Below are 49,649 nucleotides of genomic sequence, written 5' to 3'. Positions count from 1 at the left end.
ATTGGGGGCGCCCGCGGTCGCGGACCGACTTCTTCAACGGTATCGGCCAGAACCGGACGTGCTGACATTGATCGGCACGGAGACTAGAGTGCGGTGTGCCATCCCCGTAGTTTAGTCTGCTCGTAAAGGATTGGCCGATGACCAGCGGATATTTTGAAGACATCGAAGTTGGTGACAGCCGCAATTTTGTCTCTAAGGCCGAGATAATTCAGTTCGCGAAGCAGTATGATCCGCGGCCCTTCCATGTCGACGAGGAAGCTGCTGCTCGTTCCGTTTTTGCAGGACTGTCGGCATCTGCTGCCCACACGTTCGCGATCTTCATCTCGCTATCCAACAAATATCAACCTCCGTTCCGCGCCCTTGCTGGATTGGGCTATGATGAATTGAGGCTGCCGAACAATGTCCCAAAGTCTATCTTGGTTGAAAAGACACGAGAGGCAGCGAAATGCTACCGGCACCAATCACTTATTGCTTCTACCGTTGTCGCAGGCTCTGCCTTCACACTTTGGTCGTCGCGACTTTCGCAGTCATGATGGCCTCCGCTCCACTGCAGGCGTCAACAGCGCCAAAAACGTCAGCGTGCGGATACCTCGCTGGTCTAATTGATAAGGCGCCGCCATCAGGGCCGTTGTTCCTGCCCAGCTATCCGACCGTCGAATCGGGGCCTCTGCATGGCGCCGCCTACCTCTATGACAATGCGGTAGCCGCCATCGCATTGGTCGGTTGCGGTGAGCAAGATAAAGCGTACCGGATTGGCTACGCGATTCTCTGGGCCATCGACAACGACCGCACCTGGCATGATGGACGGCTCAGGAACGCTTACGCGGCGGGTGTGGTGGCGAATGGCCCCGTCAAACTTCCAGGGTGGTGGGACAATATTCAGAACAAATGGTTGGAGGATCGATATCAGGTGGGCAGCGATGTTGGTAACGTGGCATGGGCCATGTTGGCGTTGCTGTCGGTTGATGATGTGAACACCGGCTCTCGGTTCCGCGATGGTGCTGCACGGCTTGGCGCCTGGGTCGCGCAATGGGCCGATACGCGCGGTACTGGCGGTTTCACGGGTGGTACGTTTGGGCACGAACCGACGCCGGAAGTGCGGACGTGGAAATCGACTGAACATAATACTGACCTCGCCGCCGCGTTTGGCCTTCTTGCGATCCGTACAGGCGATTCGCGCTGGCGCGATAAGGCAACGGTTGCTGAGTACTTCGTAAATACGATGTGGGATCCGGGGTGCGCCTGTTTCGCCGCAGGGACCGCTGAAGACGGTGTCACGCATAATCCGATTTTGGCTCTGGATGCCCAGATCTGGCCTTTAACAGCGCTTCACGGAGCGGCCGGGAAATTTGCATCGGCAATGACGACCGCCGAACAGCGAATGAGTGTTGGCGGAGGCTTTTCTTACGGTGAAGACCGGGACGGTGTGTGGACCGAAGGGACGGGCCAAATGGCTCTCTTGATGAAATTGCTCGGCAGGTCTGAGAGGGCAGAATCGTTGATCGCTATCATCGAATCCCAGAGGTCGCCCGATGGTGGGTTCTATGCCACGACTGTCCGCGCGTTACCGACGGGGTTCGTGTTGGACACCGACCCGACCAAGCCGCGACACTATTTCCGATTGTCACATCTTGGCGCAGCTTCGTGGGCTGCCCTCGCGGAACGTGGGTTCAATCCCTTTACGATGACAAAAGGACTTCCCTAGCTGAGCCGTAGTGCTTCTCGTCTCGGCCGTTTCGGTCTGTTTTGATTCGATATGTCCGCCAAGGGTCAATTTCGACCGAGCTTTCGGCCTTTACTTGCCGTTTGATGTCCGCTCTGCCCCCAAAGCAGCCGGTGCCGAGGCCAGGCCAACGGGGCGAGGCGGGGTTGCGCCTGTTTCGCTGGTTCGGAAAGGGCCCCACCGATCACACGCCCAGGCGATGATGGCACTGTGCCGGTGATTTGCCCGACGCGTCAAATGACTTCGTAAAATACGAAGGGCGTCGCGCCGGCCTCGCCGGCTACTTTGCATGGGGTTGTTTTCGATATTTTTGTTGTCCAGTCGCGGACGCCTCAGGCCGGGCCTGATCTCATCATGCTTTGGCGGTTTGAGCGCTAGCTTCAGCTATCCACCTTCAGCGCCGCAATAAACGCTTCCTGCGGGATGTCGACCTTGCCGAACTGCCGCATCTTCTTCTTGCCTTCCTTCTGCTTCTCCAGAAGCTTGCGTTTGCGCGTGATGTCGCCGCCGTAGCACTTGGCGGTGACGTCCTTGCGCAGCGCGCGGACGGTCTCGCGGGCGATCACCTTGCCGCCGATCGCGGCCTGGATCGGGATCTGGAACATGTGCGGCGGGATCAGTTCCTTCATCTTCTCGACCATGGCGCGGCCGCGCCCTTCGGCGCGGGTCCGGTGCACCAGCATCGACAGCGCATCGACCGGCTCGGCGTTGACGAGGATCTGCATCTTGACGAGGTCGGCCACCTTGTAGTCGGTCAAATGATAGTCGAACGAGGCGTAACCCTTCGACACCGATTTCAGGCGATCGTAGAAATCGAACACGACTTCGTTGAGCGGCAAGTCGTATTTCACCATGGCGCGGGAGCCGACGTAGGTGAGCTCCTTCTGCGAGCCGCGGCGGTCCTGACACAGCTTCAGCACGCTGCCGAGATATTCGTCCGGCGTCAGGATCGTCGCCTCGATCCACGGCTCCTCGATGTCGGCGATCTTGACGACATCCGGCATGTCGACAGGATTGTGGATCTCGATCTCCTGGCCGTCGGTCAGGTGCATCTTGTAGATCACGCTCGGCGCTGTCGCGATCAGGTTGAGGTCGAATTCGCGCGACAGTCGCTCCTGGATGATTTCCAGATGCAGAAGCCCCAGGAAGCCGCAGCGGAAGCCGAAGCCGAGGGCGGCGGAAGTCTCCATCTCGAAGGAGAAGCTCGCGTCGTTCAGCCGCAGCTTGCCCATCGCCGCGCGCAGCGTCTCGAAGTCGTCGGCGTCGACCGGGAACAGGCCGCAGAACACCACGGGGATAGCCGGCTTGAACCCCGGCAGCATTTCGGTGACCGGCTTCTTGTCGTCGGTGATGGTGTCGCCGACGCGGGTGTCGGCGACTTCCTTGATCGCCGCGGTGATGAAGCCGATCTCGCCAGGGCCGAGCTCGTCGACCTGCTGCATCTTCGGCGTGAAGAAGCCGACGCGCTCGACGTCGTAGGCCGCGCTGGTGCCCATCATGCGGATGCGCTGGCCCTTCTTCATGGTGCCGTCGACCACCCGGATGAGCACGACGACGCCGAGATAGACGTCATACCAGCTATCGACCAGCAGCGCCTTCAGCGTCGCATCGCGGTCGCCCTTCGGCGGCGGCAGGCGGGTGACGATCGCCTCCAGCACATCGGGCACGCCGAGGCCCGTCTTGGCCGAGATCATCACGGCGTCGGAGGCGTCGATGCCGATCACGTCCTCGATCTGCTGCTTGACCTTGTCGGGCTCCGCCGCGGGCAGGTCGACCTTGTTGAGGACGGGCACGATCTCGTGATTGTTGTCGAGCGCCTGATAGACGTTGGCGAGGGTCTGCGCTTCCACGCCCTGGCTGGCGTCGACCACGAGCAGCGACCCTTCGCAGGCCGCCAGCGACCGCGAGACTTCGTAGGCGAAGTCGACATGGCCGGGCGTGTCCATCAGGTTGAAGATGTAGTCCTTGCCGTCCTTGGCGCGGTAGTTCAGCCGCACCGTCTGCGCCTTGATGGTGATGCCGCGCTCGCGCTCGATATCCATGGAATCGAGCACCTGTTCCTTGCCCGCCATTTCGCGATCGGTCAGCCCGCCCGTCATCTGGATCAGGCGGTCGGCCAGCGTCGATTTGCCATGGTCGATATGGGCGACGATGGAGAAGTTGCGGATGTTGGAAATGGGCGTGGTTGTCATGGGGCGCGGGATAGCATTCACGCCCCGGTGCGGCAACCATCTTGCTGTATTTTAAGGGGGTTTCTTCACGGCAAGCTGATTCCACTCGGCCCCAAAACACGCTACGGAGTGGGCCATGTCGACTGCATCCATTTCGCCCGCGGCCGCGCGCGGCAAGCGTTTTCCATCGATCCGGCGGCTGGCGGCGTGGCTGGCCTCGCAGGCCAGCGATCCCAAGGCCGGGCTCTGGCTGGTGACCGGCTTTGCCGTGGTCCACGCCGTGCTGTGGACGCTGATTCTGGTCAATCTGAAGACCGGGCAGGACGTTCATATGGACGTCGCGGAGGCCTTCGCCTGGGGCCAGAAGTTCCTGCTCGGCTATGGCAAGCACCCGCCGCTTTCCGGATGGGTTGCCGGCGTCTGGTTCATGCTGTTTCCGGTCACCGACTGGTCAAGCTATGCGCTGGCGATGGCGACGCTGGCCTGCGGGCTCGTGATCTGCTGGTGGCTGGCGCTGCGCGTGGTGGATCATCGCCGCGCGTTCTTCGTCGTCGTGATGCTCGCGCTCTATCCGATCTTCAATTTCAAGGGCTTCAAGTACAATCCGGACCTGTTGCAGCTCGTCACGCTGCCGCTCCTCGTGCTCGCCTATCTCGACGCGTTCGAAAAGCGCAGCATTAGATCCGGCGTGTGGCTCGGGCTCGCCGGCGCGCTCGCGCTGATGACCAAATATTGGGCCGTGACCATGATCGGCGCCATCGGCCTTGCCGCGCTGATCCATCCACAGCGCCTGCAGTTCCTGCGTTCGCCGGCGCCGTGGGTCGCGATCGTGGCGCTCGTGGTCGCGATGTTTCCGCATCTGATGTGGCTGAAGCAGGTGAACTTCGTTCCATTCACCTATGCGGGCGATACCTATTCGCTAAGCGACCGCACCATGATCGACGATCTCGCGCTCGGCTATGTCTTGCATAATCTCGCATTGCTGGCCTTGCCGGTGGTACTCGGCGCGATTGCGCTTATGTGGCGGCCGTGGCGTTTGGCGCCGTTTCCGGCTTTCGCGCGCGGCGCCAATTCGGGCGTGAACACGTCCCAGGCGCTCAATGTCTGGATCATCCAGGCCGTGGTGGCGGTCGGGCCGCCGCTCGGCGCCGTGATATTCCATGTCTACATCAAGACCGATTGGGGTATCCCGCTGTTCTTCCTGACGCCGCTCGCGCTGGTCGCGATCCCAGCGGTGCGGGTTCGGAAGGTCGCGCTGATGAACCTGACGGCGAGCTGGCTGGTGATTTCGCTGATCGTGCTGGCGATATCGCCCAGGATCGTCGCCTATGAACTCAGCGAAAAGCGCACGGCAGGCGCGACCTACCGGGCGCGCTCCGAACTCGCCCGCGAACTGACGGAAGCCTGGCACACCCGCTTCCGATCGCATTGGCCAGTGGTCGCCGCCTATACCGATACCGGCCAGCCCGTCACTTTCTACAGCCCCGATCATCCGGCGCCGCTGACGCCGGACGAGCCGTGGTCGTCGGGCCTCACCTCGCTCGAGGAGGCGAAGCGATCCGGCTTCATCGGCATCTGCGAAACCGGCGACTGGAAGCTGGAGAAATGCGAGGCATGGATGAAGACCCATGCCGCCAATGCCGAGCGCATGGTGATGACCACGCGGCGATTCTTCCTAGGCTTGCCCGGTCCCGCGACGGCCTGGAACATCTACATCGTGCCGCCGGCCAAATAGCAGCGGCCAACCAAGAAACGTGAGGGGGAACGCATGAATCTCGACCTGGCGGACAAGACGGCGCTGGTCACCGGCTCGACGCGCGGCATCGGGCTCGCAACGGCAATCGGCCTTGCACAGATGGGCGCGGAGGTGATCGTCAACGGGCGTGAGCAGGCTGCGGTCAGCGAGGCCGTGGCAAAAGTCCGAGAGGCGGTGCCGTCGGCCAAGGTGCATGGCGCGGCGTTCGATCTCGGCGATGCCGCGGGCTGCGCTGCACTGGTGGCGCAATTCCCCGATGTCGACATCCTCGTCAACAATCTCGGCATCTATGAACCAAAGGGCTTCTTCGAGATCGAGGATGTCGATTGGTCGAAAATGTTCGAGGTCAACGTCATGAGCGGCGTGCGGCTGACGCGGCACTACCTGAAGCGGATGCTCGATCACAAGGACTGGGGCCGCGTCGTGTTCGTCTCCAGCGAATCCGGCGTCTTCATTCCAAAGGAGATGGTGCATTACGGCTTCTCCAAAGCGGCGCAGCTCGTCATCGCGCGCGGCGCGGCCGAGACGACCAAGGGCACCAACGTCACAGTCAATTCGGTGATGCCCGGCCCGACCTGGGTCGAGATGGCGCCGGTGCGTCTGGCCGCGCGGGCGAAAGCCGCGGGAACGACCGTCGACGACCTGGTCTCGCGCACCTTCAGCGAACGTCGCCCGGCGTCGCTGCTGCAGCGCTATGCCAAGCCGGAAGAAGTCGCCAATCTGATCTGCTACGTCTGCTCAAAAGCCTCCAGCGCCACTAACGGCGCCGCGCTCCGTGCCGACGGCGGGATCGTTACGAATCCGTTTTGATGGTGTTTGACCTCATCCTGAGGAGGCGCGAAGCACCGTCTCGAAGGATGAATGGCACCAGCTGGGCCTCGTGGTTCGAGACGCTGCTTCGCGGCTCCTCACCATGAGGGTCTAAAGGTTCGGCCAGCCGCGAAGGGGAAACGTTCTCACACGCCTTCTTCGTTAAATTTGTCGGCAACCAGCGCGGCAATCGCATCGACCGCGGCTTGAGCTTCCGGGCCGGTCGCGGAGACCGTAACCGTGGTTCCCGGTCCCGCCGCCAGCATCATCAAGCCCATGATCGAGGTGCCGCCGACGGTTTCATTGCCGCGCGTCACCCAGACCTCGGCGTTGAAGCGCTCGACCATCTGGACGAACTTGGCCGAGGCCCGCGCATGCAGGCCGCGCTTGTTGACGATGAGAAGTTCCCGCGAGATGGCGCCGGCAGGCACGCCAGACCCGAGTTCCTTTTCGGGTGCGGCGTCGTCGCTCATTTGCCGGCGAGCACGCGGCTGGCGATGGTGACGTACTTGCGGCCGGCTTCCTGCGCCATGGCGATGGCATCGGGAAGCGAGCGCTCTTCGCGCACCTTGGCAAGCTTGACCAGCATGGGAAGATTGATGCCTGCGAGCACTTCCACCTTCGGGCGGCTCATGCAGGAAATCGCAAGGTTGGAAGGGGTGCCGCCGAACATGTCGGTAAGGATGGCGACACCATCGCCGCTGTCAACGCGATTCACCGCTTCAATGATATCGCTTCGACACAGATCGGAGTCGTCCTCGGCTCCAATCGTGATGGCTTCGATTTGTTTTTGCGGACCCATGACATGTTCAAGCGCCGCCTTGAACTCGTCGGCAAGGCGCCCATGGGTCACAAGCACTAGACCAATCATCGGAAACTCCTCGCGGGTGCTTTTTGGTGCACCGCACGAACGCGCCACTTTGACCATCCAGAGGCCCCGCGCAAGAGGGCATCTTGGCTATTGTTCCGGAATTTGCCGGTAAGAAGTGAGGCCTGCGCCGGATTAATCGGTGGCGATATTGGGGCTTATATGGTTACCAATTCCCTTCGGGCAATCGTCCAAAGGTTTGACGGAATCAGAACCATCGGTTGTTGTCAGGGCGGCTGCAATCAGCGGGAAGGGGTCAAAGCCCGCTGCGACGGGAATTCGCGGTAGTTCGACACCATTAAGGCGGATAGTGCGCGCTTCCGGCGGCAGCAGCCGCTCCGCGTCACCGGCCGCGAGATCGGCGACGAGGCCGACTCTCGCCTTGCGCACGAAGTCGCAACGGCGGATGCCGAGGCCCCGGATCTCGATCAGGCCGGCCAGTCCGGGCGCCGGGCGGACCCACAATTGTTCGGCCACTGTGTCGAGATGGACACGGTCATCGCCGACCAAAACGGCCGGCGGAAGCTGTCCGGCGCGTCCGGCGAGAATCAGATCGAAGGCCAAGCGTGATTTGCCGGACCCTGACGGTCCGCGGATCAGCACCGCGCGCTCGCCCACCAGTACGGCGGAGGCGTGCACGCTGGCTTCCCCAGTCATGGTGCAGGCAGCCGGACCACGAACCGCGCGCCGGCCACGGTGGGCTTGCCGTCCGCATCGGCCGGACCATGGCGATTTTCCGCCCAGATCCGCCCGTTATGTGCCTCGATGATCTGCTTGGAGATCGACAAGCCCAGCCCTGAGTTCTGGCCAAAGCCCTGATGCGGCCGGTCGGTATAGAAGCGCTCGAAGATGCGTTCCAGCGCATCCTCGCCGATGCCCGGTCCGTCATCATCGACGACGATTTCGATTTCAGAGCGCACGCGGCGGCAGGTGACACGCACCTTCCCGCCGGGGGTGGAGAAGGATTGCGCATTGGACAAGAGGTTGGAGATCACCTGTCCAAGCCGGGAATCATGGCCGGGCACCGAGAACGTGTCGGTGGCACCGCGGCCCTCGAAGCGCGCCTCGACTGCGACGTCGTGTCCCAGCCTGGTTTCGTTGGCCACCGACGTCAGCGTGGTCAGGAGCCGGCGCAAGTCGACCGGCGCCATGTCCTGGCGCTGCAATTCGGCATCGAGGCGGCTGGCGTCCGAGATGTCCGAGATCAGGCGGTCGAGCCGCTTGACGTCGTGCTCGATCACCTCGAGCAGGCGCGCGCGGCTGGTGTCGTTGCGCGCCAGCGGCAGCGTTTCCACCGCCGACCGCAGCGAGGTCAGCGGGTTCTTCAATTCATGGGCGACGTCGGCGGCGAACATCTCGATCGCCTCGATGCGGCTGTAGAGTGCGTTCGTCATGTCGCGCAGCGCGCCGGAGAGATGGCCGATCTCGTCGCGGCGTCGGGTGAAATCGGGGATCTCGACGCGGGTCTGGATGCGCCGGCGGACGCGCTCGGCGCCATCGGCCAGCCGCCGCACCGGACCTGCGATCGTGCTCGCCAAAAGCAGCGACAGCACGATCATGACCGCGGAGGCGACACCGCCCACTTTAAGGATCGCGAGCCGCTCGGCAGTCACCATCTGGTCGATGTCGTCGCCCTGCGTCGACAGCATCAGCGCGCCATGGACGGCGCGGAAGCGCTGCACGGGGACGGCGACCGAGACGATCACCTCGCCGCGGTCGTTGACGCGCACCATGCTGCTTTTGACGCCGTCGAGCGCCTGCACGATTTCCTGGTAGCCCTTGCCGTTCTCGGGGCCGAGCTCGCGATAGAGCGGCAGGTCGCCGCGATTGAGCCAGGTGCGGATCGAGATCGTGGCGCGCTCGACAAAGCCCGGTTTCTCCGTCGAGGGCGGCGGCAGTTCGAACCGCATCACGTCGCCGCGGCCATAGAGACTGCGGCTGTCGAGGATCATGCCGCCGTCGCCGCCGTAGATGCGCGCGCGGGTCTTGGTCGGCGAGATCAGCCGCCGCAGCACCGGCGCGACGCGCTCCGGATTGATCGGGAAATCCAGGCCTGAGGATTCGTCCGGCGCGCCATAGCTCTCGCCGGGCTTGAGGTCGAGCAGGCGGTCCGGGTCGATGGTGATGGTGTTGGTTTCGACGGTGGCGGAGGCGGCGATCGCGCCGGCGATGATTTCGGCCTGCACCAGAAGACTCTGCGCCCGCGCATCGATCAGGCCGGCGCGGAACTGCGAGAGATAGAGAATGCTCGCCACCAGCGCGACGAGGCCCGCCAGATTGAGCGAGACGATGCGGCGCGTGAGGCTGGAGAAGGAGAGCGCGAAGAAGAACTGCCCGGCCCGTCGCAGCCAGCCAAGCGGCCGCCGCCAGCCCGTCTCGCCCACACTAGCCTCGGCGGCAACACGTTCCCGTTCGAGGAGCTCCAGAGCATCCTCGTGATTCAGGCTGGGATCGGGCTGCGTTCGATCTAGCAATGGCCGAGCTGCCGGTTGTGATGCGCCGTCTAGTCTACGCTTCTACGTCGTCCGGGCGGATGTGTCAGTCAACACTTCCGCCCGGAGGACGCAGATCAGGCTTCCTTGAATCGATAGCCGACGCCGTACAGCGTCTCGATCATCTCGAAATCGTCGTCGACCACCTTGAACTTCTTGCGCAGTCGCTTGATGTGGCTGTCGATGGTGCGGTCGTCGACATAGACCTGATCGTCATAGGCGGCGTCCATCAGGGCGTTGCGGCTTTTCACCACGCCGGGCCGGGTCGCCAGCGCCTGCAGGATCAAAAATTCCGTCACCGTCAGCGTCACCGGCTCGTTCTTCCAGGTGCAGGTGTGACGCTCGGGATCCATCCGCAGCAGGCCGCGGTCCAGCGCCCGCGCATCGGGCTCCTTCGGCACGGCGGTCGGATCCTTGGGCTGGCCGCGGCGGAGCACGGCCTTGACCCGCTCGACCAAAAGGCGCTGCGAGAACGGCTTGCGGATGAAATCATCGGCGCCCATCTTGAGACCGAACAGTTCGTCGATCTCTTCATCCTTGGAGGTCAAAAAGATCACCGGCAGGTCGGACTTCTGCCGCAGCCGGCGTAGCGTTTCCATGCCGTCCATGCGCGGCATCTTGATATCGAGGATCGCGAGGTCCGGCGGCGAAGTGCGGAAGCCGTCCAGCGCCGAGGCACCATCCGTGTAGGTCATGATGCGATAGCCTTCGGCTTCGAGCGCGATCGACACGGAAGTGAGAATGTTGCGGTCATCATCGACCAGGGCGATTGTGGGCATGAGCCTGCTTTCGAATAAGAGAGTGGCTTAAACGGCGGGCACTTCAGCCAGACGCCGCATAAATGGGCTTCGTACACGGTCAACGAGCAATGCAAGCTGGGCTGAAGTGTGACCGAGTTCCGCAAAACGTTTCTGCGAAGCAACACGATCCCCCATATAGCACCCTATCAAGTCGAGAAAACCCCCTTTTTGCAATAAGATGGCCGGAAAGAAACCATGCAGCCGACCGCAGATTTTGATGCTTCTAAACTCGCCCGCTCGCTGCTGCGGCGTAGCCGCCAGGGCGCGTTGGCCACGCTTATGCCTGAAAGTGGCGCCCCTTACTGCTCGCTCGTCAACGTTGCGAGCCATGCCGATGCCTCCCCAATCCTCCTGATTTCGCGGCTGGCGCTGCATACGAAAAACATCCTCGCCGATGGCAGGGTATCTCTGATGCTGGACGAGCGCGCCGCCGGCGACCCGCTGGAAGGCGCGCGGATCATGCTGGCGGGCCGGGCCGAGGAGGCTGCCGGGGAACCAGCGAAAATCCTGCGCCGGCGCTACCTCAACGCCCATCCGTCCGCGGAAGCCTTTGTGGATTTCAAGGATTTCTCGTTCTTCCGGATCGCCCCGTCGGGCCTGCATCTCGTCGCCGGATTCGGTCGCATCATCGACCTTGGCCCTGCGCAGTTTCTGACCGAGATCGGCGATGCCGCTGATCTGCTGGAAGCCGAGCAGGGCGCGGTGGACCACATGAATGAGGATCACCGCGAGGCGATGAACCTCTATGCGACCAGATTGCTGGGCGCCGAATCCGCCGACTGGCGCTGCACCGGCTGCGACCCCGACGGCATGGACATGCAGGCCGAAAGCGCGACGCTGCGGCTGGATTTCCCGGAGCGGGTCACCAGCGCGATGGCGCTGCGCAAGATGCTGGTGCGGCTGGCGGGCGAGGCGCGGGCCAAAGGCTGACAAAGGGCGCACAAGGTTAACGCCTGCCAATAGCGAACGTGGATTTGAACGGGTCCGGAAGTTTCCGCGACCTACTGCAAACCTGCGCCTAGTTGACCAGCGAAAGCCCGCATGGAATCCCGCAATCGATTGATATTTTCCGTGTGTCTGGCGCTGTTGTCGGGCACCTGCCTCTCCGCGCCATCGCTGGCGCAAAAAGGTGATCTCGCCGCGGTCAGCGCCAAGGTCAACGAACTCAGCCGCGCCGGAAAATATGCGGAAGCCGTCGCGCTGGCGAAGGAACAGGTGGAAAGCCTCGAAAAAAGATTCGGTCCCGTGAATCGTGAGGTCGGCGCGGCGCTGAACAATCTGGCGCAGGCTTACGGCAATCAGGGCAGGGATGGCGAAGCGGAGCCTCTGCTCAAGCGCTCCATCGCGGTGCTGGAGAAAACGACGGGTCTTGAAACGCCGGAGATCGCGGCGGCGTTGACCAATCTGGCGGCGCTGTACCAGCGCCAGCAGCGCTATGCCGATTCCGAGCCCTTGTTCAAGCGTGCGCTGTCAGTACGCGAGAGGTCGCTGCCTGCCGGTCACCCGGATATCGGACAAGCCCTGAATAACCTCGCCACGCACTACGAGAAGCTCGGTCGCCACAGCGATTCCGAGCCGTTGTTCAAGCGGGCGCTGGCGATCTACGAAAAGGCCGCCGGCCCGGAGCATCCCGCGGTGGCGACGTTGTTGAACAATCTCGGCCAGGTGGCGAAGGTGCAGGGCCGCTATGCCGAGGCCGAGCCGTGGATCAAGCGGTCGCTCGCGATCCGCGAAAAAGTGCTGGGCCGCGAACATCCCGACGTCGCGCGCTCGCTGAACAATCTCGCCGACCTCTATGAGCGGCGGGGCGGTTATGCCGAGGCGCAGCCGCTGTTCGAGCGGGCGCTGGCGATCCGTGAACGCGCCGTCGGGCCCGACCATCCGGATACCGCGACGTCGATTAACAATCTGGCGTCGTTCTATCAGGCCTCGGGCCGTCCCGGCGACGCGCTGCCATTGGTGGCGCGGCTGATCGCAAGCGGACGCGCGCAGCCCCGCGCCGCGCTTCCGGTGCTGGCGGATGCGGAGCGCCAGCATCTGGTGCCCCGCGACAAGGCGGTGAACGATATGCTCAGCGTGATCCAGCGCGGCACCCAGTCATCGGTTGCTTCCGCCGTGAACAAGCTGGCTGTGCGGCTGGCCGCGGGAAGCGACCGCCTCTCCGAACTGGTGCGCCGGGATCAGGATCTCGCTTCTGAAGCGGAGGCGCTCGACAAGTCGATCGTGGCAGCGGTCTCGAAGGAGCGCTCGAAGCGCGACGCCGCTTCCGAGCAGCGCGCCCGCGCCCGGCTTGCCGCTGTCGCGGCCGAGCGGGCGTCGCTGCAGAAGACGTTGTCGGCGGAATTTCCCACCTACGCCGCGCTCTCGAATCCATCGCCGATGACGGTGAAGGAGATCCAGTCGCTGTTGTCGGAAAACGAGGCGCTGGTGCAGTTCGCCGTCACCGAGGTGGAAAGCTACGTCATTGCCATCACCCGCGAGAACTTTGACTGGAAGCCGATCCCACGTGGCGCGGAAACCTTGTCGCAGCAGGTCGCCGCATTCCGCCGCGGCCTTGATCTCGGCAAGGCGAACGATGCCTCCGGCAAATCCGGGCTGTTCGATCTCGCGCTCGCCAATGAACTGCACGAGACGCTGCTGGCGCCGGTCGATACGCTGATCAAGGACAAGCCCTCGCTTCTGGTGGTGGCATCAGGCGCGCTGACGGCGCTGCCGTTTCACCTGCTGGTGACCGAGAAGCCCAAGGCCGCCATCCCCGAGACGTTCGAGGGCTATCGCGATGCGACCTGGCTGTTGAAGCGTCAGGCGGTGTCGGTATTGCCGTCGGTCGCGAGCCTGAAAGCGCTGCGGGTGTTTGCGCGCAAGGAGCCGAGCACCAAGCCGATGACGGGCTTTGGCGATCCCATTTTCAATCCCGCTGTGAAGCCTGCCGATGGCAATCGTTCCAGGACCGCCGCGCGCAGCCTTGCGAGCGGCGCCTACACCGATTTCTGGCAGGGCGCCGGCGTCGATCGTGCGCGGCTTTCGGATGCCTTGGCGCAACTGCCCGATACCGCCGACGAGCTCAACACGATCGCGAACAATCTCGGCGTCGCGGCGGCCGACATTCATCTCGGCGAAGACGCCAGCGAAACCACGCTCAAGCGTACGCCGCTCGCCGATTACGGCATCGTCTATTTCGCCACTCACGGCCTCGTCGCCGGTGACGTGAAAGGGCTTGCCGAACCGTCGCTGGTGCTGAGCATTCCGAAGCAGCCGAGCGAACTCGATGATGGCCTGCTCACGGCAAGCGAAGTGGCGCAGTTGAGGCTCAACGCCGATTGGGTGGTGCTATCCGCCTGCAACACCATTGCCGGCGACAAGCCCGGCGCCGAAGCGCTTTCGGGGCTTGCACGATCCTTCTTCTATGCCGGCGCGCGGGCGCTCCTGGTGTCGCACTGGGCGGTCAGCTCGGAGGCTGCCACGCGGCTTTCGATATCGACCTTCGATCGCCTGAAGGCCGATCCCAAGCTCGGGCGCGCCGAGGCGCTGCGCCAGGCCATGCTGGCGTATCTCAACGACCCGTCCTCGCCGCGCAATGCCTATCCGGCGTACTGGGCGCCGTTTGCGCTGATCGGAGAGGGCGCCGCACGCTAAAAAATTTTGATTGTGCGATGCAACAATTCGGGCCTCTGCCGCGTTGAGACAGATGGTCGCGCAACCATGGCTGCAAACGAACAAAAAGCACCGCAGCAAGCGATTGATGCAGATCAACCGCCCGCGCGTGCATAAACCAATTCGCGTGGATCGGCTTGGCAAGCACGGCGTTCATCAGTATTAGGTCGCCGGACCGAGGCCGGAAGGCTATATTCAGGGGTCACCGCGACAGAGCGCGTCAAGCGACAAGCGCGCGACGAGAGTAACGCGGGTTCGAGGAGGAGTCTTCGTGCAAGAGACGGGTCTACGCAACGGTGCTTTCGGCGCCGACAAATTCGGTTTAAAAAATCTCAAGACGGTGCACTGGAATCTCGGCGCGCCGCAGCTTTATCAATATTCCCTTGCGGCAGGCGAAGCCGTGCTGTCGGCGGACGGCGCGTTGTGTGCTGATACCGGCGAGTTCACCGGCCGCAGCCCCAAGGACAAGTTTACGGTTCGTGACGCCACCACCGACAAGAACATGTGGTGGGCCGGCAACCAGTCGATCACCTCGGAGCAGTTCTCGGCGCTTTATGCCGACTTCCTCAAGCATGCCGAAGGCATGACGCTATATGCGCAGGATCTCTATGGCGGCGCCGATCCGAGCTTCCAGATCAAGACCCGCGTGTTCACCGAGCTTGCCTGGCACTCGCTGTTCATCCGCACGCTCCTGATCCGTCCCGAAGTTTCGGCGCTGCGCGATTTCGCGCCTGAACTCACCATCATCGACCTGCCGAGCTTCCGCGCCGATCCGAAACGTCACGGCGTGCGCTCGGAGAACGTCGTCGCGATCGATTTCGCCCGCAAGATCGTCCTGATCGGCGGGTCTTATTATGCCGGCGAGATGAAGAAGTCGGTCTTCACCACGCTGAACTATTACCTGCCCGCCAAGGGCGTGCTGCCGATGCACTGCTCGGCCAATGTCGGACCCAAGGGCGACACCGCGATCTTCTTCGGGCTATCAGGCACCGGCAAGACCACGCTGTCGGCCGATCCGAACCGCACGCTGATCGGCGATGACGAGCACGGCTGGGGCAATGACGGCGTCTTCAATTTCGAAGGCGGCTGCTATGCCAAGTGCATCAAGCTGTCGCAGGAAGCCGAGCCGCAGATCTTTGCCGCCAGCAACCGCTTCGGCGCCGTGCTGGAAAACGTGGTGCTCGGCGAAGACAACCGGGTGCCCGATTTCGACGATGGTTCGAAGACGGAAAATACCCGCTCGGCCTATCCGCTCGACTTCATCCCGAACGCTTCGCGCACCGGCCGCGCCGGCCAGCCGAAGAACGTCGTGATGCTGGCGGCCGACGCGTTCGGCGTGTTGCCGCCGATCGCAAAGCTCTCACCGGCGCAGGCGATGTATCACTTCCTGTCCGGTTACACCGCCAAGGTCGCGGGCACCGAGCGCGGTCTCGGCAACGAGCCGCAGCCGGAATTCTCCACCTGCTTCGGCTCGCCGTTCCTGCCGCTCGATCCGTCCGTCTACGGCAACATGCTGCGCGAGCTGATCGCCAAGCACAATGTCGATTGCTGGCTGGTCAACACCGGCTGGACCGGCGGCAAGTTTGGTGTCGGCAGCCGCATGCCGATCAAGGTGACGCGCGCGCTGCTCACCGCTGCGCTCGACGGTTCCTTGCGCAATGTCGAATTCCGCACCGACAAGTATTTCGGCTTCGCGGTGCCGACCGCGCTGCCGGGCGTGCCGAGCGAGATCCTCGATCCCGTCAACACCTGGAAGGACAAGGCCGAGTTCGACAAGACCGCGCGTGCGCTGGTCGGCATGTTCCAGAAGAACTTCGCCAAGTTCGAAGCCCAGGTCGACGCCGAAGTCCGCGCCGCTGCGCCGGACACCAAGCTCGCGGCGGAGTAACCGCCTCGGAACATTCGAGAACGACGAGGGCGGCCGCTTGGCCGCCCTTTTCGTTTTAGGCGGCGCTGTGCGTCCGTGGCTCGATGGAGGCAAACATCGTGGCGCGCAGCTCCAGCAGCGCCCGCCGCAAATGCGTCTTGACGGTGTTGGCGGGAATGCCCAGCCGCTTCGACAGGTCATGGCGGCTCTTGTCCCTGAGATAGGCCAGCATGATCAGCCGGCGCTTGTGTTCGGGCAGCCGCGCAAACGCCGCCAGTGCCTTCGGGCGCAGCCGCGCAAGATGCATCTCGTCGACCGGATCGGGATCGTTCGACGCGAACGCGGCGATCTTGTCCTCCGCTTCGAGCGCCTCGACCTGGCGTTTTCGCAAAGCATCGATGGCGCCATGCCTGACGATGGTGGCCATCCAGGTCATCGGCGAGGCGATCGCCGGATCGTAGCTTGCGGCGTGTCGCCAGATCTTCAGATAGGTCTCCTGCAGCACATCCTCGGCCAGCGCCCGGTCCCTCAGGATGCGCAAGGCGACGCCCAATAGCTTGGTGTGGGTGAGGCCGTAGAGTCTTGCGAAGGCGGATTTGTCGCCGCGGGCGACGTCCGCAAGCAATTGCAGAAGAAGCGCTCTGCCATCCTGCTGTCCGGTCGTCCCCTGCGGCATCGCGTTCACCATGGTTTCCCCAGTTCGATTGTCGGACCGCCTGCCCGCAAACATCCCGCGTTGAGCAGGCCGTATGTCGCCAGTACGGATGGCCCGCGAAAAAAGTTTCGGCGGCCGCGCTCGGGCGATAATTTTTTTGCCGCTCGCCGGACCGCATTCTCTGAAACCCCGGCCCGTTGAATCGTAGCTTCCTCAGCCCTATAGTTTGCGAGGAACCGCCACCCTTGATTGTGTATCCGGCCTATCCCGCTCAGAATGCGACAGATTTCCGAGGACGACTTGGGGCAGGTGCTCAGGTCTGTCGCCAAGGGCGACCGGGCGGCATTCCGTCGGCTCTACGAGCAAGTGGGCCCGACCCTGTTCGGGATTTGCAGCCGGATCCTGCGCGACCGCAACGCCGCCGAGGACGCCTTTCAGGAGGCGATGCTGCGGATCTGGCAAAAGTCCTATCTGTACGACCCCGCCAAGGGCGGCGCGATGAGCTGGATGGTGACAGTCGTGCGCCGGGTGGCGCTCGACCGGCTGCCGGCGCAGCGGACCGGGCCGGTATTACTGACCGACGAGAGCGTCGCGGCCGTGCTCGAAGCGCTGTCGAACCAGGCGTCGCACGATCCCGCGCTGGCGCCGGACCTGCGAAAGTGCCTCGGCCTTCTGGAACAAAATCACCGGCAAGCCGTCCTTTTGGCCTACTATTACGGCTTGAGCTACGAGGAGCTGGCCGCGCATTCAGCCGTTCCGGTCGGAACGATCAGGACCTGGATTCACCGTGCTGTTGAGAAGTTGCAGCTATGTCTAAGCCAGTGAAGCCAGGTGCTAGCGATGCCGCCGAGTATGTCCTCGGGCTGCTCGGCACGGAGGCCAGAAGCGCCTTCGCACAGCGGTTGAAATCGGACGAGGCGCTGCGGGCCCAGGTCGAATACTGGGAGAGCATGTTCTCCGGCCTGCCGGGGGCGGAGGCCGAGCCGCCGCCATCAGGTCTGTTCGAGAAAATTCTCGACCGGATCGAAGGCGAGGGCGCGGACCTGCCGGGCACCGTGACCAAACGTGCGGGGACGGCGAACTGGTTCGAGATCAGCCCCGGCATCAAGGGTCGTCTGCTGCACGTCGACCGCGCGCAGAACCGGCAACATTTGCTGATCCGGATGGCACCCGGCGCGTCCTATCGGTCGCATGCCCACGACGCCGACGAGCACACGCTTGTCATCGAGGGCGATCTCTCGTTCGGCGATCTCAATCTGAAGGCCGGCGACTTCCACGTCGCGACGCCGTCATCCTCGCATCCGCCGGGACGCACGGTGAATGGCTGTCTCGTGCACGTCATCATGAGTCTCGATCAGCACTAGCCGCCACCGTTACCCGGCAATACCGCGTTGCTCGGCGTCCGCCGGTCGGTGATTTGCAATCCGAACAGGCTGCCGATCAATTCGACGGCAACGCGCGCGGTGCGGCCGCGCTCGTCGAGAAACGGGTTGAGCTCGACGATGTCGACCGAGCGCACCAGCCCGGAATCGTGCAAGAGCTCCATGATCAGGTGCGCCTCGCGATAGGTCGCGCCGCCCGGCACCGTGGTGCCGACGCCTGGTGCGACGGTGGGATCGAGGAAGTCGACATCGAAAGAGACGTGCAGCACGCCGTTCCGTGCCCGCACGCGCTCGATCACCTTTCGGATCAGCACACCGACGCCGAACTCGTCGATCGCGCGCATGTCGGCGATTGCGACGCAGCGCTCGAACACCAGCTTCTTCTCCTCAGGATCGATCGAGCGGATGCCGAACAGGTCGAGCTGGTCGGGGCCGATCGAGGCGCGGGGCGCGCCGCCCAGCAGATCGTCGAGGCCGCCCTCGCCGCACAGGAATGCCGCCGACATGCCATGCATGTTGCCGGTCTCCGTCGTCTGCGGCGTGTTGTAGTCGGCATGGGCGTCGACCCAGAGCACGAATAGCGGCCGGCCCTGCTCCTGCCAGTGGCGCGCGACGCCATTCACCGATCCCATCGACAGCGAATGATCGCCGCCCATGAAGATCGGAACGGCGCCCGAACGCGCCAGCGCATAGGAACGTTCGCTGAGCGCGCGGATCCAGCCCTTGATCGTATCGTAGTATTTGGCGTTCGCCGGCGGCGGGCCTTCGGCCGGAGCAGGGCCGGGCTTCGCCATGTTGCCATGATCCTCGACGGCAAAGCCGAGTTGGTCGAGGATGCGGCCGATGCCCGCGGTGCGCAGCGCGTCCGGTCCCATCAAGGTGCCGAGTTGCGAGGCGCCGATCTCGATGGGGACGCCCAGCAGGGCGATGCGGGGCTGGGCAGCTTCCGACATGAGGCGGGCCTCCGAAGAAATCGCAGCAACCANTTAAACCCTCATGGTGAGGAGGCGCGNNTAGCGCCGTCTCGAACCACGAGGCCCCGCTGGTGCCATTCATCCTTCGAGATGCCGCTACGCGGCTCCTCAGGATGAGGTCTGGCATTGCGGGGTCGCCGCGGTCGCGCCTTTGCCCACGCCGTTACGCCTTGAAATAAGCGATTTGCGTCGTGGTTGCGAGCAGGCGCCCCGAAGGCGACCACAATTCGCCGTGCTGGTCGCCGTAACTCCTGTGGAAAATTCTGGCGTCGGCGGCCGCCAGCACGTGCGTGATGTCCTCGCCCGCCAGCTCTTCCGACGCGGTATGAAAATACGTCGTGATCGACACCGTGCCGAATGGAACAAGTTCCCGCCGCGCCAGAAACACCCGGCCGAAGAAGGCGTCCGACATCGACATCAGCGACAGCATGTCGATCTTTCGCGGTACGCGGTCGCCGATCCATTGCTTGGAGAAGGCATCGAGCGGCTCCGCCGCAGGCGAGCCATAGAAGCTCGGTTCCCCCTCGACAAAGCGGAAATCATACTGGTGCGTCCAGGTCATCGGCGTGTTTGGAAACGAACGCGCCTGTGCGAACGGCGCGGCGTCCGGAAATGTCACCTGCTGGTGCGACCAGGATGGCCGGCGCTCGGCGAACACGGCGGTCGCCAGTGTCGCGACGTCGCCGCCGCCCTGCGTCATCTCCACGCACCAATGCTGGCTCGAACGGTTGGCCTTGACCAGCCGCACGTCGAGGTCGAACGCGCCTTCCGCCACCGGCGCGCAGAAGTTCACGGTAAGCGCCAACGGATCGCCCGCCCGCTGCGGATGCTCCATCAGCGCGCGCAGGATCGTCGCTGCCGTGCAGCCGCCGAACGGGCCGACAAAGGCCCAGTAGTCCGGGCTGGTCTTGCCCTGCCAGCAGCTATCGCCGGCGGTCACCCGCGTGGCGTCGTCGAAGAGGTGAGGGGAATTGGTGAGCATGGATTTGGTCCGTCAAATGTCTACGCGAGTTCCGTTCCAGAGCCGAAATTCAACTGTCTCGTCGTCCTGGCCGTATTTCCTGCAATCCCGGAGGGCTCCCTGAGGGTCGTCCGTGACCCAGACACTGGTCAGTTCGCCGGAAATCCGTGTCAAAGCAATCACGCTGACGTTGCCGATCAAATCCGCGAGGAAGCGTTCGACAGCAGAGATCTCATCTTGCCCCGACAATTCAGCGAGAATGCTTCCATGCGTGTGCCAAGGAAATCCGTCAAAGCCGACCGTCCAATCACCATCGGGGCACGTAACGAGGAATTTCAGTCTTCCATCCGGGCTCACATATTCGCCGACCGGCATCATCAACTTCCATTAGACCGCAGGCGCGGCAGTATCGCTGCAATCCCGCCGAATTCAATAACCTCACACGTAATGGATTTCCGTTTCCCGGGATTGCGATCGCTCATTCATCCATGTGCTCGCAAAATTGATTGATTGCCTTGACCGCAGCTTCGGGATGAGTCGCCAGCAGCATGTGCGAGGAATCGAACCAGCGTTCCTGACAGCGCGACTGTGCGGTTACGATCTCGTCAACTTGCCTCTTCCCCACCAGGCGGTCGAAGCGTCCATGCAGGCACAGCACGGGGCAGGTGACCTCGCGTAGTCGATCGCGCTTGTCGACGCGAAGCACTTCGCGGGCACGAAATTGAACGATCTCGTGAGGCAAGGTCGCCAATACGCGGTGAAGGCGGGCGATGAGTTCAGGCGTTGCGTCCGATCCCATTAGCGCGGTCGCAATGATGCGCTTGGGCAGCCATCTGAGGTCAAGGAGCCGTGTGAGTGGCGCGAATTGAGTTGGCAGCGGATGTCGCGCAAAGCTCGATGCAAGGACCAATCCAACGGCCCGCGGGTCCGTGGCCGCGATTTCGATCGCGATCGGCCCGGAAAAGGATTCGCCGAGGACCACGAACGGGCAGTCCGGCGCGCGTTCCCTGACATAGGCTGCCAGTTGAGCATAGCCCAGCGGTCGGTCGAGTGGATACGTGATCAGTCGAACCGGGCGATGCAAGGATAGCTGATCTGCCAGAGCTTTCAGGAGCTCACCCGTTCCGTCCATGCCCGGAAGAAGGATAATCGGAATTGCTTCGGGCGCATCCATCCGGCCATCATAGCATGTCGTGGCTTAAGAAAATCCAGCCCCGCTTGCGTCCTTGATGACTATGCGACCTAGCCCTTGGCTCCGCGCTGTGCCCCCGCCTCAGGCACGGCCGCTGTCGCACGCACCGGCACGTTCCAGATCTCCTCGGCGTATTCGCGGATGGTGCGGTCGGAGGAGAACCACGGCATCCGCGCCACGTTGAGGATCGAGGCGCGGGTCCATGCCGGTATCACCTGCCAGCGGGCGTCGATGCCGCGCTGCGTCTCGTAATAGGAATCGAAGTCGGCCGAGACCATGTAATGGTCGAGGTAGCGCAGCGCGTGGCCGATGGACGCGAAGCGGGCGGGATCGTCGGGCGAGAACGCGCCGCTCTCGATTGCGGTGATGGCTCGCGCCAGCCGCGGCGAGCGACGGATGATATCGCTCGCATCCAGGCCCTGCTTGCGCCGGATCATGACGTCGCCGGCTTCCATGCCGAAGATCGCGATGTTTTCCGCGCCGACATGGTCGCGGATTTCAATATTGGCGCCGTCGAGCGTGCCGATGGTCAGGGCGCCGTTGAGCGCCAGCTTCATGTTGCCGGTGCCGGAGGCTTCCATGCCGGCGGTCGAAATCTGCTCGGAGAGATCGGCGGCCGGAATGATCACTTCGGCCAGGCTGACATTGTAGTCGGCGAGAAAGACCACCTTCAGCCGTCCCGCGACGTCGGGGTCGTTGTTGACGACTTCGGCGACGTCGTTGATCAGCTTGATGATCAGCTTGGCGTAGCGGTAGCTCGCCGCCGCTTTGCCAGCGAAGATTTTCACCCGCGGCACCCAGTCGCGTTGCGGCTCATCCTTGATCGCCTGGTACAGCGCGATGGTTTCGACGACGTTGAGCAATTGCCGCTTGTACTCGTGGATGCGCTTGATCTGGATGTCGAACAGCGCCGACGGATCGATCTTGGTGCCGAGGCGCTCGTTGATCAGTCGCGCCAGCGCCACCTTGTTGTTGTGCTTGACCTCGCGAAAGCGCTGCTGGAACGCATTGTCGCTGGCGCGGGCCTCGAGCCGCTCGAACAGCGAGAAGTCGTCGAGCACGGCTTCCCCGCAGACCTCGCGCATCAGGCCGGTCAGCTTCGGATTGGCCAGCATCAGCCAGCGGCGGAAGGTGATGCCGTTGGTCTTGTTAGTGATGCGGCCGGGATAGAGATGATTGAGATCGTGGAACACGGTCTCCTTCATCAGGTCGGAGTGCATCGCCGAGACGCCGTTGATGCGGTGCGAACCGACGAAGGCAAGCTGTCCCATCCGCACCCGGCGGCCACTTTTCTCGTCGATCAACGAGACCGAAGCGCGATATTCGATGTCGCCCGGGCAGCGCTGATCGGCCAGCGCCAGATGTGCGGCATTGATGCGGTAGATGATTTCGAGATGCCGCGGCAGCAGCCGCTCGAACAGTTCGACCGGCCAGGTCTCCAGCGCTTCCGGTAGCAGCGTGTGATTGGTGTAGGACAGCGTCGCCACGGTGAGCTTCCACGCTTCGTCCCAGCGGAAATTGTGCAGGTCGACCAGGATCCGCATCAGCTCGGTGACGGCGAGGCTCGGATGGGTATCGTTGAGCTGCACCGCGACCTTGGAGGGGAGATTGCGCAACTGTCCGTCGGAGGCGAGATGGCGCTTGACCAGGTCCTGCAGCGAGGCCGAGACGAAGAAATATTCCTGCCGCAGCCGCAGCTCGCGCCCGGCCGGGCTCTCGTCGTTCGGATAGAGGAATTTGCAGATCGATTCCGCGCGCGCTTCCTCGGCAACCGCGCCGAGGTAATCGCCGGTGTTGAAGACGTCGAGCCGCAAGGGATCGGGTGAGCGCGCCGACCACAGCCGCAGCGCGTTGACGTGCTGCCCGCGCCAGCCGACGATCGGCGTGTCGTAGGCGACCGCCTGCACGGTTTCCGCCGGACGCCAGGTGGCGCGGTCGCGGCCGCGGTCATCGACATGGTCGACATGGCCGCCGAAGTGGATGTGATAGACCACCTCGGCGCGCTGGAATTCCCAGGGGTTGCCAAAGCTCAGCCATTCGTCCGGATATTCCTGCTGCCAGCCCTGCGAAATGATCTGGCGGAACAGGCCGAAATCGTAACGGATCCCGTAGCCGATGGCGGGAACGGCGAGCGTCGCCATGCTCTCCATGAAGCACGCCGCGAGCCGCCCGAGACCGCCATTGCCGAGCGCCGCATCCGGTTCGCATTTGCGCAAATCGTCAAGGCCGACGCCGAGATCGCCGAGCGCCGTCTCGAACACCGGCAGCAAACCCATATTGTTCAGCGCGTCGGTGAACAGGCGGCCGATCAGGAATTCGAGCGAGAGGTAATAGACGCGCTTGCTGCCGGCGTCGTAGCTCTCTTTTTCCGCCGTCAGCCAGCGGTGCACGATGCGGTCGCGCAGCGCCAGCGCCGCCGCCTTGTACCAGTCGCGCCGCGTCGCCATGCCCGCGTCCTTGCCGATCGCAAGTCGGAGCTTGGCGAGAATGGCGCCCTTGATTTCGGCCAGCGCCAACTCGTCGACCGGCTGCCCCGGCGCCGGATAGTTCCCCGGGAAATGTTCCTGCAACACGTTGATCCCTGCAGTTGAGACTCAGGACAAGATAAGCGCGTTGCCCCGCGATCGAAACCACTGGAGCGGATTGTGCACTGCGCTGGCGTGATTTTATGCAAGGACCGGGCCGATTTCGCGGCATCGGTGGCCGGGTTTTGGTGATATGATCGTGGTGCGAAGCCGAGGAGCGCTGGGGTTTCAGTGGCCGGGTGCTAATGCGCGCGAAGCAGATGCGTGCCGCCAGAACGGGAGGCTTGCCATGAGACTGACGATCGAGATCGCCGCCGCCACGCTATTGGTAGTCTGCATCAGCGCGACCAGCGCAGCCTTTGCCGCCAAGGATGGCAAGAGTGCCGATGGCCTGAGTTGCTCCTTCAGCGTTGCGCAGGGCGCGTCGCCCGCCGCGCGCTGCGCGGCGATGAAACGGCAGTGCGGCGGAAAGTTCTACGCCAATTATTGCGGCGACAAGCTGTTGTCGGCGATGTGAGAAACCGGTGCCGGGAGCCCGCCCCGCATCTCCCGGATTTCGCTGCGCTTCATCCAGGCTTCTTTTGGTCACCCTCGACGAGGTTTATTCCTTCGTCGCTCAGCGCTTCCATGACCGCTTCGATGTCTTCAGGCTCGGTTGTGGCTGACGGCAACAGCTCGTTGAGCTGATCGAAGGTCATAACTCCCGTCGGACGGCCAAGCTCTATCGCCATTCGGATCATGTCTCGCTGTCTCATTCCTCGGGTCCTCCTGTATCGGGCTTTCTACTAAATGGACGAAAGTCTCAGGGTTTCTGCAGGCGTCGGAACAAATTAAGAACACTTTAGCAAGTGTTTGATATATCATTGTGATTCGGCACATCGTCGACACAACATCTATGGTCTATCCGAGTTTGTGAGGACTACATGTCCACCATCGCCTTCGATCAGTTCGCTCTCACCCGCATCGCAGATTTCGCGCGCTCGCTGTCGCGCCTGCACCACGCGTCGCGCCGCCAGCTCGTCGACGACGATGCGATCGACCGCGAGTTCAACGCGGTCTGCATGTCGGTGTGGGGCTACACCACGGAAGATTTCAGCGACGAATTGTTTTCGATCGAGGACCACGCCTTCCTCGACGGGTTGGATGAAGCGCAGGCGCGCATCTTCGCCGCCGAGCAGGGCTACGACCTCGTCGACGATCAGGGCATGCTGACGGACTGGTGGGGCTATTGCTGGATGATCCTGGCCGAGAAGCGCGGCCTGCTGACGGCTGAAAACCGCGCCGCGGCACGGGCCGCGATCGAGGAAAAGTATCTGTCGGCGCCGAACGTGATCGGCGTCATCGTCGGGCGGTGAGTTCGCCGAGCCTTCCCGGATATCGCTGCGCTCATCCGGGCTACGGTGCTATCGCTTCTTGCAAATGACGATGCCGAAGCCGCGCTAGTTCATTTCTGCCCGCTTCGCCGCTTTCGGCTTGACCGTCTTCGGGATGGAAGCCGTCGGCAGATCGGCGTCGCGGTTTGCCTCGGGGAGCGGCGCATTCGCCGCGACCGTTTCCGCGCTGACCGGCGCGACCTTCATTTCGCCGAGCCGGGCGCGGACTTCCGCCGTCAGCCCGGGATAGGAGGCGACGGGCGTGAACTCCGCGGTCTGGTCGGCGCCGAGACGCACGCCGGTATAGGCGACGAGGCCGTCTGTCGTGGCGATGACGTCGCCGGAGCGCAGCGAGGTATCGAGCGTCAGATCGACCGGCGCAAGCCCGGACGGGCTCCTGCCGTTGCAGGTGCAATCGGCACTCAGCGCCTTGCGATAGGCGAAGGCGTTCTCACTGTCGGCATAGCGCTCGCCGCCGCTCGCAGTCGCATGATCGATGCTGCTGCCGTAAAACACCTTGGTCGCGCTTGCCGGGCAGAAGGCCTGGCAGGTCTGAACCGGCGAAACGTTGCCGCGCATGGTCAGCGGAAAATACTTCCCGTCGCAGCTACGCACGCAGAACGCAGGGCCGCCGGAGCCGGCAACGCGCGGCGCCGGTGCGGGCTGGGACGGTTGATGGTTGCCGAATGGATCGGCGAAGAAGTTGGCCGGCGAGGGGGCCTGCCGCGCCTGCTGCTTCTGAATGCCACCGAACAGGAAATCGAACAGGCCTTCGGCGGAGACGCTGCCGGGCGTCAGTGTGAGCGCGCCCACAAGGGTCGCGGCGGCCACAAACGTCGCGCGGCGCCGCACGCGCGAAAAAGCCAACTCTGTACGCAACGCAAACTCCACCCAACGCAAACAAACGCGCTGAAGCGCGACAGGCTTCAGTTCAGGGTAACCTTAACGGGTGATGGTAAAGGAGTGGTATTCGGCGGCGGAGAAGGGGAAAGAAATGCGGGCACTTCTCCCTCTTCCCGCCAGAGCGGGCGAGGGAGAAGGAACAGCACCTCACCCCTTCAGGAATTCACCGGCCTTGTACAGCGAGCGAAATTCGAGCCCCGCTTCCGCAAAGGTTTCCGTAGCGCCTTCCTCGCGGTCGACCATGGTGAGCACCAGCACGATCTCGCCGCCGGCATCGCGCACGGCCTCGACCGCCTTCAGCGCCGAGCCGCCGGTCGTGGTGACGTCCTCGACGATCACGATGCGCTTGCCTTCCAGCGTTTCGCCCTTGGCGAGCCCCTCCACAGCGAGGCGCGCGCCATGCTCCTTCGGCTTCTTGCGCACGAAGAAGGCGGCGATCGGGTGGCCCTTGATCCAGGAGAGCTGCGCGATCGCGCCCGCCAGCGGGACCGCGCCCATCTCCAGCCCGCCGATGAAATCGAGGTTGTCGTCCTTCAGCGCCTCATAGGTCAGTTCCGCCAGCAGCGCCGCGCCTTCGGGGTCGAGCATGGTCGGCTTGAGGTTGAAGTAGAAGTCGCTCTTGCGGCCCGAGGCCAGCGTGATCTCGCCGCGCCCGAACGAGCGTCTGCGGATGATTTCGGCGAGGCGGGCGCGGGAGGCTGATTTGGACAAGGCGGTTTCCCCTGGGGTTTTCAGGCGGGCCGCAATCTATCGGCGCTCTCCGGCACATTCCAGCGCCGATCCGGCGCCGTCAACAGGGCATGGTGTCCTGCGGCGGTCTCGGCGAATGCAGGGACGGCATTCGGAAAGGCCCGTTGTAAGACCCTTTGGTTCCGCGCTACGGGATCGCCAAAGCTTCGCTAGAGGCTCCTCTTGGGGGAAACCGTAAATGACAATCGAACTGCACACCTGGAACACGCCGAACGGCCGCAAAATCTCGGTCGCACTGGAGGAAATGGGGCTGCCCTACAAGGTGATCCCGGTGAATATCACCAAGGGCGAGCAAATGGCGCCCGGCTTTCTCAAACTGAGCCCGAACAACAAGATTCCCGCGATCCTCGATCCCGACGGCCCTGGCGGCAAGCCGGTCAGCATCTTCGAGTCGGGCGCGATCCTGCTCTATCTCGGCGAAAAGACCGACAAGTTCCTCCCCAAGCCGCTGGCCGAGCGGATCCCGGTCTATGAGTGGCTGATGTGGCAGATGGGCGGCTTCGGGCCGATGCCCGGCCAGGTGCACCATTTCATCGCGCTGGAGAACGAGACCGACCGCGCCTATGGCCTGAAGCGCTACATGGCCGAGACCCGCCGGCTCTACGGCGTCCTCGACCGGCGGCTGGCTGACCGCGAATTCGTGGCGGATGCGCTGTCGGTGGCCGACTTCGCCATCCTCGGCTGGGCCTGGCGCCACCCGCGCCACAAGGTGGAGCTGAAGGATTTTCCGAATGTCGAGCGCTGGTACAACGCGCTGATGGCCCGCCCGGCGACCAAGCGCGGCATGGAAGCGAAATTGGATTAGCAGCAAGCGCTGCGCCTTCTTCCTTCTCCCCTTGTGGGAGAAGGTGCCTTGCCGAAGGCAAGGCGGATGAGGGGTCTGTATCCGCGGAGACAGACCCCTCACCCGTCTCGAATGAGCTGACGCTCATTCGATCCACCCTCTCCCACAGGGGAGAGGGAAGGAAACCTCACGCCCGCTTCGCTTCGAACGCCATCTTCATGGCAAGCCCCGCCAGCACCGTTCCCATCAACCAGCGCTGCACCAGCAGCCAGCCCGGCCGCGTGCCGAGAAAGCGCGCAATCGATCCGGCGGCGAGCGCGATCATCGCGTTCACGCTGACGCTGATCACGGTCTGGATCGTGCCGAGCACGAGCGACTGCGTCAGCACGCTGCCGACCGCGGGATCGATGAACTGCGGCAGCAGCGCCAGATACAGCATCGCGATCTTCGGATTGAGCAGGTTGGTAACGAACCCCATCGCGAACAATTTGCGCGGGCCGTCGGCCTGCAATTTCTTCACCTGAAACGGCGAGCGCCCGTTCGGTTTCAGCGCCTGCCACGCCAGCCACAGCAAATAAGCGGCGCCTGCCAACCGCAGCGCGTCGTAGGCGTAAGGAACGGCGAACAACAGCGCGGTGATGCCGAATGCCGCGCACAGCATATAGAATACGAAGCCGAGCGCGACACCGCCGAGCGACACAATGCCGGCCGCGGGTCCTTGCGTGAGCGAGCGCGAAATCAAATAGATCATGTTCGGCCCCGGCGTCAGCACCATGCCGAGCGAGACCAGCGCGAAACCGAGCAGCGTTGTAATGTGGGGCATGGGAGACTCGCAGGAGGAATGCGCGTTTACTAGCGTGCGTCGTGCCGCGATGTCATTTCGTAAATTGCTCCGAGTGCAATTGGCTTGGGCGTGTAACCGTTCGCTTGAATGTGATGCAGCTATCGCCGATGGGAGTGATAATAGCGGCCGTCGGAATACGACTTGTCGGTCGGACGGAAAGAACGATGCAAGTTGATCGCAGGCCATTGCTCGACCGCCTAGCTGTCTTTCCTCGCCTGGGTCTCGCCACTCTGCCGACGCCGCTCGAGCCGATGAAGCGGCTGACGGCGCATCTCGGCGGGCCGCGGCTGTGGGTGAAGCGCGAAGACGCCACCGGGCTCGGTTTTGGCGGCAACAAATTGCGCAAGCTCGACTACGTCCTGCACGAGGCGATTTCGCGCGGCGCCGATACGATCGTCTCGGGTGGGGTCGTGCAATCGAACAGCCAGCGGCAGGTTGCTGCGGTTGCCGCAAGGCTCGGCCTCGCCTGCCATCTTGCGGTCTACCACGGCCGGCTCGAACCGCCGACGCCGGAATACAAGACTTCGGGCAACGCATTTCTCAACCGGCTGTTCGGCGCGCACCTTCATGACGTGCCGTGGACCGGTGACCGCAACGCGGCCATTCGTGCGCTCGTCGACGACCTCAAAGGGAAGGGGAGCAAGCCGTACTTCGTGCCGTACGGGGTCTCGAATGCCTTGGGCGCGGTCGCTTATGCCACGACGATTGCCGAGATCGAACCGCAGGCCGCGCGCTTGGGCTTCCGACCTGCCGCGATCGTGCACTGCACGGGGAGCGCCGGCACGCAGGCGGGTCTCGTGGTTGGGGCTGCGGTCGCAATGCCGGATACGCGGATCGTCGGAATCGATATCGACGCCGAGCCCGCGCGGGTGCGTGCCGATGTCGTGGCGTTCGCGAAAGAAGCGTCCGATTTGCTTGACGTTCCGTTCGATGAAGCAAGCGTGGAGGTCGTCGCGGGGCATGCGGGACCTGCCTACGGGGTCCCGCACGAAGCCACCATCGAAGCGATCCGGCTTGCCGGCCGGCTCGAGGCGCTTCCGCTTGATCCGGTCTATTCGGGCAAGGGGCTCGCTGGCCTGATCGCGCTGATCCGCCAGGGGCGCTGGCGCAAGGACGAGGATGTCGTCTTCCTTTACACCGGCGGCGCCCCGGCGCTTTTCGCCTACCAGAGCGCGCTCGGCATTTGAACGGAGGAGGCGCCTCTAATGCGCCTCTTCCCAATTGTTCGCGGCCCGCGCGTCCACCTGCAGCGGCACCGAGAGCACGACTGCCGGGAACGGTGCGTCCTGCATCACGTGCTGCACCACCGGCAGCGTAGCCGCCACTTCCGCATCTGGCACCTCAAAGATCAGTTCGTCATGAACTTGTAGGAGCATCTGTGCCGACAGCTTCTTCTCCGCCAGCGCATCCTCCATCCGCGTCATGGCGCGGCGGATAATGTCGGCGGCGGTGCCTTGCAGTCGCGCGTTGATCGCAGCGCGCTCGTTGAAGGAGCGGACCGAAGCGTTGGAGGCCTTGATGTCGGGGTAATGGCACTTCCGCCCAAACAGCGTCGTGACATAGCCGTTGGTTCGGCAGAAGTCGCGCGTCTCGTCCATATAGGCGCGGATGCCGGGGAAGCGCTCGAAGTATTTCTTGATGTAGGCGGAGGCCTCCTCGCGCGGGATGCCGAGCTGGTTGGCGAGTCCGAATGCCGAGATGCCGTAGATGATGCCGAAATTGATCGCCTTCGCCCGGCGCCGCACCTCGCCCGGCATATCCTTGATCGGCACGCCGAACATTTCGGACGCCGTCATGGCGTGAATGTCGAGGCCGTCGCGGAACGCCTGCTTCAGCACCGGAATGTCGGCGATCTCGGCCAGCAGCCGCAACTCGATCTGTGAATAGTCCGCCGACACCAGCTTGTGGCCGGGCGTCGCGATGAAGGCGCGGCGGATCTTGCGGCCGTCCTCGGTACGAACAGGAATGTTCTGCAGGTTTGGCTCGTTCGACGACAGCCGCCCCGTGGTGGTCGCGGCCAGCGCGTAGGTCGTGTGCACGCGGTGGGTCTGCGGATGGACATATTCCGGCAGCGCGTCGGTATAGGTCGATTTCAGTTTCGAGACCTGCCGCCATTCCAGAATCTTCTTCGGGAATTCGTGGCCCTGTTCGGCGAGCTCGTCGAGGATCTGCGCCGAGGTCGACCACGCGCCGGTCTTGGTCTTGGTGCCGCCGGGGATGCCCATCTTGCCGAAGATGATGTCGCCGATCTGCTTGGGGCTGCCGACATTGATCGGCTCGCCGGCAATTTCCTGCAGCTCGGCTTCGACCCGTGCCGCGGTCTGGGCGAAATCGCCCGACAGCCGCGACAGCACCTGCCGGTCGATCGAGATGCCGCGCCGCTCCATCCGCGCCAGCACGGTCACCAGCGGCCGTTCCAGCGTCTCATAGACTGTCGTCATGTGTTCGCCGACGAGGCGCGGCTTCAGCACGCGAGAGAGCCGCAGGATCATGTCGGCGCTTTCGGCCGAATAGGCGGTCGCCTTGTCGATCGCGACCTGGTCGAAGGTCAGCTTGTTCTTGCCGCTGCCGACGAGCTCGCCATGGTTGATGACGGCATGGCCGAACCAGCGTTCGGTGAGCGACGCTAGCGCGTGCGAGTTGCGCCCGGCATCGAGCGCGTACGACATCAACTGCGCATCATCGACATTGCGCAGGGTGATGCCGTGCTGCGCCAGCATCACGGCATTGAACTTGATGTTGAAGCCGATCTTGAGAATGCCAGGGGATTCCAGCAGCGGCTTCAGCGCCGCGAGCGCGTCGCCGGCCTTGATCTGGTTCGGTGCCAATCCGGCATCGAACAGGCCCGCGCCGCCACCGGGCTGCTTGTGGGCGAGCGGGACGTAGCAGGCATCGTTCGGCGCCAGCGCCAGCGCGATGCCGCAGATGTCGGCCTGCATCGGATCGTCGGAGTTCGCCTGGGCGTCCATCGCGAAAGCGCCGGCATCGTGGGCGCGCGCGATCCAGGCCTTGAGCGCATCGAGGCCGCCGATGGTCTGGTATTTGCTGCGATCGACCGGCAGTTTTCGCAACGCCTCGGCGCGCACGGCGGCGAGCGAGACCGGCGAGCCCTTGTGGCTCGCGGCCTTGTCCTGCTTGTCGGCGCCCTGGTCTGGCGCAGTCTTTCCCTTGCTCGCGGGAGAGGCGCCGGGCGCGTCGAACAGCGTCGCGCCCTCGGCATAGCCATCCGGCTTCTTGCCGGATGGCGGCACCGCGAAGACACTGGCGCCGCTCTTGTTGCCGGCATCAGGCTCGATGTCGGCCGGATCGACTTGCGAATATTCAGCGACGCGGCGGGTGAGCGTGGAGAATTCCATCGCCTTGAGGAACGCGATCAGCCTGCGCGCGTCGGGCTCTTGCACCGCAAGATCGTCGAGCGGCACTTCGAGGTCGACCTTGTCGTCGAGCAGCACCAGCTGCCGCGAGATCCGCGCCTTCTCGGCGTTCTCGATCAGGGCCTCGCGCCGCTTCGGCTGCTTGATCTCGCCGGCGCGGAACAGCAACTGTTCCAGATCGCCATATTCCACGATCAGTTGCGCGGCGGTCTTGACGCCGATGCCGGGCACGCCCGGTACGTTGTCGGTGGAGTCGCCCGCCAGCGCCTGCACCTCGACCACCTTCTCCGGCGGCACGCCGAACTTTTCGATCACTTCGGGAATACCGATGCGGCGGTCCTTCATGGTGTCATACATCGTGACCTTGTCGGTCACGAGCTGCATCAGATCCTTGTCGGAGGAAACGATAGTGATCTTCGCGTCGCGTTCGCCGGCCAGCCGCGCATAGGTCGCGATCAGGTCGTCGGCCTCGAAGCCGACCTGCTCGAGGCAGGGCAGGTCGAACGCGCGCACGGCTTCGCGGATCAATGCAAATTGCGGAATCAGGTCATCCGGCGCCGGCAGCCGGTGCGCCTTGTAGTCGGGATAGAGCTTGTTGCGGAACGTGATTTCCGACTTGTCGAAAACGATCGCCAGATGCGTCGGCCGGTCATCCTCCGGCATGTCGCGCAACAGCTTCCACAGCATGTTGCAGAAGCCGAGCACGGCATTGACCTGCAGCCCGTCGGATTTTCGGTTGAGGGGCGGCAGCGCGTGATAGGCGCGGAAAATGTAGGAGGAACCGTCGACCAGGAACACATGGTCGCCCTTGCCCGGTTGTTTGGCGGGTGCCTTGGCAGGGGGTTTGGCGGGAGCGGGTTTGGCGGCGGCTTTGGGGGCTGATTTCGGCATGGCCGAAATTTAGGGATTTTTGCGCGGATTGACAGCCTTGGGGGACGGTTTTTGAGCCCAATACACACCCGTCGTCGTTTGCGAAGTGCCCGTAGCCCGGATGGAGCGCAGCGAAATCCGGGATTCGCGCAAAGCCGCGAGATTTCCCCGGATTACGCTACGCTTCATCCGGGCTACGTATCAGGCAAAACCTACTCCGCCGGCTGCAGCGCGGACCGGGCCTTCTTCGGCGCGATCCAGAATGCGGCGGGCCGCTCGAACAGGAAGTCCGCCCGAACCGCCAGCGCCAGGCGCCAGATCAGAATCGCACCCGCGACACCGGCGACGGTCACGATCAGGGAAACCGTCCCGATATCGGCGATCAGACCGGTCTTGAGCAGCAGCGTCCGGGTCACCGCCATCGGCAGGAAGAAGGCGAGATAGATGACGATGGAATGCTCGCCGCAATAGCGCAGGAAGTTCAGCCACTGCATCCGCGCCAGCAGCGTGCCCATCACGATGATGGCGCATGCGCCGGCAAATCCAAGCGCGAGCGAAACCAGCGGCCATTCGTCGAAGCCTGATACGACCAGCGCGCCGTTGACGATCGCCCACAGGGCGAGGCCGGCAAGCGCCAGCACGGGCTTCTCCCGCGAGCGGTCCGACAGCGCGAACACGTAGGAAGCAAACAGATAGCCGGAATAGAAATAGACGAAGCGCCCGCAGAATTCGTCGATCACGGTCCAGCCGGTCACGACATGCGCCATCTCAAGCGCTGCGGCCACGATCCAGATCGCGGCTGACGGCAATTTGCGTGACAATTTTGTGACGATGAAGAACACCGGCAACAGATAAATGAACCAGAGCGTTCCGAACGGCTCGATGAAGGTTTGCAGATACAGCATGGCGACATGCTGCCAGCCGCCTTCCGCGGCAAAGCCAGGGGCCTTGAAGCCGAACTGGATCGCCACCCACAGCAGATAGAAATAGGCGAAATGCACGACCTTGCGGTCGAGATAGGTGCGCCAGTCGCGATCGATCACGACCGCGAGGAACAGGCCCGAAATCAGGAAGAAATCCGGCATCCGGAACGGTTTTGCGAACATCACGAAGGCATGCATGAAACCGGTGTCGCCGGCCGCTTTTTCCACGCCCAGCACCGAATGCATCATCACCACCATGACGATGCAGATGCCCTTGGCATAGTCCACCCAGTCGATGCGGCTGGAGCGTTCGGTGACGGCGGATGTACCGTTTAAGGTCATCGGTGTTCCTTTTCGGCGCGACGTGGCCGCATCTTCGGCCCGATCCGTTGCTTTCTCCTTTATTCATACAAATGACATGCCGACTTACCTCGTTTTTTCCGATTTCCCCTTGGCCGAAAAATGCTCTAAGACGCCTGCAAATTCGCCATTGGCGTTAACCATCAGATACGGGTTGTTTTCATGCGGATTGCCATGATCGGCACGGGCTATGTGGGACTGGTATCCGGCGCCTGCTTTGCCGATTTCGGCCACCAGGTCACATGCGTGGACAAGGATGCCGGCAAGATCGAAGCCCTGCGCCGAGGTGAAATCCCGATCTTCGAACCCGGGCTCGACGAACTTGTCGCCTCCAACGTCAAGGCCAAGCGGCTGGATTTCACCACTGACCTGACGGCGCCGGTGGCGGAAGCCGACGCCGTGTTCATTGCGGTCGGCACGCCCTCGCGTCGCGGCGATGGCCATGCCGACCTCACTTACGTCTACAGCGCCGCGCGCGAGATCGCCGCGGCGCTGTCGGGCTTCACGGTGGTGGTGACGAAATCGACCGTGCCGGTCGGCACCGGTGACGAGGTCGAGCGGCTGATCCGCGAAGCCAATCCGTCGGCCGATGTGGTGGTCGCTTCCAATCCGGAATTCCTGCGCGAGGGCGCGGCGATCCGCGATTTCAAATTCCCCGACCGTATCGTGGTCGGCACCGACGACGAGCGCGGGCGCAAGGTGCTCGGCGACGTCTACCGGCCGCTGTCGCTGAACCAGGCGCCCGTGATGTACACGGCGCGGCGCACCGCCGAACTGATCAAATACGCGGCGAACGCCTTTCTCGCCACCAAGATCACCTTCATCAACGAGATTGCCGATCTCTCCGAAAAGGTCGGCGCCGACGTGCAGCAGGTCGCGCGCGGCATCGGGCTCGACAACCGCATCGGCTCGAAATTCCTACATGCCGGTCCCGGTTTCGGCGGCTCCTGTTTTCCGAAGGATACCCGCGCGCTGGTCAAGATCGCCCAGGACCACGACGTGCAATTGCGCATCGTCGAAGCGGTGCTCGGCGTCAACGACATCAGAAAGCGGGCGATGGCGCGCAAGGTGTCGAATGCCGTCGGCAATCTGCGCGGCAAGACGGTCGCGGTGCTCGGCCTCACCTTCAAGCCCGACACCGACGACATGCGCGAGGCGCCGTCGATCCCGCTGGTCACCGGCCTGCTCGACATGGGCGCCAAGGTGCGCGCGCACGATCCGGTCGGCATGGAGCAGGCGAAGAAGGAGCTGCCCGAGATCCAGTATTGCGACGACCCCTATGAGTGCGTGAAGGGGGCGGACGCCATGGTGATCGTCACCGAATGGGTGCAGTACCGCGCGCTCGATCTGGATCGGATCAAGGGCGCGATGGCGCAGCCTGTCGTGGTCGACCTGCGCAATATCTACCGTCCCGAGGACATGGCCGCGCACGGCTTTACCTATGAGAGCGTGGGGCGGGCGACTTGATCTTTCTTCCCTTCTCCCCTTGTGGGAGAAGGTGGCANCGGACGAAGTCCGTGCCGGATGAGGGGTCTCTATCCGCGGAGACAGACCCCCTCACCCGTCTCGCATCTTGCGATGCGAGCCACCCTCTCCCACAAGGGGAGAGGGGAAGAGAGTCAACGACGCGAGCCCGCAATTGCCTCGTACCTTCGACACGCCACTCCCGATCGACGCGGTGCTCGACGAACTCGATCGCACGCTCGCGTCCCATAACACCGCCGTGCTGGTGGCGCCTCCCGGCGCCGGCAAAACCACGCGGGTGCCGCTGGCGCTGCTCGATGCGCCCTGGCTGAAGGGCAAAAAGATCATCATGCTGGAGCCGCGTCGGATCGCGGCGCGCGCCAGCGCCGAGCGGATGGCGCGGACGCTTGGCGAGCGGGCAGGGGAGACCGTCGGCTACCGCGTCCGCTTCGGCTCGAAGATTTCGCGCGCGACCCGGATCGAGGTTGTCACCGAGGGAATCTTCTCGCGGCAGATTCTCGACGATCCCGAACTCAACGGCGTCGCCGCGGTGCTGTTCGACGAATTCCACGAACGCTCGCTCGACGCCGATCTGGGCTTAGCGCTCGCCCGCGACGCGCAGACCGGCTTGCGCGAGGATCTTCGTATCCTCGTGATGTCGGCAACCCTCGACGGCGCGCGTGTCGGCAAATTGCTCGGCGATGCGCCGGTGGTTGCCAGCGAAGGCCGCGCCTTTCCGGTCGAGACGCGCTATCTCGGCCGCAAGGTGGATGCGCCGATCGAGCGGCAGATGGCGGATGCGATCGCGACGGCGCTGCGCGCTGATCCGGGCTCGGTGTTGGCTTTCCTGCCGGGTGCCGCCGAAATTCGCCGCACGCAGAATTTTCTCGCCGAGCGGGTCCATGATGCGAGCGTGGAAATCGTGCCGCTGTTCGGCGCGCTCGATGCAGCCGTGCAGGACCGCGCCATCGCGCCGGCGCCGAAGGGAAGCCGCAAGGTCGTGCTGGCAACTTCCATCGCCGAGACCTCGCTGACCATCGAGGGTGTCCGCATCGTCGTCGATTGCGGCCTGGCGCGGGTGCCGCGCTATGAGCCTGATATCGGCCTGACGCGGCTCGAGACCGTGCGCGCCTCGCGCGCCGCGGTCGACCAGCGCCGCGGCCGCGCCGGCCGTATCGAGCCCGGCATCTGTTACCGGCTGTGGGACGAGCCGCAGACGGCCTCGCTCGCCGCCTATACGCAGCCCGAAATTCTCTCGGCCGATCTTTCCTCGCTGGTGCTCGATCTCGCGCAATGGGGCGTCCGCGATCCCGCTACATTGGCGTTTCTCGATCCCCCGCCTGCGCCGGCGTTGAAAGAGGCAAACAGCCTGCTGCTCGAACTCGGCGCGCTCGACTCGGACGGCCGGATCACGGCCGAAGGCCACAGCCTGCGGGCGCTGGCGCTGCCGCCGCGGCTGGCGCGCATGATCGTGGATTCGCATCGGCTGGGGGCAGGCGAGGAGGCGGCCGAAATCGCGGCTATCCTGACCGAGCGCGGCCTAGGCGGCGACAGTGTCGATCTCGATGTCAGGCTCGACCAGTTTCGTCGCGACCGTTCGCTGCGTGCGTCGAGCGCACGCAGCCTGGCGCAGCGCTGGGCGCAGCAGGTGGCGACGACGGAGGGGGCGCCCGAAGAGGACGCCTCGCCATCGACCGGCATCATGCTCGCGCTCGCCTTTCCCGATCGCGTCGCGCGCAACCGCGGCAATGGCAGTTTTGTGCTCGCCAATGGCCGCGGCGCCGCTGTCGAGCAAGCCTCGTCGCTGGCGCGCACACCCTATATCGCCGTAGGCGAATTGACCGGCACCGCCGCGCAGGGACGCATCCTGCTTGCCGCGCCGATCGCGCAGGCCGATATTGAAACGCGCTTCGCCGACCAGATCGAGAATGCGGATGAAATTTCGTTCGATCGCAGCGCAATGGCGCTGCGCGCGCGCCGCAAGCGGACGCTGCACGCGATCACGCTGTCGGAAGCGCCGATGGCGCTGTCGCCCTCGGCCGAAACCGCGCGCATCTTCGCCGCCGGATTGATAGCCGCCGGGCTCGACAAATTGCCGTGGTCGAAAGCGCTGAAGCAGTGGCGCGACCGGGTGATGTTTCTGCGCAGGGCGGAGGATGAGAGCTGGCCCGACCTGTCGGATGCGGCGCTCGCCGCCGACAGCGAAAACTGGCTGGTGCCGGCGCTATACGACAAGACCTCGCTGAAGGATTTTTCCGCCGGCGATCTTTCCGATGCGCTGATGGCGCTGTTGCCGTGGGAGTTGCGCGCGCGGCTGGAGCGCGAGGCGCCGACGCATTTCGAGGCGCCGACCGGCACCATGCTGGCCATCGACTACGAGGCCGAGCAGGGTCCGACCATTGCCGTGCGCCTGCAGGAATTGTTCGGACTCAACACCCATCCCTCGATCGCGAAGGGCGCGGTGCCGCTGGTGCTGGAATTGCTGTCGCCGGCGCAACGCCCGGTGCAGGTAACGCGCGACCTTCCGGGCTTCTGGCGCGGCAGCTATGCCGCCGTGCGCTCCGACCTGCGCGGCCGCTATCCCCGCCATCCCTGGCCGGAAGACCCGGCCAGCGCGATGCCGACGCGCCGCGTCAAGCCGCGCGGGACGTGAGGGCTCTGCTCCCTCGCCCCGCTCTTGCGGGGAGAGGGTCGGGGTGAGGGGCTCTATCCGCGAGCTGATCTCTTTCGATAGACCTGTACCCCCTCACCGGGATTGCTCCGCAATCCGACCTCTCCCCGCAAGCGGGGCGAGGTTGAGAGTCCCGTTAACGCTTCACTCATCCTTTTCGTCAAAATGACAAGCCCGGCCATCGCCGTTAGTCGCGGGTTCGCGACTGGCGTGGTGGTATCGGCGGTCTGGCAAAGCGAGCGTGGCGTATGCGTAACCTGATGATCCTTGCTGCCGTTATGGTCGGCCTCGGCACCTACATGGGGCAGGTGGCAGGCAAGATGTCGGCGGCACCGGCGCCGACGCCCGCCAGCGCACCGCCGAAAAAGGCTCCGCCGCAAACGGTCGCACAAGCCTCCGGCCGCAGCCTCGACATTCCCCGCGATGCCCGCGGCCATTTCCAGACCGACGGTCGCATCGACGGCCAGCGCATCAATTTCCTGATCGACACCGGCGCCTCGCTGGTGGCCTTGAATGAGACATCCGCGGCCCGCGTCGGCCTGCGTCCTTCACTGAGCGACTACAACGCGACGGTCTCCACCGCCAACGGCACCATCAAGGCCGCGCGCGCACGGCTTGCGATGATCGACCTCGGCGGTCTCATCGTGCGGGACGTCGACGCGCTGGTGTTGCCGGACGAGGCGCTGTCGGAGAACCTGCTTGGCATGTCGTTCCTGTCGAAGCTGAAGCGCTTCAACTATGCCAACGGCCGCCTGGTGCTGGAACAGTAAGGTTACCCCGCTACCAAACCGCCGCAATTGATCGCCACAACGCGCCGGCCCGCTATCGCCCGGCCTGCGTATTCGCTATGGCTGCGGTTCCCTTAAGCATTTACGACAAGGCCATTGCATGTTCCCGAAGCCCAAATCCGTGCTGGTTCCGAATACCTATGCCTACGAATCCGGGCCGATGGTGAAGGCGACCGGCTTTCGCGAATATGACGCGCGCTGGCTGTTCGAGAAGGAAATCAACCTGATGGGCGTGCAGGCGCTGGGCATGGGGCTCGGCGCGCTGATCGCGGAACTCGGCGTCAAACAGGAAATCGTCACCGGCCATGATTTCCGCGGCTATTCGGCGTCGATCAAATACGCGCTGATATCAGGCCTGATGGCGGCGGGCTGCAAGGTGCATGACATCGGGCTTGCGGTGACGCCGATGGCCTATTTCGCGCAGTTCGATCTCGACGTGCCCTGCGTCGCGATGGTCACGGCCTCGCATAACGACAATGGCTGGACCGGCGTGAAGATGGGCGCCAACCGCCCGCTCACCTTCGGCCCTGACGAGATGACGCGGCTGAAGGAAATCGTGCTCAACGCCGAGTTCAAGAACAAGGCCGGCGGCTCCTATCAATTCCACGAGAATTTTCCGGCGCGCTACATCGCCGACCTCACCAGCCGTCCGAAGCTGAAGCGCAAGCTGAAGGTCGTTGCCGCCTGCGGCAACGGCACTGCGGGCGCGTTCGCGCCGCAGGTGCTGGAAGCGATCGGCTGCGAGGTGATCCCGCTCGACACTGAGCTCGACCACACCTTCCCGAAATACAATCCGAACCCCGAAGACATGGAGATGCTGCACGCGATCCGCGACGCCGTGCTCAAGCACAAGGCGGATGTCGGCCTCGGCTTCGACGGCGACGGCGACCGCTGCGGCGTGGTCGACAACACCGGCGAGGAAATCTTCGCCGACAAGGTCGGTGTGATGCTGGCGCGCGACATGTCGGCGATCCACAAGGATGCGCAGTTCGTGGTCGACGTGAAATCGACCGGCCTGTTCGTGACCGACCCGGTGCTGCAAAAGCAGGGCGCCAAGACCGCCTACTGGAAGACCGGCCATTCCTACATGAAGCGCCGTACCAACGAGATGGGCGCGCTGGCAGGCTTCGAAAAGTCCGGCCACTTCTTCTTCAACAAGCCGTTCGGCCGCGGCTATGACGATGGTCTCGTTTCCGCGATCGCGATCTGCGAGATGCTCGACCGCGCGCCGGACAAATCGATGGCGGACCTGAAGAACGCGATTCCGAAAACCTGGTCGTCGCCGACGATGTCGCCGCATTGTGCCGACGAGGTGAAGTACAGCGTTGCAGATGCCGTGGTGAAGCACTTCGAGGACAAGCAGAAGAAGGGCGAGACGGTCGCCGGCCAGAAGATCCGCGATCTCGTGACCGTCAACGGCGTGCGCGTCACGGTGGAGGACGGAAGCTGGGGCCTGGTGCGGGCCTCATCGAACAAGCCGGAGCTGGTGGTGGTGGTCGAGAGCCCGGTCTCCGAACAGCGCATGCGCGACATGTTCGAGGCGATGGATGGCGTGCTGCGCACGCATCCGGAAGTTGGCGAGTATAATCAGAAGATTTGAGGAAGCAGCTCCGTCAATCCGTCATCCGGAGGCGTTCCGGAACGGCCTGACCGCAGGTGCGTTACCGCGTCGATGCGGTCTTCAAGAGGAGGGGCCCATGGTTCCCTTCAAGATTTTCGCGATTCTCGTCGTGGCGATCGCGATGTCGATGGCACTGGCCCATCTGCTCGAGCTGCCAGGCAAGCTGCGCTTGGCGAAAGAGCAGTATCTGGCGGTTCAGGCCATCTACTATCCGGGTTTCACCTATGGCGGTGCCGCCGAGCCCATCGGCATCATCGTCACTGCGGTGCTTGCCCTTGCAGCCAAGGAAAGCAGCAGCTTCTGGCTGCTGACGGCTTCCTGCGCTGCCATGGTCGCGATGCAGGCCATCTATTGGATATGGATTCAGCCGGTGAACAATGTCTGGCTGAAGGATACCAAGCTAGAGGGTGCCAGCGGTGCGTTCATCGGGCTTGGCAAATTGCGCTCGCCAGGCGCAGGCACGACGGATTGGACAGATCTTCGCAACCGCTGGGAATATTCCCATGCCGCGCGCGCCGGCCTTGCCGTCGCGGCATTTGTTCTGCTTGTCGCAGCTGTGATTAGGCCAGCGGCTTAACCGGCCGCCGGCACCGGCAGCGCGGTCACCGACTTGATCTTCTCCATCGCAAAGCGCGAGGTGACGTTCTTCAGCGGCACGGCGCTGATCAGCTTCTTGTAGAACACGTCATAGCTCGCCATGTCGGCGACCACGACGCGCAGCATATAATCGACGTCGCCGGCCATCCGGTAGAATTCCATTACCTCGGGCATGGCGCTGACGGCGCTGGCGAAGGTCTTCAGCCAGGCTTCCGAGTGGTCCGAGCTTTCGACCGAAACGAACACGGAAATCCCGAGTCCGATCTTGTTCTGATCGACCAGCGCCACCCGGCGCAGGATCACCCCATCGGCCTCCAGCCGCTGGATGCGCTTCCAGCATGGCGTCGATGACAGTCCGACCCGGTCGCCGATCTCGGCGACGGAGAGGGAGGCGTCCTCCTGCAATACGGTGAGGATCTTGCGGTCGATGGCATCCAGGCGGCGGTTGCCTTCGTGGAGCTGAATGGCGACGTCGGTCATGAGAAAATTGTTCCATAGACAAGGTTTTGATACCTCATATATAGAAAAATCTTCTCATGCAAGCCCAACTATTGACCGGCCCTATCCGCGGCTACGCTTTGGCCGTGGCTCAAAAGCTCTTCAACTTCAGTACGTTGAGGCGCTGCGAAGGCGCCACCGAAGCGGGTGCATTTCAGCGCTGCGGCGGCCGAGGCGAAACGCAGCGCCTGCCGCAGTTCCTGCTTCTCGGTGATGGCCAGCGCGAAGGCGCCGTGGAACACGTCACCGGCGCCGAGGGTATCGACCGTGTGGACCGGGAAGGCCGGCGTTTCCTGGATCTCCCCCTTCTCGTCGAGCCAGATCGTGCCCCGGGGGCCCCGTGTGCCGGCCAGGAACGACGGGGTTAGTTTTGCGATTTTCTTCAGCGCCTGGGCGTCGTCGGAGACGTCGGCGGTCTCCTGCAGCGGCTCGCTTGAGAACACCAAGTGCGTGGAGGCGTTCAACAGGCCTTCGCGCAGCGACATTGCGCGATCGACGTCAACGATCACGGGAATGCCGCGGCGGACCGCTTCGGCGCAAAGCTCGGTGCAGAATTCGGCGCAGCGGCTTTCGGTGAGAATGGCGGCGCAATCGTCCAGCAGCGTGTCGAAGTCCGGCAACTTCACATGCCACAGTTTCGGATCGCGGAAGGTCACGATGGTGCGCTCGCCGGAAGGATCGATCATTACCGCCGAGATCGGCGTCACCAGGTCAGGCATGTGGATGAGATGCTTCGTCTCGATGCCCTCATGCGCCATCTGATCGAAGATGAAGCGGCTCGAGGTTTCCCTGGCATCGCCCATCGGCCCGCAGATCGAGGCGCGGCCGCCGAGCCGAACGATGCCGATCGCGCCATTGAGCGCGTTGCCGCCGCAGATTTCGTCGAATGCGGTGGCGTTCTCCTTGGAGCCGCGCCCGGGAACACCCGGCGTATGAAAGGTCAGGTCGCGCACCGGCATGCCGATGCAGAGAATCCGCGGCGGGAGCTTGGGCGCCTTGTCTTGAAAGTTCATTCGGGAATCCGTCATGTCGGTTCCGCCTTCTGCCGGAACCAGGGTCCCGAGTTAATCGACTGACCCATCGACGGTTCCCGCTATGCGCTGGTTTCGTTTCCCCCATGCACCCAGCGGCCGATCAGATGGTGTGCGATCGCAAACGGATGTGCGGCAAATAAGCCATCAGGATGTTCGCGCCGGTGCATCAATGCGACCTCGTCGCGGCTGAACCAGCGCGCGTCCTCGAGTTCTACGCGATCCACCACGATATCCTCGTTGAGCGCGCGCGCCGAGCATCCGATCATCAGCGATGACGGGTAGGGCCAGGGCTGCGTCATGTAATAGCTGACGTCGGTGCAGCGGATGCCGGATTCCTCAAAGATCTCGCGGCGGACCGCGTCCTCGATGGTTTCGGCGGCTTCCACGAATCCGGCGAGGCAGGAATACATCCCAGGCATGAACTGCTTCTGCCGGCCGAGCAGGCATCGATCGCCGTGCGTGACCAGCATGATCACGACCGGATCGGTGCGCGGGAAATGCTCGGCCTTGCAGCTCGGGCACTCGCGCTTCCAGCCGCCTTCTTTCATGGCTGTGCGCGTGCCGCAATTGGCGCAATAGCCGTGGCGCTGGTGCCAGGTCACCATCGATTTGGCCATCGCGATGGCGGACAGTTGTTCCAGCGGGACGGCGCCCTGCATCGCCATGCCGCGCAGTTCGGTCACGGCGACGTCGTCGCGTCCGATCAGTTTTTCAACGGCCGCAGCCGAGATGCCCATGCCGAAAATGGGCGCGTTGTCGCGCAGGCCCAGAAAGATCGTGCCGGGATTGGCGCCGAGCTTCACCGCCTCTTCGACGCCGAGCAGCACGCGCGGCCCGTCCGCCTCCTGCCGCACCAGAAGCGAGTCGCGGTAGATCACATAGGCGCCGGCGTTGCGCTGGCTCTCCATCGCAAACAGTTTTTCGTCATTGCTGCGCAGATGCGCGGCGCGATCGAGGACATTCGTAACGAAAGCGGGCTTCCCGAGCGGATACTTGTCGAATGCGGACATCTGTTCAACCCAACCAGATCTTGCGGCGAAGCGCGTTGATGAAATTCTGTACTTCCTCGGCGTCATGCGCCAGCGGCGGCATCACGCCCCAGACCGGGCGCGGCCAGGCCGCGTCGCTGGTGCGCCGCGCGATGATGTGGACATGCAACTGCGGCACCAGATTGCCGAGCGCCGCGACATTGAGCTTGTCGCATTTGGTGATTTCTTTCAGCGCCCGCGACACCCGGGCGATTTCGGTCATCAATTGCGCCTGCGCGACCTCGTCGAGGTCGATGATTTCTACCGCGCCTTCGCGACGGGGGACCAACAACAGCCACGGGTAATGCGCATCCTTGATGACCAGCACCTTGCACAGGGGCAGGTCGCCAATATCGATCGTGTCCTTTTGGAGCTGGGAGTGCAGCGACCAGGCGGAGGCGTCAGAGGGCATCAAGAGTTCCCATGCCCGATTTCATGCCGGGCCGATAAAGTGCCTTCTCTGGGCACTGCTGCGGTTTCATACCAAGGTGTCATCATCCGCGAAAGCGGATGATCCAGTACGCCGCGGCTCCACCGTTTGCCGATTGGCCGCAGCGTACTGGATACCCCGCTTTCGCGGGGTATGACAGGGAAAGCCCCGCTTGCTTTCCGGCCCTTTTGGCCCCAAATAGGGACCGGGAGATTGGCGGTGGACGAGCCACTCGCCAACCGGGTCAGGTCCGGAAGGAAGCAGCCCTAACGAGGTCCGGATCGGGTCGCTCGTCAGTCTCCTACCCTGTTTTTCGAGCGAATCGAGCAGGAAAGCGGCCAGTCCGCGCCGTGCGCTCGATTTCGTTCCTATCCGCAAGCCGGCCCCGAGAGACAATCAATTGCGGATCGACCGATGAGTGATGCTGGCGCTCCCCCCGACAAATCAGACGGTGCCGGCCAGGGTGGCTTCGCGCTCGGCGGCGGCGAGGCCGCCAAGCCCTACCGGGTGCTGGCACGCAAATACCGCCCTTCCAGCTTTGACGACCTGATCGGCCAGGAGGCCATGGTCCGCACCGTCTCGAACGCGTTCGAAACGGGCCGGATTCCGCAGGCCTGGATCCTGACCGGCGTCCGCGGGGTCGGCAAAACCACCACGGCGCGGATTCTCGCGCGTGCGCTCAATTACGAAAAGCCCGATGGTTCGGTGAAGGGGCCGACCATCCACATGCCTGATCTCGGCGTGCACTGCCAGGCGATCATGGAAAGCCGGCACATGGACGTGCTGGAAATGGACGCCGCCTCCCACACCGGCGTCGACGACGTCCGCCAGATCAATGACAGCGTGCGCTATGCCCCGGCCAGCGCCCGCTACAAGGTCTACATCATCGACGAAGTCCACATGCTGTCGACGGCGGCCTTTAACGCCTTCCTGAAGACGCTGGAAGAGCCGCCCGAGCACGCCAAATTCGTGTTCGCCACCACGGAAATCCGCAAAGTCCCGGTCACCGTGCTGTCGCGCTGCCAGCGTTTTGATCTTCGCCGGGTCGAAGCCGACGTGCTGATGGGGCACCTTTCCAACATTGCAGCCAAGGAAGGCGTCGAGGTCGAGCCGGAGGCGCTCGGCATCATCGCCCGCGCCGCGGAAGGCTCGGTGCGCGATTCGCTGTCGCTGTTCGACCAGGCAATTGCCCATGCGGCGGGCGCCGTGCGCGCCGATGCGGTGCGGCAGATGCTGGGGCTTGCCGACCGCACCCGGGTGATCGACCTGTTCGAGCATCTGGCGCGCGGTGACATCGCCAGCGCTTTCAGTGAATTCCGTTCGCAATACGACGTCGGCGCCGATCCGGTCGTGGTGTTGTCCGACCTCGCCGAATTCGTCAATTTCGTCACCCGCGTGAAAATCGTCCCCGCCACCGCCGACAATGTCGCGTTCGGCGAGACCGAACGCGTCCGTGCTCGGGAATTCGCCGCAAAACTGTCGATGCGGGTGCTGTCGCGGATGTGGCAGATGCTGCTGAAGGGCATCACCGAGGTCCAGACCGCGACGCGGCCGGCGGCGGCGGCCGAAATGGTGCTGGTCCGCATCGCCTATGTCGCCGATTTGCCGACGCCGGATGAGGCGATCCGGATGCTCGACCAGAACGGCGGTGGAGCGCAGATCGCTTCCGGCGGCGCGGCGCCGTCACGGGCTGCGCCCTCCGCACCGGCTTCTTCGATGTCAGCTTCGCCGATGCGGATGCCGGCATCGCCCCGCTCCGGCGCGGAAGCCTCCGCCCGCCCGCAAATGGCACCGTCAGCACAAGCCGACTCCGCGCCGGTGCTGCGGATCACGACCTTCCCGCAACTGGTGGCGCTCGCCGGCGAGAAGCGCGATATCCTGACCAAGACGGCGCTGGAGGCCGACATGCGCCTGGTCCGCTTCGAGGACGGGCGGCTGGAAGTGGCGCTGGAACGTGTTGCGGCGCGGGGGCTGGTCAACGACCTCTCCCGCAAGCTGGAATTATGGACCGGTCGGCGCTGGACCGTGATCGTCTCGAACGAGGCCGGCCAGCCGACGCTGCGCTCGCAGAACGAGCAGGCGCGGAACGAGCACGCCCGGGCCGCGGAAGCCGACCCGCGGGTGCAGGAGGTGCTGGCGCGATTTCCCGGCGCCAAAGTGGTTGAGGTGCGCCGGCTTGCCGCCGAGCCGCCGGAATCCAATATTATCGCTGATGACTTGAACGAGAGCTCCGACGGCGACGACTGATCGGACGCTCGAGAGGACGGACGAATGGCTGATTTTCTCGGCATGATGAAGCAGGCCGCGCAACTGCAGTCCAAGATGCAGGCGATGCAGGAAGAGCTCGGCAATCTCGAGGTCGAGGGCACTTCCGGCGGCGGACTGGTCGCCGTGCGCATGACTGCGAAGATGGAAGTAAAGGGCGTCAAGATCGATCCGTCGCTGATGAAGGCCGAGGAGCGCGAAGTGCTCGAGGACCTTCTGGTGACCGCGCATAATGACGCGCGGCGCAAGGCGGAAACCGCGGCGATGGAAAAGATGCAGGCACTGACCGGCGGCCTCGGCCTGCCGCCCGGACTTGGTCTGACCTGAAATGGCAGCCAGCGTTGCCGGCCCTGAAATCGAACGCCTGATCCAGCTCCTGGCGCGACTGCCGGGTCTCGGCCCGCGCTCGGCGCGGCGCGCGGCGCTGCACCTGATCAAGAAGCGTGAAGCCCTGATGACGCCACTGGCCGGCGCGCTGCAGGTCGCGATCGACCGGATCCAGGTCTGCAAGACCTGCGGCAATATCGACACGCAAAATCCGTGCACGGTATGCACCGATCCGCGGCGAGATCCCTCGACCATCGTGGTGGTCGCCGACGTCGCCGATCTCTGGGCGCTGGAACGGGCGAATGCGACCAACGGCCGCTACCACGTGCTCGGCGCCACATTATCGCCACTGGATGGTGTCGGTCCGCAGGATCTGACCATCGATGCGCTGGTAGCGCGTGCGCATGAATCACAAGTCGGCGAAATCGTTCTGGCGCTCAACGCCACGGTTGATGGCCAGACCACCGCCCATTACATCACCGATCTTCTGCAGGACGCCAACGTCAAGGTCACCCGGCTCGCACATGGCGTGCCTGTCGGCGGCGAGCTTGATTATCTCGACGAAGGTACGCTATCGGCTGCCATGCGGCAGCGCACGCTGTTCTAACCCCACAGACGGAACTGATCGAAATGACGAAACCACGATTCGGCAGACGCTCCCGCTTTGCGCTCATCATGGCTGCGGCGCTGATCGCACCTTCCGCATGGGCGCAGCAGGGCGAGCCGGCGCCGAAACCCGGCAAGCCGATCAATGCCGGCGACGTGCTATCAGGCGAACTCAACGCCATGAAGGGCGGCAAGAAGAGCAAGCGCGCCGCGACCTACCAGATCACCAGCGAACCGCGCCGGCTGCCGCCGCCGAACGGGCTGTGCAATCTCGAAACCGGACCCGAGACGTTCCAGCTCGTCACCACCAGCGATGCCCAGGCCGCGCAACTGAAGAATTTCATCGGCAAGGAAATTTCCGTGAAGGTCGACGAAGTCGCCTGCGCACAGGACGCCGGGCAGATGAGCGAAGCCGTGATCACCAAATGGAGCGTGGTGACGAAGCACTAAAGTAGTTCCATCACAGGTGTCATCGCCCGGCTTGACCGGGCGACCCAGTACGCCGCGGCTTACCAGTTCTATCGCGCCTGCTCTGTAATACTGGGTCCCCCGCTTTCGCGGAGGACGACGATCGGGGCCTACACCTTAACTGGTCCCACCATTTCAAAATGTCCGCGCCGCTGCAGCCAGGCCAGCAAAATCAGGCTCGGCACAGCGACCAGCACCGAGATCACGAAGAACAGCGGCCAGCCCGTCGTGTCCGCCACAAAGCCCGCGCCTGAGGATAAATAGGTGCGCCCGACGGCGGCCAGCGCGGTGAGCAGCGCGTATTGGGTCGCGGTGTGCAGCGGGTTCTGGCACAGCGCCGAGAGATAAGCGACGAAGATCACGGTGCCGATCGCGCCGGTGAAGTTCTCCGCGGAAATGGCGGCGGCCAGCGCCCATTGATTGGTGCCGACAAAGGCAAGCCACGCAAACACCAGGTTGGAGACCGCCTGCAGCACGCCGCCGATCCACAGGCTTGCGTCCAGCGAATAGCGCCGTGCCACGTAGCCGCCGGCAAAACCGCCGATCAGCGTCGCAGCGAGGCCGACGCCCTTGACGATGGCGGCGTAGTCGTTGCGGGTGAAGCCGAGGTCGATCACGAACGGCGCGGTCATGCTGCCGGAAAACGCGTCGGTGAGCTTGAACAGCACCACGAAGGCGAGCGCCACCCAGGCATGCTTGCGGGACAGAAACTCGGAGAATGCCCCGATGGCCGCATGCATGACGCGGGTGAGAGCCGACTCGTCGCGGGTCACTTCTTCCGCGCGCACCGATTGCGCCGGTTCGGTGGCAACCAGCGCCGTGATGGTGCCGATCAGCACCAGGGCTGCCATGGCAACATAGCCCCACATCCACGCGGCCTGACGTCCGACGCCGGTGCTTTCGAACGCGCTGACCAGAAATAGCACGCCGGCGGTCGAGATCAGCATGCCGATCCGGTAGGCTGCGACATAGGCCGCCATGCCGGCGGCCTGCTCGCTCTCGGGCAGGCTTTCGACGCGGAACGCGTCGACCACGATGTCCTGGGTCGAGGACATCGTCGCGACAAGCAGTGCGCCAAGCGCCACGAACAGCGGCGAACGCGCCGGATCCGTCAATGCCAGCAGCAGGATTGCGCCGATCAGGAGCAATTGCGAGAACACCAGCCAGCCGCGGCGGCGGCCGAAGGCGCGGGTGAAGAACGGCACGTGCAGTGCGTCGACCAGTGGCGCCCAGATGAATTTCAGCGTGTAGGGCGTGCCGACCAGCGCGAACAGCCCGATCGTGCCGAGATCGACGCCGGATTCGCGCATCCACACCAGGAGCGTCGATCCTGACAGCGCCAGCGGCAGGCCGGACGAAAAGCCGAGCATCAGCACGATCAGCACGCGGGGCTGCAGATACACCGCCCAGGCCTCGCGCCAGGTTGGCGCGGGCGCGGATGTGGCCGATGCGGAGGATGTGGTTTCAGGTGCGGTCATGCGAGGGTGTTAGCAGAGTTTCGACCACAAGAAAGGCTGTCATCGCCCGGCTTGACCGGGCGACCCAGTATTCCAGAGGCCTATCCGCCGCCTCCGGCAATCTCAGGATAAAGATCAATCCAGTCCGGATTTTGTTTCTCGATCAGAGAGATCTTCCAAGCTCTCGGCCATTTTTTGAGGCGTTTTTCGCGCTGGATCGCAAATTCGATCTGATCGAACGCTTCGAAATAGACGAGCCGGCTCACCTCGTATTTTTTGGTGAAACTCTCGGCGATCTTCAATTTGTGCTCGCCGATGCGACGGACCAGATCATTGGTCACGCCGATGTAGAGCGTGCCACCGATGCGGCTAGCCAGGATGTAG

At 63.7% G+C, this 49,649-nt stretch carries 46 protein-coding genes and 1 other RNA gene; 23 read left to right on the top strand and 24 right to left on the bottom strand.

Annotated features, from left to right (window positions below):
• Positions 1 to 137 precede the first annotated feature (137 nt).
• Positions 138 to 533: a hotdog family protein gene (locus CQ14_RS42015; protein ID WP_156434768.1), complete on the top strand. Its 396-nt coding sequence runs from the start codon at positions 138 to 140 to the stop codon at positions 531 to 533.
• 95 nt (positions 534 to 628) lie between these two features.
• The gene (locus tag CQ14_RS08305) at positions 629 to 1,705 is read left to right on the top strand and encodes a hypothetical protein (protein ID WP_057857430.1); all 1,077 of its coding nucleotides are present in this window, start codon (positions 629 to 631) and stop codon (positions 1,703 to 1,705) included.
• 398 nt (positions 1,706 to 2,103) lie between these two features.
• Here CQ14_RS08305 and lepA read toward each other — a convergent pair whose 3' ends face one another.
• Positions 2,104 to 3,915, bottom strand: coding sequence for a translation elongation factor 4 (gene lepA / locus CQ14_RS08300; protein WP_057857429.1), 1,812 nt, complete (start codon positions 3,913 to 3,915; stop codon positions 2,104 to 2,106).
• Between the two features lie 115 nt (positions 3,916 to 4,030).
• Between lepA and CQ14_RS08295 the strand changes: the two genes are divergently transcribed.
• Both CQ14_RS08295 and CQ14_RS08290 read left to right on the top strand, forming a co-directional pair.
• Positions 4,031 to 5,629, top strand: coding sequence for a glycosyltransferase family 39 protein (locus CQ14_RS08295; RefSeq protein WP_057857428.1), 1,599 nt, complete (start codon positions 4,031 to 4,033; stop codon positions 5,627 to 5,629).
• Between the two features lie 33 nt (positions 5,630 to 5,662).
• Positions 5,663 to 6,460, top strand: coding sequence for an SDR family NAD(P)-dependent oxidoreductase (locus CQ14_RS08290; protein WP_057857427.1), 798 nt, complete (start codon positions 5,663 to 5,665; stop codon positions 6,458 to 6,460).
• 146 nt (positions 6,461 to 6,606) lie between these two features.
• Here CQ14_RS08290 and CQ14_RS08285 read toward each other — a convergent pair whose 3' ends face one another.
• From CQ14_RS08285 to CQ14_RS08265, 5 genes are all read right to left on the bottom strand, one after another.
• Positions 6,607 to 6,933 carry an HPr family phosphocarrier protein gene (locus CQ14_RS08285; RefSeq protein ID WP_057857426.1) on the bottom strand — a complete coding sequence of 109 codons (327 nt, stop codon included), beginning with the start codon at positions 6,931 to 6,933 and terminating at the stop codon, positions 6,607 to 6,609.
• Positions 6,930 to 7,331, bottom strand: a complete 402-nt coding sequence (locus CQ14_RS08280) for a PTS sugar transporter subunit IIA (protein ID WP_024339151.1) — start codon at positions 7,329 to 7,331, stop codon at positions 6,930 to 6,932. Before CQ14_RS08280 ends, CQ14_RS08285 begins: the two co-directional genes overlap by 4 nt.
• A gap of 132 nt (positions 7,332 to 7,463) precedes the next feature.
• Entirely contained in the window at positions 7,464 to 7,985 is a 522-nt protein-coding gene (locus CQ14_RS08275; protein WP_057857425.1) for an HPr kinase/phosphorylase, read from the bottom strand.
• Entirely contained in the window at positions 7,982 to 9,802 is a 1,821-nt protein-coding gene (locus tag CQ14_RS08270; protein WP_057857424.1) for a sensor histidine kinase, read from the bottom strand. The genes CQ14_RS08275 and CQ14_RS08270 overlap by 4 nt, the downstream gene beginning before the upstream one ends.
• 95 nt (positions 9,803 to 9,897) lie before the next feature.
• Complete coding sequence (locus CQ14_RS08265) at positions 9,898 to 10,599, bottom strand: response regulator transcription factor (protein WP_027541437.1); 702 nt, start codon at positions 10,597 to 10,599, stop codon at positions 9,898 to 9,900.
• 216 nt (positions 10,600 to 10,815) lie between these two features.
• On the opposite strand from CQ14_RS08265, the gene CQ14_RS08260 reads away from it, so the two are divergent.
• From CQ14_RS08260 to CQ14_RS08250, 3 genes are all read left to right on the top strand, one after another.
• Positions 10,816 to 11,550 carry a HugZ family pyridoxamine 5'-phosphate oxidase gene (locus CQ14_RS08260; protein WP_057857423.1) on the top strand — a complete coding sequence of 245 codons (735 nt, stop codon included), beginning with the start codon at positions 10,816 to 10,818 and terminating at the stop codon, positions 11,548 to 11,550.
• 111 nt (positions 11,551 to 11,661) lie between these two features.
• Positions 11,662 to 14,256 carry a CHAT domain-containing tetratricopeptide repeat protein gene (locus CQ14_RS08255; RefSeq protein WP_057857422.1) on the top strand — a complete coding sequence of 865 codons (2,595 nt, stop codon included), beginning with the start codon at positions 11,662 to 11,664 and terminating at the stop codon, positions 14,254 to 14,256.
• 289 nt (positions 14,257 to 14,545) lie between these two features.
• Positions 14,546 to 16,162, top strand: a complete 1,617-nt coding sequence (locus CQ14_RS08250; RefSeq protein ID WP_057857421.1) for a phosphoenolpyruvate carboxykinase — start codon at positions 14,546 to 14,548, stop codon at positions 16,160 to 16,162.
• A 55-nt stretch (positions 16,163 to 16,217) separates the two neighbouring features.
• Here the strand turns inward: CQ14_RS08250 and CQ14_RS08245 are convergent, their stop codons facing one another.
• Positions 16,218 to 16,817, bottom strand: coding sequence for an RNA polymerase sigma factor (locus tag CQ14_RS08245; protein ID WP_063800323.1), 600 nt, complete (start codon positions 16,815 to 16,817; stop codon positions 16,218 to 16,220).
• A gap of 288 nt (positions 16,818 to 17,105) precedes the next feature.
• Here CQ14_RS08245 and CQ14_RS08240 point away from each other — a divergent pair, with 288 nt between their 5' ends.
• Entirely contained in the window at positions 17,106 to 17,621 is a 516-nt protein-coding gene (locus CQ14_RS08240) for a sigma-70 family RNA polymerase sigma factor (RefSeq protein WP_245320255.1), read from the top strand.
• Positions 17,606 to 18,160 carry a cupin domain-containing protein gene (locus tag CQ14_RS08235; RefSeq protein ID WP_082649773.1) on the top strand — a complete coding sequence of 185 codons (555 nt, stop codon included), beginning with the start codon at positions 17,606 to 17,608 and terminating at the stop codon, positions 18,158 to 18,160. The genes CQ14_RS08240 and CQ14_RS08235 overlap by 16 nt, the downstream gene beginning before the upstream one ends.
• Here CQ14_RS08235 and rocF read toward each other — a convergent pair.
• From rocF to CQ14_RS08210, 5 genes are all read right to left on the bottom strand, one after another.
• Positions 18,157 to 19,131: an arginase gene (gene rocF, locus CQ14_RS08230; RefSeq protein ID WP_057857417.1), complete on the bottom strand. Its 975-nt coding sequence runs from the start codon at positions 19,129 to 19,131 to the stop codon at positions 18,157 to 18,159. The two genes, CQ14_RS08235 and rocF, sit on opposite strands and share 4 nt — an antisense overlap.
• Before the next feature lie 184 nt (positions 19,132 to 19,315).
• Positions 19,316 to 20,134: an acyl-CoA thioesterase gene (locus CQ14_RS08225; protein ID WP_057857416.1), complete on the bottom strand. Its 819-nt coding sequence runs from the start codon at positions 20,132 to 20,134 to the stop codon at positions 19,316 to 19,318.
• Between the two features lie 12 nt (positions 20,135 to 20,146).
• Complete coding sequence (locus CQ14_RS08220; RefSeq protein ID WP_057857436.1) at positions 20,147 to 20,488, bottom strand: hypothetical protein; 342 nt, start codon at positions 20,486 to 20,488, stop codon at positions 20,147 to 20,149.
• Between the two features lie 103 nt (positions 20,489 to 20,591).
• Positions 20,592 to 21,287 carry an alpha/beta fold hydrolase gene (locus CQ14_RS08215; RefSeq protein ID WP_057857415.1) on the bottom strand — a complete coding sequence of 232 codons (696 nt, stop codon included), beginning with the start codon at positions 21,285 to 21,287 and terminating at the stop codon, positions 20,592 to 20,594.
• Between the two features lie 68 nt (positions 21,288 to 21,355).
• Entirely contained in the window at positions 21,356 to 23,875 is a 2,520-nt protein-coding gene (locus CQ14_RS08210; protein ID WP_245320254.1) for a glycogen/starch/alpha-glucan phosphorylase, read from the bottom strand.
• A 244-nt stretch (positions 23,876 to 24,119) separates the two neighbouring features.
• Here CQ14_RS08210 and CQ14_RS08205 point away from each other — a divergent pair, with 244 nt between their 5' ends.
• The gene (locus tag CQ14_RS08205; RefSeq protein WP_057857413.1) at positions 24,120 to 24,347 is read left to right on the top strand and encodes a hypothetical protein; all 228 of its coding nucleotides are present in this window, start codon (positions 24,120 to 24,122) and stop codon (positions 24,345 to 24,347) included.
• A 49-nt stretch (positions 24,348 to 24,396) separates the two neighbouring features.
• On the opposite strand, the gene CQ14_RS45905 is transcribed toward CQ14_RS08205, so the two are convergent.
• Complete coding sequence (locus CQ14_RS45905; RefSeq protein ID WP_057857412.1) at positions 24,397 to 24,585, bottom strand: RNA polymerase sigma factor region1.1 domain-containing protein; 189 nt, start codon at positions 24,583 to 24,585, stop codon at positions 24,397 to 24,399.
• Between the two features lie 168 nt (positions 24,586 to 24,753).
• On the opposite strand from CQ14_RS45905, the gene CQ14_RS08195 reads away from it, so the two are divergent.
• Positions 24,754 to 25,185 carry a hypothetical protein gene (locus tag CQ14_RS08195; RefSeq protein WP_057857411.1) on the top strand — a complete coding sequence of 144 codons (432 nt, stop codon included), beginning with the start codon at positions 24,754 to 24,756 and terminating at the stop codon, positions 25,183 to 25,185.
• Positions 25,186 to 25,269: 84 nt separating this feature from the next.
• Here the strand turns inward: CQ14_RS08195 and CQ14_RS08190 are convergent, their stop codons facing one another.
• The gene (locus CQ14_RS08190; protein WP_245320253.1) at positions 25,270 to 26,082 is read right to left on the bottom strand and encodes a DUF2865 domain-containing protein; all 813 of its coding nucleotides are present in this window, start codon (positions 26,080 to 26,082) and stop codon (positions 25,270 to 25,272) included.
• A gap of 171 nt (positions 26,083 to 26,253) precedes the next feature.
• Complete coding sequence (pyrE, locus tag CQ14_RS08185) at positions 26,254 to 26,817, bottom strand: orotate phosphoribosyltransferase (protein WP_057857409.1); 564 nt, start codon at positions 26,815 to 26,817, stop codon at positions 26,254 to 26,256.
• Positions 26,818 to 27,034: 217 nt separating this feature from the next.
• Here pyrE and CQ14_RS08180 point away from each other — a divergent pair, with 217 nt between their 5' ends.
• Positions 27,035 to 27,661: a glutathione S-transferase family protein gene (locus CQ14_RS08180; protein ID WP_057857408.1), complete on the top strand. Its 627-nt coding sequence runs from the start codon at positions 27,035 to 27,037 to the stop codon at positions 27,659 to 27,661.
• A 166-nt stretch (positions 27,662 to 27,827) separates the two neighbouring features.
• On the opposite strand, the gene CQ14_RS08175 is transcribed toward CQ14_RS08180, so the two are convergent.
• Positions 27,828 to 28,463 carry a LysE family translocator gene (locus CQ14_RS08175; protein ID WP_057857407.1) on the bottom strand — a complete coding sequence of 212 codons (636 nt, stop codon included), beginning with the start codon at positions 28,461 to 28,463 and terminating at the stop codon, positions 27,828 to 27,830.
• Between the two features lie 185 nt (positions 28,464 to 28,648).
• Here CQ14_RS08175 and CQ14_RS08170 point away from each other — a divergent pair, with 185 nt between their 5' ends.
• Complete coding sequence (locus CQ14_RS08170) at positions 28,649 to 29,671, top strand: D-cysteine desulfhydrase family protein (protein WP_057857406.1); 1,023 nt, start codon at positions 28,649 to 28,651, stop codon at positions 29,669 to 29,671.
• A 15-nt stretch (positions 29,672 to 29,686) separates the two neighbouring features.
• Here the strand turns inward: CQ14_RS08170 and polA are convergent, their stop codons facing one another.
• Both polA and CQ14_RS08160 read right to left on the bottom strand, forming a co-directional pair.
• Positions 29,687 to 32,749, bottom strand: coding sequence for a DNA polymerase I (gene polA / locus CQ14_RS08165; RefSeq protein ID WP_057857405.1), 3,063 nt, complete (start codon positions 32,747 to 32,749; stop codon positions 29,687 to 29,689).
• 191 nt (positions 32,750 to 32,940) lie between these two features.
• The gene (locus tag CQ14_RS08160; RefSeq protein WP_057857404.1) at positions 32,941 to 33,993 is read right to left on the bottom strand and encodes an acyltransferase family protein; all 1,053 of its coding nucleotides are present in this window, start codon (positions 33,991 to 33,993) and stop codon (positions 32,941 to 32,943) included.
• Positions 33,994 to 34,173: 180 nt separating this feature from the next.
• Between CQ14_RS08160 and CQ14_RS08155 the strand changes: the two genes are divergently transcribed.
• The 5 genes from CQ14_RS08155 to CQ14_RS08135 all read left to right on the top strand — a co-directional run bounded on the left by CQ14_RS08155 (position 34,174) and on the right by CQ14_RS08135 (position 41,132).
• Positions 34,174 to 35,478, top strand: coding sequence for a UDP-glucose dehydrogenase family protein (locus CQ14_RS08155; protein ID WP_057857403.1), 1,305 nt, complete (start codon positions 34,174 to 34,176; stop codon positions 35,476 to 35,478).
• A 172-nt stretch (positions 35,479 to 35,650) separates the two neighbouring features.
• Positions 35,651 to 38,128, top strand: a complete 2,478-nt coding sequence (hrpB, locus tag CQ14_RS08150) for an ATP-dependent helicase HrpB (RefSeq protein ID WP_057857402.1) — start codon at positions 35,651 to 35,653, stop codon at positions 38,126 to 38,128.
• 266 nt (positions 38,129 to 38,394) lie between these two features.
• The gene (locus tag CQ14_RS08145; RefSeq protein WP_057857401.1) at positions 38,395 to 38,916 is read left to right on the top strand and encodes a TIGR02281 family clan AA aspartic protease; all 522 of its coding nucleotides are present in this window, start codon (positions 38,395 to 38,397) and stop codon (positions 38,914 to 38,916) included.
• A gap of 118 nt (positions 38,917 to 39,034) precedes the next feature.
• Entirely contained in the window at positions 39,035 to 40,534 is a 1,500-nt protein-coding gene (locus CQ14_RS08140; RefSeq protein WP_057857400.1) for a phosphomannomutase/phosphoglucomutase, read from the top strand.
• A gap of 97 nt (positions 40,535 to 40,631) precedes the next feature.
• Positions 40,632 to 41,132, top strand: a complete 501-nt coding sequence (locus CQ14_RS08135; RefSeq protein ID WP_057857399.1) for an anthrone oxygenase family protein — start codon at positions 40,632 to 40,634, stop codon at positions 41,130 to 41,132.
• Here CQ14_RS08135 and CQ14_RS08130 read toward each other — a convergent pair.
• The 4 genes from CQ14_RS08130 to CQ14_RS08115 form a co-directional block, all read right to left on the bottom strand.
• Positions 41,129 to 41,632: an Lrp/AsnC family transcriptional regulator gene (locus CQ14_RS08130; protein ID WP_057857398.1), complete on the bottom strand. Its 504-nt coding sequence runs from the start codon at positions 41,630 to 41,632 to the stop codon at positions 41,129 to 41,131. The genes CQ14_RS08135 and CQ14_RS08130 overlap by 4 nt on opposite strands.
• 68 nt (positions 41,633 to 41,700) lie before the next feature.
• Positions 41,701 to 42,663 (bottom strand): sugar kinase, encoded by a 963-nt coding sequence (locus CQ14_RS08125; RefSeq protein ID WP_057857397.1) that lies wholly within the window; start codon positions 42,661 to 42,663, stop codon positions 41,701 to 41,703.
• 80 nt (positions 42,664 to 42,743) lie between these two features.
• Positions 42,744 to 43,694 (bottom strand): NAD(+) diphosphatase, encoded by a 951-nt coding sequence (nudC, locus tag CQ14_RS08120; RefSeq protein ID WP_057857396.1) that lies wholly within the window; start codon positions 43,692 to 43,694, stop codon positions 42,744 to 42,746.
• 4 nt (positions 43,695 to 43,698) lie between these two features.
• Positions 43,699 to 44,124: an HIT domain-containing protein gene (locus CQ14_RS08115; protein WP_057857395.1), complete on the bottom strand. Its 426-nt coding sequence runs from the start codon at positions 44,122 to 44,124 to the stop codon at positions 43,699 to 43,701.
• A 226-nt stretch (positions 44,125 to 44,350) separates the two neighbouring features.
• Between CQ14_RS08115 and ffs the strand changes: the two genes are divergently transcribed.
• The 5 genes from ffs to CQ14_RS08095 all read left to right on the top strand — a co-directional run bounded on the left by ffs (position 44,351) and on the right by CQ14_RS08095 (position 47,790).
• Positions 44,351 to 44,447: signal recognition particle sRNA small type (gene ffs / locus CQ14_RS41555), an RNA gene on the top strand.
• A 109-nt stretch (positions 44,448 to 44,556) separates the two neighbouring features.
• Positions 44,557 to 46,389, top strand: coding sequence for a DNA polymerase III subunit gamma/tau (locus CQ14_RS08110; protein ID WP_057857394.1), 1,833 nt, complete (start codon positions 44,557 to 44,559; stop codon positions 46,387 to 46,389).
• Between the two features lie 24 nt (positions 46,390 to 46,413).
• A complete protein-coding gene (locus CQ14_RS08105; RefSeq protein WP_057857393.1) occupies positions 46,414 to 46,734 on the top strand; it encodes a YbaB/EbfC family nucleoid-associated protein in 321 nt (106 codons plus the stop codon).
• A 1-nt stretch (position 46,735) separates the two neighbouring features.
• Complete coding sequence (gene recR / locus CQ14_RS08100; protein ID WP_057857392.1) at positions 46,736 to 47,341, top strand: recombination mediator RecR; 606 nt, start codon at positions 46,736 to 46,738, stop codon at positions 47,339 to 47,341.
• Positions 47,342 to 47,364: 23 nt separating this feature from the next.
• Positions 47,365 to 47,790 (top strand): hypothetical protein, encoded by a 426-nt coding sequence (locus CQ14_RS08095; protein WP_057857391.1) that lies wholly within the window; start codon positions 47,365 to 47,367, stop codon positions 47,788 to 47,790.
• A 128-nt stretch (positions 47,791 to 47,918) separates the two neighbouring features.
• Here the strand turns inward: CQ14_RS08095 and CQ14_RS08090 are convergent, their stop codons facing one another.
• Both CQ14_RS08090 and CQ14_RS08085 read right to left on the bottom strand, forming a co-directional pair.
• A complete protein-coding gene (locus CQ14_RS08090; RefSeq protein ID WP_057857390.1) occupies positions 47,919 to 49,286 on the bottom strand; it encodes an AmpG family muropeptide MFS transporter in 1,368 nt (455 codons plus the stop codon).
• A gap of 80 nt (positions 49,287 to 49,366) precedes the next feature.
• Positions 49,367 to 49,649: GIY-YIG nuclease family protein (locus CQ14_RS08085; protein WP_057857435.1), on the bottom strand; the 283-nt coding region annotated here is incomplete at its 5' end.

Origin of the sequence: Bradyrhizobium lablabi, assembly GCF_001440475.1 — a bacterium.
Lineage (GTDB): Bacteria > Pseudomonadota > Alphaproteobacteria > Rhizobiales > Xanthobacteraceae > Bradyrhizobium > Bradyrhizobium lablabi.
The sequence above is the reverse complement of the archived record's forward strand: the minus strand, read 5'-3'. Positions and strand labels throughout refer to the sequence as shown.

What these genes read in the sequence shown, in the direction of transcription:
- CQ14_RS08145 (WP_057857401.1), top strand. Translation starts at nt 38,395, where the DNA reads ATGCGTAACCTGATGATCCTTGCTGCCGTTATGGTCGGCCTCGGCACC.
- CQ14_RS08140 (WP_057857400.1), top strand. Translation starts at nt 39,035, where the DNA reads ATGTTCCCGAAGCCCAAATCCGTGCTGGTTCCGAATACCTATGCCTAC.
- CQ14_RS42015 (WP_156434768.1), top strand. Translation starts at nt 138, where the DNA reads ATGACCAGCGGATATTTTGAAGACATCGAAGTTGGTGACAGCCGCAAT.
- CQ14_RS45905 (WP_057857412.1), bottom strand. Translation starts at nt 24,585, where the DNA reads ATGAGACAGCGAGACATGATCCGAATGGCGATAGAGCTTGGCCGTCCG.
- CQ14_RS08280 (WP_024339151.1), bottom strand. Translation starts at nt 7,331, where the DNA reads ATGATTGGTCTAGTGCTTGTGACCCATGGGCGCCTTGCCGACGAGTTC.
- recR (WP_057857392.1), top strand. Translation starts at nt 46,736, where the DNA reads ATGGCAGCCAGCGTTGCCGGCCCTGAAATCGAACGCCTGATCCAGCTC.
- CQ14_RS08180 (WP_057857408.1), top strand. Translation starts at nt 27,035, where the DNA reads ATGACAATCGAACTGCACACCTGGAACACGCCGAACGGCCGCAAAATC.
- CQ14_RS08285 (WP_057857426.1), bottom strand. Translation starts at nt 6,933, where the DNA reads ATGAGCGACGACGCCGCACCCGAAAAGGAACTCGGGTCTGGCGTGCCT.
- CQ14_RS08205 (WP_057857413.1), top strand. Translation starts at nt 24,120, where the DNA reads ATGAGACTGACGATCGAGATCGCCGCCGCCACGCTATTGGTAGTCTGC.
- CQ14_RS08130 (WP_057857398.1), bottom strand. Translation starts at nt 41,632, where the DNA reads ATGACCGACGTCGCCATTCAGCTCCACGAAGGCAACCGCCGCCTGGAT.
- CQ14_RS08245 (WP_063800323.1), bottom strand. Translation starts at nt 16,817, where the DNA reads ATGCCGCAGGGGACGACCGGACAGCAGGATGGCAGAGCGCTTCTTCTG.
- lepA (WP_057857429.1), bottom strand. Translation starts at nt 3,915, where the DNA reads ATGACAACCACGCCCATTTCCAACATCCGCAACTTCTCCATCGTCGCC.
- CQ14_RS08110 (WP_057857394.1), top strand. Translation starts at nt 44,557, where the DNA reads ATGAGTGATGCTGGCGCTCCCCCCGACAAATCAGACGGTGCCGGCCAG.
- CQ14_RS08170 (WP_057857406.1), top strand. Translation starts at nt 28,649, where the DNA reads ATGCAAGTTGATCGCAGGCCATTGCTCGACCGCCTAGCTGTCTTTCCT.
- CQ14_RS08090 (WP_057857390.1), bottom strand. Translation starts at nt 49,286, where the DNA reads ATGACCGCACCTGAAACCACATCCTCCGCATCGGCCACATCCGCGCCC.
- CQ14_RS08095 (WP_057857391.1), top strand. Translation starts at nt 47,365, where the DNA reads ATGACGAAACCACGATTCGGCAGACGCTCCCGCTTTGCGCTCATCATG.
- polA (WP_057857405.1), bottom strand. Translation starts at nt 32,749, where the DNA reads ATGCCGAAATCAGCCCCCAAAGCCGCCGCCAAACCCGCTCCCGCCAAA.
- nudC (WP_057857396.1), bottom strand. Translation starts at nt 43,694, where the DNA reads ATGTCCGCATTCGACAAGTATCCGCTCGGGAAGCCCGCTTTCGTTACG.
- CQ14_RS08195 (WP_057857411.1), top strand. Translation starts at nt 24,754, where the DNA reads ATGTCCACCATCGCCTTCGATCAGTTCGCTCTCACCCGCATCGCAGAT.
- CQ14_RS08275 (WP_057857425.1), bottom strand. Translation starts at nt 7,985, where the DNA reads ATGACTGGGGAAGCCAGCGTGCACGCCTCCGCCGTACTGGTGGGCGAG.
- rocF (WP_057857417.1), bottom strand. Translation starts at nt 19,131, where the DNA reads ATGTCGGAAGCTGCCCAGCCCCGCATCGCCCTGCTGGGCGTCCCCATC.
- CQ14_RS08265 (WP_027541437.1), bottom strand. Translation starts at nt 10,599, where the DNA reads ATGCCCACAATCGCCCTGGTCGATGATGACCGCAACATTCTCACTTCC.
- CQ14_RS08225 (WP_057857416.1), bottom strand. Translation starts at nt 20,134, where the DNA reads ATGCTCACCAATTCCCCTCACCTCTTCGACGACGCCACGCGGGTGACC.
- CQ14_RS08160 (WP_057857404.1), bottom strand. Translation starts at nt 33,993, where the DNA reads ATGACCTTAAACGGTACATCCGCCGTCACCGAACGCTCCAGCCGCATC.
- CQ14_RS08260 (WP_057857423.1), top strand. Translation starts at nt 10,816, where the DNA reads ATGCAGCCGACCGCAGATTTTGATGCTTCTAAACTCGCCCGCTCGCTG.
- CQ14_RS08220 (WP_057857436.1), bottom strand. Translation starts at nt 20,488, where the DNA reads ATGCCGGTCGGCGAATATGTGAGCCCGGATGGAAGACTGAAATTCCTC.
- CQ14_RS08105 (WP_057857393.1), top strand. Translation starts at nt 46,414, where the DNA reads ATGGCTGATTTTCTCGGCATGATGAAGCAGGCCGCGCAACTGCAGTCC.
- CQ14_RS08175 (WP_057857407.1), bottom strand. Translation starts at nt 28,463, where the DNA reads ATGCCCCACATTACAACGCTGCTCGGTTTCGCGCTGGTCTCGCTCGGC.
- CQ14_RS08235 (WP_082649773.1), top strand. Translation starts at nt 17,606, where the DNA reads ATGTCTAAGCCAGTGAAGCCAGGTGCTAGCGATGCCGCCGAGTATGTC.
- CQ14_RS08115 (WP_057857395.1), bottom strand. Translation starts at nt 44,124, where the DNA reads ATGCCCTCTGACGCCTCCGCCTGGTCGCTGCACTCCCAGCTCCAAAAG.
- CQ14_RS08125 (WP_057857397.1), bottom strand. Translation starts at nt 42,663, where the DNA reads ATGAACTTTCAAGACAAGGCGCCCAAGCTCCCGCCGCGGATTCTCTGC.
- CQ14_RS08155 (WP_057857403.1), top strand. Translation starts at nt 34,174, where the DNA reads ATGCGGATTGCCATGATCGGCACGGGCTATGTGGGACTGGTATCCGGC.
- CQ14_RS08255 (WP_057857422.1), top strand. Translation starts at nt 11,662, where the DNA reads ATGGAATCCCGCAATCGATTGATATTTTCCGTGTGTCTGGCGCTGTTG.
- CQ14_RS08135 (WP_057857399.1), top strand. Translation starts at nt 40,632, where the DNA reads ATGGTTCCCTTCAAGATTTTCGCGATTCTCGTCGTGGCGATCGCGATG.
- CQ14_RS08295 (WP_057857428.1), top strand. Translation starts at nt 4,031, where the DNA reads ATGTCGACTGCATCCATTTCGCCCGCGGCCGCGCGCGGCAAGCGTTTT.
- CQ14_RS08215 (WP_057857415.1), bottom strand. Translation starts at nt 21,287, where the DNA reads ATGGATGCGCCCGAAGCAATTCCGATTATCCTTCTTCCGGGCATGGAC.
- CQ14_RS08290 (WP_057857427.1), top strand. Translation starts at nt 5,663, where the DNA reads ATGAATCTCGACCTGGCGGACAAGACGGCGCTGGTCACCGGCTCGACG.